This is a genomic window from Flavobacterium sp. AC274, assembly GCF_979258275.1.
Genome location: NZ_OZ409852.1, coordinates 1,557,129 through 1,614,799, shown reverse-complemented (window position 1 = coordinate 1,614,799; position 57,671 = coordinate 1,557,129). Strand labels below are relative to the sequence as shown.

52 protein-coding genes, 1 tRNA gene and 8 pseudogenes (2 of these 61 cut by a window edge) are annotated in these 57,671 nt (G+C 32.4%); 36 read left to right on the top strand and 25 right to left on the bottom strand.

The window, feature by feature from the left end; genetic code table 11:
* The 3 genes from ACZZZT_RS07480 to ACZZZT_RS07470 form a co-directional block, all read left to right on the top strand.
* Positions 1 to 871, top strand: partial view of a multicopper oxidase domain-containing protein gene (locus ACZZZT_RS07480; RefSeq protein ID WP_463459932.1) — the 3' end only. The gene continues 1,367 nt to the left of window position 1, outside the view; the window shows 871 of its 2,238 coding nt (coding positions 1,368-2,238); the start codon falls outside the window, past its left edge; its stop codon occupies positions 869 to 871.
* An 89-nt stretch (positions 872 to 960) separates the two neighbouring features.
* Positions 961 to 1,518 (top strand): hypothetical protein, encoded by a 558-nt coding sequence (locus ACZZZT_RS07475; protein WP_463459931.1) that lies wholly within the window; start codon positions 961 to 963, stop codon positions 1,516 to 1,518.
* Positions 1,519 to 1,557: 39 nt separating this feature from the next.
* A complete protein-coding gene (locus ACZZZT_RS07470) occupies positions 1,558 to 1,713 on the top strand; it encodes a hypothetical protein (RefSeq protein ID WP_463459930.1) in 156 nt (51 codons plus the stop codon).
* A gap of 143 nt (positions 1,714 to 1,856) precedes the next feature.
* On the opposite strand, the pseudogene ACZZZT_RS07465 reads toward ACZZZT_RS07470, so the two are convergent.
* Positions 1,857 to 2,308 (bottom strand): annotated as a pseudogene (locus ACZZZT_RS07465) (DUF4442 domain-containing protein).
* Positions 2,309 to 2,539: 231 nt separating this feature from the next.
* Here ACZZZT_RS07465 and ACZZZT_RS07460 point away from each other — a divergent pair.
* The 5 genes from ACZZZT_RS07460 to ACZZZT_RS07440 all read left to right on the top strand — a co-directional run bounded on the left by ACZZZT_RS07460 (position 2,540) and on the right by ACZZZT_RS07440 (position 6,884).
* A complete protein-coding gene (locus ACZZZT_RS07460) occupies positions 2,540 to 3,019 on the top strand; it encodes a DUF4870 domain-containing protein (protein ID WP_242607249.1) in 480 nt (159 codons plus the stop codon).
* Positions 3,020 to 3,170: 151 nt separating this feature from the next.
* Positions 3,171 to 3,503, top strand: a complete 333-nt coding sequence (locus ACZZZT_RS07455; protein ID WP_007804050.1) for a PadR family transcriptional regulator — start codon at positions 3,171 to 3,173, stop codon at positions 3,501 to 3,503.
* Between the two features lie 3 nt (positions 3,504 to 3,506).
* Entirely contained in the window at positions 3,507 to 5,192 is a 1,686-nt protein-coding gene (locus ACZZZT_RS07450; protein WP_463459929.1) for a PspC domain-containing protein, read from the top strand.
* Positions 5,193 to 5,233: 41 nt separating this feature from the next.
* The gene (locus ACZZZT_RS07445) at positions 5,234 to 5,968 is read left to right on the top strand and encodes a head GIN domain-containing protein (protein WP_463459928.1); all 735 of its coding nucleotides are present in this window, start codon (positions 5,234 to 5,236) and stop codon (positions 5,966 to 5,968) included.
* 40 nt (positions 5,969 to 6,008) lie between these two features.
* Complete coding sequence (locus tag ACZZZT_RS07440) at positions 6,009 to 6,884, top strand: GIN domain-containing protein (protein WP_463459927.1); 876 nt, start codon at positions 6,009 to 6,011, stop codon at positions 6,882 to 6,884.
* A gap of 160 nt (positions 6,885 to 7,044) precedes the next feature.
* Here ACZZZT_RS07440 and trxB read toward each other — a convergent pair whose 3' ends face one another.
* Entirely contained in the window at positions 7,045 to 7,992 is a 948-nt protein-coding gene (trxB, locus tag ACZZZT_RS07435; RefSeq protein ID WP_042567246.1) for a thioredoxin-disulfide reductase, read from the bottom strand.
* 152 nt (positions 7,993 to 8,144) lie between these two features.
* Here trxB and ACZZZT_RS07430 point away from each other — a divergent pair.
* The 8 genes and pseudogenes from ACZZZT_RS07430 (at position 8,145) to ACZZZT_RS07395 (ending at position 14,622) form a co-directional block, all read left to right on the top strand.
* A tRNA-Pro gene (locus tag ACZZZT_RS07430) sits at positions 8,145 to 8,219 on the top strand.
* Positions 8,220 to 8,515: 296 nt separating this feature from the next.
* Positions 8,516 to 8,920 (top strand): septal ring lytic transglycosylase RlpA family protein, encoded by a 405-nt coding sequence (locus tag ACZZZT_RS07425; RefSeq protein ID WP_463459926.1) that lies wholly within the window; start codon positions 8,516 to 8,518, stop codon positions 8,918 to 8,920.
* 380 nt (positions 8,921 to 9,300) lie between these two features.
* Positions 9,301 to 10,069: pseudogene (locus ACZZZT_RS07420) on the top strand (ParA family protein).
* Positions 10,070 to 10,074: 5 nt separating this feature from the next.
* A complete protein-coding gene (locus ACZZZT_RS07415; RefSeq protein ID WP_042566028.1) occupies positions 10,075 to 10,983 on the top strand; it encodes a ParB/RepB/Spo0J family partition protein in 909 nt (302 codons plus the stop codon).
* Positions 10,983 to 11,552, top strand: coding sequence for a DUF5683 domain-containing protein (locus ACZZZT_RS07410; protein ID WP_042566027.1), 570 nt, complete (start codon positions 10,983 to 10,985; stop codon positions 11,550 to 11,552). The genes ACZZZT_RS07415 and ACZZZT_RS07410 overlap by 1 nt, the downstream gene beginning before the upstream one ends.
* 39 nt (positions 11,553 to 11,591) lie before the next feature.
* Positions 11,592 to 12,293, top strand: coding sequence for a 4-hydroxy-tetrahydrodipicolinate reductase (dapB, locus tag ACZZZT_RS07405; RefSeq protein ID WP_073396172.1), 702 nt, complete (start codon positions 11,592 to 11,594; stop codon positions 12,291 to 12,293).
* 64 nt (positions 12,294 to 12,357) lie between these two features.
* Complete coding sequence (gene lepB / locus ACZZZT_RS07400) at positions 12,358 to 13,911, top strand: signal peptidase I (protein WP_463459925.1); 1,554 nt, start codon at positions 12,358 to 12,360, stop codon at positions 13,909 to 13,911.
* Positions 13,912 to 14,001: 90 nt separating this feature from the next.
* The gene (locus ACZZZT_RS07395; protein ID WP_463459924.1) at positions 14,002 to 14,622 is read left to right on the top strand and encodes a WbqC family protein; all 621 of its coding nucleotides are present in this window, start codon (positions 14,002 to 14,004) and stop codon (positions 14,620 to 14,622) included.
* A gap of 53 nt (positions 14,623 to 14,675) precedes the next feature.
* Here the strand turns inward: ACZZZT_RS07395 and ACZZZT_RS07390 are convergent, their stop codons facing one another.
* The 6 genes and pseudogenes from ACZZZT_RS07390 to ACZZZT_RS07365 all read right to left on the bottom strand — a co-directional run bounded on the left by ACZZZT_RS07390 (position 14,676) and on the right by ACZZZT_RS07365 (position 20,980).
* The gene (locus ACZZZT_RS07390) at positions 14,676 to 15,722 is read right to left on the bottom strand and encodes an endonuclease/exonuclease/phosphatase family protein (RefSeq protein WP_042566024.1); all 1,047 of its coding nucleotides are present in this window, start codon (positions 15,720 to 15,722) and stop codon (positions 14,676 to 14,678) included.
* 19 nt (positions 15,723 to 15,741) lie between these two features.
* Positions 15,742 to 16,602 carry a rhomboid family protein gene (locus ACZZZT_RS07385; RefSeq protein WP_042566023.1) on the bottom strand — a complete coding sequence of 287 codons (861 nt, stop codon included), beginning with the start codon at positions 16,600 to 16,602 and terminating at the stop codon, positions 15,742 to 15,744.
* A 55-nt stretch (positions 16,603 to 16,657) separates the two neighbouring features.
* A pseudogene (locus ACZZZT_RS07380) lies at positions 16,658 to 17,405 on the bottom strand (rhomboid family intramembrane serine protease).
* Positions 17,402 to 19,334, bottom strand: a pseudogene (gene mutL, locus ACZZZT_RS07375) (DNA mismatch repair endonuclease MutL). Before mutL ends, ACZZZT_RS07380 begins: the two co-directional pseudogenes overlap by 4 nt.
* A 213-nt stretch (positions 19,335 to 19,547) precedes the next feature.
* Positions 19,548 to 20,120: a 6,7-dimethyl-8-ribityllumazine synthase gene (gene ribH / locus ACZZZT_RS07370; protein ID WP_042566020.1), complete on the bottom strand. Its 573-nt coding sequence runs from the start codon at positions 20,118 to 20,120 to the stop codon at positions 19,548 to 19,550.
* Positions 20,121 to 20,200: 80 nt separating this feature from the next.
* A complete protein-coding gene (locus tag ACZZZT_RS07365; RefSeq protein WP_042566019.1) occupies positions 20,201 to 20,980 on the bottom strand; it encodes a tetratricopeptide repeat protein in 780 nt (259 codons plus the stop codon).
* Between the two features lie 398 nt (positions 20,981 to 21,378).
* On the opposite strand from ACZZZT_RS07365, the gene recF reads away from it, so the two are divergent.
* The 3 genes from recF (at position 21,379) to ACZZZT_RS07350 (ending at position 24,476) form a co-directional block, all read left to right on the top strand.
* Positions 21,379 to 22,458, top strand: coding sequence for a DNA replication/repair protein RecF (recF, locus tag ACZZZT_RS07360; protein ID WP_463459923.1), 1,080 nt, complete (start codon positions 21,379 to 21,381; stop codon positions 22,456 to 22,458).
* Positions 22,459 to 22,644: 186 nt separating this feature from the next.
* Positions 22,645 to 23,322 (top strand): DUF2461 domain-containing protein, encoded by a 678-nt coding sequence (locus tag ACZZZT_RS07355; RefSeq protein ID WP_463459922.1) that lies wholly within the window; start codon positions 22,645 to 22,647, stop codon positions 23,320 to 23,322.
* An 89-nt stretch (positions 23,323 to 23,411) separates the two neighbouring features.
* On the top strand, positions 23,412 to 24,476 hold the full coding sequence (locus tag ACZZZT_RS07350; protein ID WP_463459921.1) for a glycosyltransferase family 4 protein: 1,065 nt from the start codon (positions 23,412 to 23,414) through the stop codon (positions 24,474 to 24,476).
* Between the two features lie 95 nt (positions 24,477 to 24,571).
* Here ACZZZT_RS07350 and ACZZZT_RS07345 read toward each other — a convergent pair whose 3' ends face one another.
* Positions 24,572 to 25,285, bottom strand: coding sequence for a hypothetical protein (locus tag ACZZZT_RS07345; RefSeq protein WP_463459920.1), 714 nt, complete (start codon positions 25,283 to 25,285; stop codon positions 24,572 to 24,574).
* Between the two features lie 165 nt (positions 25,286 to 25,450).
* On the opposite strand from ACZZZT_RS07345, the gene murB reads away from it, so the two are divergent.
* The 8 genes and pseudogenes from murB (at position 25,451) to ACZZZT_RS07305 (ending at position 31,528) form a co-directional block, all read left to right on the top strand.
* Positions 25,451 to 26,464, top strand: a complete 1,014-nt coding sequence (murB, locus tag ACZZZT_RS07340; protein ID WP_463459919.1) for a UDP-N-acetylmuramate dehydrogenase — start codon at positions 25,451 to 25,453, stop codon at positions 26,462 to 26,464.
* Between the two features lie 27 nt (positions 26,465 to 26,491).
* Positions 26,492 to 26,995 carry a hypothetical protein gene (locus ACZZZT_RS07335; RefSeq protein WP_463459918.1) on the top strand — a complete coding sequence of 168 codons (504 nt, stop codon included), beginning with the start codon at positions 26,492 to 26,494 and terminating at the stop codon, positions 26,993 to 26,995.
* Positions 26,996 to 26,999: 4 nt separating this feature from the next.
* Complete coding sequence (locus ACZZZT_RS07330; protein WP_463459917.1) at positions 27,000 to 27,455, top strand: GNAT family N-acetyltransferase; 456 nt, start codon at positions 27,000 to 27,002, stop codon at positions 27,453 to 27,455.
* Between the two features lie 12 nt (positions 27,456 to 27,467).
* Complete coding sequence (locus ACZZZT_RS07325) at positions 27,468 to 28,082, top strand: FMN-binding negative transcriptional regulator (RefSeq protein WP_463459916.1); 615 nt, start codon at positions 27,468 to 27,470, stop codon at positions 28,080 to 28,082.
* A gap of 83 nt (positions 28,083 to 28,165) precedes the next feature.
* Positions 28,166 to 29,268: pseudogene (locus ACZZZT_RS07320) on the top strand (glycosyltransferase).
* Positions 29,259 to 29,810: an RNA polymerase sigma factor gene (locus tag ACZZZT_RS07315; RefSeq protein WP_042566009.1), complete on the top strand. Its 552-nt coding sequence runs from the start codon at positions 29,259 to 29,261 to the stop codon at positions 29,808 to 29,810. The pseudogene ACZZZT_RS07320 and the gene ACZZZT_RS07315 overlap by 10 nt, the downstream one beginning before the upstream one ends.
* A gap of 157 nt (positions 29,811 to 29,967) precedes the next feature.
* Entirely contained in the window at positions 29,968 to 30,792 is an 825-nt protein-coding gene (locus ACZZZT_RS07310) for an energy transducer TonB (RefSeq protein WP_463459915.1), read from the top strand.
* Positions 30,793 to 31,147: 355 nt separating this feature from the next.
* Complete coding sequence (locus tag ACZZZT_RS07305; protein WP_042566006.1) at positions 31,148 to 31,528, top strand: PH domain-containing protein; 381 nt, start codon at positions 31,148 to 31,150, stop codon at positions 31,526 to 31,528.
* 69 nt (positions 31,529 to 31,597) lie between these two features.
* On the opposite strand, the gene ACZZZT_RS07300 is transcribed toward ACZZZT_RS07305, so the two are convergent.
* Positions 31,598 to 32,467 (bottom strand): M48 family metalloprotease, encoded by an 870-nt coding sequence (locus ACZZZT_RS07300; RefSeq protein WP_042566005.1) that lies wholly within the window; start codon positions 32,465 to 32,467, stop codon positions 31,598 to 31,600.
* 332 nt (positions 32,468 to 32,799) lie between these two features.
* Here ACZZZT_RS07300 and lipA point away from each other — a divergent pair, with 332 nt between their 5' ends.
* The 3 genes from lipA to ACZZZT_RS07285 all read left to right on the top strand — a co-directional run bounded on the left by lipA (position 32,800) and on the right by ACZZZT_RS07285 (position 36,953).
* Positions 32,800 to 33,666 (top strand): lipoyl synthase, encoded by an 867-nt coding sequence (gene lipA, locus ACZZZT_RS07295; RefSeq protein ID WP_042566004.1) that lies wholly within the window; start codon positions 32,800 to 32,802, stop codon positions 33,664 to 33,666.
* A 91-nt stretch (positions 33,667 to 33,757) separates the two neighbouring features.
* Positions 33,758 to 34,756, top strand: a complete 999-nt coding sequence (gap, locus tag ACZZZT_RS07290) for a type I glyceraldehyde-3-phosphate dehydrogenase (protein WP_463459914.1) — start codon at positions 33,758 to 33,760, stop codon at positions 34,754 to 34,756.
* A 25-nt stretch (positions 34,757 to 34,781) separates the two neighbouring features.
* A complete protein-coding gene (locus tag ACZZZT_RS07285; protein ID WP_463459913.1) occupies positions 34,782 to 36,953 on the top strand; it encodes a tetratricopeptide repeat-containing hybrid sensor histidine kinase/response regulator in 2,172 nt (723 codons plus the stop codon).
* Positions 36,954 to 36,977: 24 nt separating this feature from the next.
* Here the strand turns inward: ACZZZT_RS07285 and lpxK are convergent, their stop codons facing one another.
* Entirely contained in the window at positions 36,978 to 38,009 is a 1,032-nt protein-coding gene (gene lpxK / locus ACZZZT_RS07280; RefSeq protein WP_463459912.1) for a tetraacyldisaccharide 4'-kinase, read from the bottom strand.
* A 13-nt stretch (positions 38,010 to 38,022) separates the two neighbouring features.
* Positions 38,023 to 38,274 carry a DUF2683 family protein gene (locus tag ACZZZT_RS07275; protein WP_463459911.1) on the bottom strand — a complete coding sequence of 84 codons (252 nt, stop codon included), beginning with the start codon at positions 38,272 to 38,274 and terminating at the stop codon, positions 38,023 to 38,025.
* Between the two features lie 257 nt (positions 38,275 to 38,531).
* On the opposite strand from ACZZZT_RS07275, the pseudogene ACZZZT_RS07270 reads away from it, so the two are divergent.
* From ACZZZT_RS07270 to ACZZZT_RS07260, 3 genes and pseudogenes are all read left to right on the top strand, one after another.
* Positions 38,532 to 39,625 (top strand): annotated as a pseudogene (locus ACZZZT_RS07270) (Nif3-like dinuclear metal center hexameric protein).
* A gap of 3 nt (positions 39,626 to 39,628) precedes the next feature.
* Entirely contained in the window at positions 39,629 to 40,408 is a 780-nt protein-coding gene (locus tag ACZZZT_RS07265; protein WP_026982834.1) for a zinc ribbon domain-containing protein, read from the top strand.
* Between the two features lie 163 nt (positions 40,409 to 40,571).
* The gene (locus tag ACZZZT_RS07260) at positions 40,572 to 41,423 is read left to right on the top strand and encodes an alpha/beta fold hydrolase (protein WP_463459910.1); all 852 of its coding nucleotides are present in this window, start codon (positions 40,572 to 40,574) and stop codon (positions 41,421 to 41,423) included.
* A gap of 285 nt (positions 41,424 to 41,708) precedes the next feature.
* On the opposite strand, the gene ACZZZT_RS07255 is transcribed toward ACZZZT_RS07260, so the two are convergent.
* A complete protein-coding gene (locus ACZZZT_RS07255; RefSeq protein WP_463459909.1) occupies positions 41,709 to 42,212 on the bottom strand; it encodes an ArsR/SmtB family transcription factor in 504 nt (167 codons plus the stop codon).
* Positions 42,213 to 42,287: 75 nt separating this feature from the next.
* Here ACZZZT_RS07255 and ACZZZT_RS07250 point away from each other — a divergent pair, with 75 nt between their 5' ends.
* The 3 genes from ACZZZT_RS07250 (at position 42,288) to rluF (ending at position 44,805) form a co-directional block, all read left to right on the top strand.
* On the top strand, positions 42,288 to 43,442 hold the full coding sequence (locus tag ACZZZT_RS07250) for a cytochrome P450 (RefSeq protein ID WP_463459908.1): 1,155 nt from the start codon (positions 42,288 to 42,290) through the stop codon (positions 43,440 to 43,442).
* A 10-nt stretch (positions 43,443 to 43,452) separates the two neighbouring features.
* The gene (locus ACZZZT_RS07245; RefSeq protein ID WP_463459907.1) at positions 43,453 to 43,797 is read left to right on the top strand and encodes an antibiotic biosynthesis monooxygenase family protein; all 345 of its coding nucleotides are present in this window, start codon (positions 43,453 to 43,455) and stop codon (positions 43,795 to 43,797) included.
* A 195-nt stretch (positions 43,798 to 43,992) separates the two neighbouring features.
* Complete coding sequence (gene rluF, locus ACZZZT_RS07240; RefSeq protein ID WP_073396112.1) at positions 43,993 to 44,805, top strand: 23S rRNA pseudouridine(2604) synthase RluF; 813 nt, start codon at positions 43,993 to 43,995, stop codon at positions 44,803 to 44,805.
* Between the two features lie 64 nt (positions 44,806 to 44,869).
* On the opposite strand, the gene ACZZZT_RS07235 is transcribed toward rluF, so the two are convergent.
* The 12 genes and pseudogenes from ACZZZT_RS07235 to ACZZZT_RS07180 all read right to left on the bottom strand — a co-directional run.
* Positions 44,870 to 45,970 (bottom strand): glycosyl hydrolase family 18 protein, encoded by a 1,101-nt coding sequence (locus tag ACZZZT_RS07235; protein ID WP_463459906.1) that lies wholly within the window; start codon positions 45,968 to 45,970, stop codon positions 44,870 to 44,872.
* A 98-nt stretch (positions 45,971 to 46,068) separates the two neighbouring features.
* Positions 46,069 to 46,413: a mannan-binding lectin gene (locus ACZZZT_RS07230; protein WP_042565995.1), complete on the bottom strand. Its 345-nt coding sequence runs from the start codon at positions 46,411 to 46,413 to the stop codon at positions 46,069 to 46,071.
* Between the two features lie 321 nt (positions 46,414 to 46,734).
* Positions 46,735 to 47,481: a LytR/AlgR family response regulator transcription factor gene (locus tag ACZZZT_RS07225; protein WP_302093449.1), complete on the bottom strand. Its 747-nt coding sequence runs from the start codon at positions 47,479 to 47,481 to the stop codon at positions 46,735 to 46,737.
* Complete coding sequence (locus ACZZZT_RS07220; protein ID WP_463459905.1) at positions 47,474 to 48,838, bottom strand: ATP-binding protein; 1,365 nt, start codon at positions 48,836 to 48,838, stop codon at positions 47,474 to 47,476. Before ACZZZT_RS07220 ends, ACZZZT_RS07225 begins: the two co-directional genes overlap by 8 nt.
* Before the next feature lie 401 nt (positions 48,839 to 49,239).
* Positions 49,240 to 49,746: a hypothetical protein gene (locus ACZZZT_RS07215; RefSeq protein WP_463459904.1), complete on the bottom strand. Its 507-nt coding sequence runs from the start codon at positions 49,744 to 49,746 to the stop codon at positions 49,240 to 49,242.
* 258 nt (positions 49,747 to 50,004) lie between these two features.
* On the bottom strand, positions 50,005 to 51,393 hold the full coding sequence (locus ACZZZT_RS07210; protein WP_463459903.1) for a DUF4153 domain-containing protein: 1,389 nt from the start codon (positions 51,391 to 51,393) through the stop codon (positions 50,005 to 50,007).
* A 52-nt stretch (positions 51,394 to 51,445) separates the two neighbouring features.
* Complete coding sequence (locus tag ACZZZT_RS07205; protein WP_042565991.1) at positions 51,446 to 51,742, bottom strand: winged helix-turn-helix domain-containing protein; 297 nt, start codon at positions 51,740 to 51,742, stop codon at positions 51,446 to 51,448.
* A 4-nt stretch (positions 51,743 to 51,746) separates the two neighbouring features.
* Positions 51,747 to 52,360 (bottom strand): annotated as a pseudogene (locus ACZZZT_RS07200) (hypothetical protein).
* Positions 52,361 to 52,901: 541 nt separating this feature from the next.
* Positions 52,902 to 53,828 (bottom strand): magnesium transporter CorA family protein, encoded by a 927-nt coding sequence (locus ACZZZT_RS07195; protein WP_042565989.1) that lies wholly within the window; start codon positions 53,826 to 53,828, stop codon positions 52,902 to 52,904.
* Positions 53,829 to 54,224: 396 nt separating this feature from the next.
* Positions 54,225 to 55,109, bottom strand: coding sequence for a bifunctional 5,10-methylenetetrahydrofolate dehydrogenase/5,10-methenyltetrahydrofolate cyclohydrolase (locus tag ACZZZT_RS07190; RefSeq protein WP_463459902.1), 885 nt, complete (start codon positions 55,107 to 55,109; stop codon positions 54,225 to 54,227).
* A gap of 131 nt (positions 55,110 to 55,240) precedes the next feature.
* Positions 55,241 to 56,593: a signal recognition particle protein gene (gene ffh, locus ACZZZT_RS07185; RefSeq protein ID WP_042565987.1), complete on the bottom strand. Its 1,353-nt coding sequence runs from the start codon at positions 56,591 to 56,593 to the stop codon at positions 55,241 to 55,243.
* A gap of 252 nt (positions 56,594 to 56,845) precedes the next feature.
* Positions 56,846 to 57,671, bottom strand: a pseudogene (locus ACZZZT_RS07180) (MBOAT family O-acyltransferase) (it continues 853 nt past the right edge of the window).

Sequence of the window (57,671 nt, the reverse complement as noted above, 5' to 3'; positions counted from 1 at the left end):
AACGGATAAAATATTAATTAAAAAAGGTGAAAATGTTCGGATTGTACTGTACAACGGATCGATGATGCGTCACCCAATGCATTTACACGGTCATGATTTTAGAATTCTGAACGAACATGGCGAATATTCTCCGCTAAAAAATGTGATTGATATTATGCCGATGGAAACGGACACGATAGAATTTCAGGCAAATGCCGATGGCGACTGGTTTTTTCACTGTCATATTTTATATCACATGATGGCTGGAATGGGACGCATTTTTAGTTATGAAAATTCAGCGCCAAATCCGTTGATTCATCATCCTGAAATGGCGTACAAAATGTTAAAAATGGACGATAGAATGTTTCATTTTATGGCAGAAAATGATTTTGCTTCAAACGGAAACGACGGTGAAGCCATGTACAGCAACACCCGCTGGAGCATTGGAACAGAATGGCGATTGGGTTACAGCGACAAACACGGTTACGAAACCGAAACCCATATTGGTCGTTATATAGGTAAAATGCAATGGTTTATGCCTTTTATAGGTTTTGACTGGCGCTATCGAAAAATGGGAATGGACGAACAGGAACAAAATCTTTTCGGACAAAGTAATACAAAAGACAATCGCTCTGTTTTTAGTGCCGGTATGGAATATACTTTACCAATGCTTGTAAAAGCGCAAATAGAGGTTTATACCGATGGGAATGTGAGACTACAATTTGAAAGAAAAGACATTCCGCTTTCCAGACGTTTGAGAATGAACTTAATGTGGAATACAGATAAAGAATATATGGCAGGTTTGAAATATATCGTCGCCAGAAATTTTGGAATTACGACACATTATGATAGTGATATGGGAATTGGTTTTGGAGTTAATTTGAATTATTAATTTTTTATATTAGCCAAAGATTAAAAGACTAACTCAGATTTTCTTAATCTTTTAAATTCTTTAATCTGTGGCTAAAAAAACTAACAACTATGACATTAGAAGACTTCAAAAAGAATTTCAACAATCAAATTACTGACGAATTAACTTTATTCTTTGAAATAAACGATGAACTCGGATTCGAAAATTACTCCCAGGGTTTTGGATTATATGAAGATGATAAATCCGGAATTTCGACCTGGTCTGAAGATCCTGTTTTTTTAGATAAACTAATGCCTTTTGCACAGGCAAACGGATCTGGCTCGATGTATGTTTTATGGAATAACGACTCAAGTAAATCTTTAAACGAATTGCCAATAGTTGTTTTTGGGGATGAAGGCGGTTATCATATCGTAGCAAAAAACATCTTCGAATTTATGCAATTGCTAACTTTTGATAATGAGATTTCTGTAGATCACGAAGAAGCTTATTTTTATAAAGATGAAGACGATTATGAAGAAAGTGAAAATTTGCCTGAATATAGAGTATGGCTCAAAGAAAATTTTAAGCTAGATCCGATTGAAGAAACAGAAGCAATTTTGGCAGAAGCACAAAAAACATATAAAGCTGAATTTGACCAATGGGTTTCTCAATTCTACTCAGAAAATTAAATTATAATACATCATACAAACATTTAAAAAAGAATAAAAATGAAAAAAGTATTTACCCTTTTAGCAATAGCTTTATTTACAATTAGCACGCAGGCACAAGAAACAAAACCGGCTCCTAAAAAAGAAACAGCAAAAAAAGAATCATGTTGCAAAAAATCGACAAAAGATAAAAAAGCGTGTTGTGCAAAAAAATAATCGAAATTCTATTTCAACAAAAAAGACCTCAAATTGAGGTCTTTTTTTATGGTTCCTTTTGCCACAGATTAAAGGATTAAAAAGATTTCTATTTTGAAATCAATAAAAAAATCATTTCAATCTGTGAAATCTGTGGCAAAAGACTATTTTACTCTAATACTCCATTCAAAATCCATTTCAGAAACCTGAACTCCTTTTTCATCAGTTCCTATAGATTTCATCCAGAAAGTTTGCCCCTCACCTGTTTCAATAGTTTTTTTAATGGCATCGGCAATTAAATGTCCGTCGTTACAAACAAAAGTGATTCTTCCAGTTGCTTTTTTAGTAAAGTTACCTTTATTATTAGCGACTAACATTGAGATTTTTTTCCGCTTTGCTGAATTTGTGAAATCACCAGAGCTCCGGTCGTTAACTCTGCCGCCATTGCCTGCACGGCAAAATACATTGAATTAAAAGGATTTTGATTTATCCAACGGTGTTTTACGCTTACTATACAAGTTTTATCATCGATAGCTTTAACACGTACACCGCAAATATACGCGGACGGTAATTTGAAGAATACAAATTTGTTGAGTTTAGAAACTGAAATTGCCATGTGATTTATTTTTTTATGTAAAAATACAAAAAAACTATGCACGCACAATAAATGGTTAAAACTTTCCAAAAACCTCCGTAAAATCAGGTATTAACACTGATTTTCAGTACCTTTTTGTGTTAAATAAAATATCATATTTGTTAATATTTTGTTAATATTTGGTACTATGCAAAACAAGATACTGTCTTTTAGCCATATATTTGTATAAGAAATTACTATATGCTTTTAATCATGGAAACAACAACACCACTCATCATGGAAACAACATCAGAAAAGAACACTGCAACGTTCACACATTTAAGTACATTAAGTCAGTATATCATTCCTTTTGGAAATTATATTTTTCCAATACTAATCTGGACGAGTTACAAAGACAAATCAGAATTTGTAAATCACCACGGAAAACAGGCTTTAAATTTTCAGTTAAGTTTATTGCTTTACACTTTGATCTTAGCCTTAATTGCTATTCCGATTTTCATCATTGTATTTCTTCAAAACCTTCCTATGGAAGCTGTTTTTAACGATGAAGATTTTGTTATTAGAAATTTCAATTTTCAGGGTAATATCGGCTTACTAACAATTGGTGCAACAGCTGTAGTACTTTTTGGATTACTAAAAGTTGTGGAATTCTTTTTAGTGATTTATGCTTCAATAAAAACTTCAAACGGAGAATATTACAAGTATCCGTTAACGATTCCTTTTATAAAATAGGCTTCGACTCCGCTCAGCCTGACAAAAAAAATTAAAAGTTATAGTCGAAACCATACAGACAATCAATCAGAAATAGTTTCGAAATCAATCATCAATCAAAATCATCAATCAAAAAACGAATTGTTCAATCTAAAAAAAACAAAATGAAATTATGAACATTGAAAACACAAAAGCACAGATGCGCAAAGGTGTTCTTGAATTTTGCATCTTATCTGTTTTAAAAGAAAAAGACGCATACACATCAGAAATATTAGACACTTTAAAAAACGCAAAATTATTAGTGGTTGAAGGAACAGTTTATCCTCTTTTAACCAGACTCAAAAACGACGGTTTACTGAATTATCGCTGGGAAGAATCGACTTCCGGACCACCACGAAAATATTATGGATTAACCGAAATAGGACAAACTTTTTTAAACGAACTTAACGGTACCTGGACAGAATTGTCTGACGCCGTAAAACTAATCACCAATCAAAATCAATAAGTCATGAACAAAACAGTAAATATTAACTTAGGAGGTATGTTTTTTCACATCGATGAAGATGCATACTTAAAATTAACGCGCTATTTTGACGCCATAAAACGATCATTAAACAACTCATCTGGTCAGGATGAAATTATTAAAGATATCGAAATGCGTGTTTCTGAACTATTAACAGAAAAACAAAAAAGCGACAAACATGTTGTGGGATTGAAAGATGTTGAGGAAGTGATTGTAGTAATGGGACAACCTGAAGATTACATCATTGAAGATGACGAAAAACCAAATCAGTCTTTTAATGACTATGCAAACAGAAAAACCAAAAAATTATATCGTGATAAAGAAAAAGGTATGATTGGTGGTGTTGCAACAGGTTTAGGACATTATTTTGGAATTGATGCCGTTTGGATCAAAATCATATTCTTAATATTTGTTTTTGCAGGTTTCGGAACTGGGATCTTAGCTTATTTTGTTCTTTGGATCGTAACGCCGGAAGCAGTTACCACTTCTGAAAAATTAGAAATGACTGGCGAACCGGTAACCATTTCAAACATTGAGAAAAAAGTTCGTGAAGAAATTGAATCGTTATCTGATAAATTTAAAAGTGCAGATTATGATAAAATGGGAAACCAGGTAAAGTCGGGAGCTGAGAGAATAAGTAGTTCATTTGGAGACTTTATCATGACAATTTTTAAAATTTTCGCTAAATTTTTAGGAGTAGTTTTAATCATGTCAGGAATTAGCGTTTTAATCATGTTACTGATTGGGGTTTTTACTTTAGGAACAAATGTTTTTGTTGATTTCCCATGGCAAAACTTTGTTGATGCAGGAAACTTTACAGATTACCCTATCTGGTCATTTGGTTTATTGATGTTCTTTGCAGTTGGAATTCCGTTTTTCTTCCTTACGCTATTAGGTTTCAAATTGTTATCTCCAGATTTAAAATCAATTGGAAACATCACAAAATATACCTTGTTAGCAATCTGGATTATCGCAGTAGCAATTGCAATAAGCATTGGAATTAAACAAGCCACTGAAATTTCTTATGATAATAAAACTATTGAGAAAAAAGAGATCGGTATTAGTCCAAACGATACACTTTATGTAAAGTTTAGATATAATGATTACTATGCTAAAGACTTAGATCACCACAGAGATTTTCAATTTGTACAGGATTCTGCCAACAATCAATTGATTTATTCTACAGATGTTCGTTTGCATGTTTTACGTACTGATGAATCTAATGCATACCTGCAAATAGAAAAAAGTGCAAGAGGAAATTCATTTACAAATGCTAAAAAAAGAGCAGAAAAAATAAATTATAAGATTGAAATTAACGGAAATCATTTAATTTTGGATAATTATTTTCTTACGGATGTAAAAAACAAATTCAGAGGACAAGAAGTTGACATTTATCTATACTTGCCAGAAGGACAGTTATTTAAACCAGATTCTTCTGTACAAGATTACGACGATTCTGAAGATGATTTTTTCAACTTACACTTTAGTGGAAATTACAACTACAAGGTAGAAGGTTCGAAAATTAAATGTTTTGATTGCCCGCCAAATGAAGAAGATTATGACGATGTTAGCATTGAAGAGAATCAAAACGACAATGATACAATAAATGAAGTTTCGGTTAAAATTAACGGTAAAGAAGTTTTAAACGGAAAAAAACTAAAGGAAAACTAACCACTGATAAAAACGGAGTAATAATCAAAATTAACTAAGCCATGATCAAAATAATCATTCATATTACGAAATTCATTATTGCCACAATTACCGCATTGTTATTTGCCTCTTGTAATTTTAACATGAATACTGTTGAAGGCAGCGGAAATGTGACTACTGAAAAAAGAATTGTTGAGGGAGATTTTAAAAACATATCTGTAAGCAATGCCATTGATGTTGTAATCGAACAATCTGACGCAACCGAAATTACGGTTGAAGCTGATGATAATTTGCAGAAAGAAATTATAACTAAAGTAGAAAACGGAACTTTAATAATTAAATGCAAATTCAGTTCTTTCCGCAACATAACAATGAAAAAAGTTACTGTAAAAGTACCTTCTCTTGAAAAAATTGAAGCTTCGAGTGCTTCAACTGTACAAAGCAAAAATGTTTTTCAGGGAGAAAATATAGATCTTGAATCATCTAGTGCAGCAACTATGGATCTTAACATTGAATCTGATAATATTTCGGCTACATCAAGCAGCGGAAGTTCTATTAACGTTCAGGGAAAAGCTTTAAAAGTTCAAACAAGAGCTTCGAGCGGTGCAAGTGTTGATGCCGGAAAATTATTGGCAAACGAAGTAAACGCAGATGTTTCAAGCGGAGGAACTATAAATGTGCATCCAATTGTAACACTTAAAGCAGAAGCAAGCAGCGGAGGCCATATTAATTATGACATAGCTCCTAAAACAATCGAGAAAAAATCAAGTTCAGGAGGAAGCATCAGTCAGGGATAAATATTTATCTGTTAAATATAAAAGAAATCATTCATCAAAAGTGGATGATTTTTTTATATTTGTCCAAATCAAATCTAGAATTAATGAAAAAAAGTACAGCCTTACTCCTATTATTATTAGTTACGACATTAACTTTTGCACAAAAAGAGAGAAACTAAAAGGATCTAAAATCGTAACCACTTCTATTAAAGAAGTAGGAGAATTTGATGGAATCGAAGCCGATGACAATCTGGAAGTTTATCTGGAACGTGGAGAGAAAAACGAAATCAAAATCGAAGCCGATGACAATTTACACGAAATCATCGGAATGGATTTAAGAGATAAAATGCTTCGTTTATACACAACAAAAGAAAGCACCATTTTTAAGAAATTAATTGTTCGCGTTACGTACACAAAATCTCTTAATAAAGTAATTGCAAAAAATGAATCAGTCATTTATGCCATACAAGAACTTCAATTAGATGATATTACATTTAACAGTTATGATTATTCTAAATTATTTCTGAATGCAAATTCTAAAAAATTTACCTTAATTGCTGATGATAAATCAAAAACAGAATTAAATTTAAAATCAGATGATGGTACGTTACAATTAAGTAAAAATGCTTCAATTAAAGCATTGGTAGCTGCAATAAAATTTAAATGTGATTTGTATCAAAAAGCAAATGCTGCAATTGAAGGAATTACCGAAAAAGGAACTATTCGTTTAGACAACAATTCTACTTTTACAGGAACTAAATTCACCTTAAAAGAAGCAAATGTTACTACAGAAGGATATTCAACAGGAACTATTCTTGCAGAAACCACTATTTCGATAGCTGCAGGAGACAAATCAGAACTTACATTATTTGGAAATCCAAAAATTGAACTTACCCGTTTTTCTGAAGAAGCAAAATTGATTAAAAAACTTAAATAGTTTCAAGTTTCAGGTTCTCTTTGTTCAAGTTGTTGGAACGTTATAAAATAAAAGTCCCATTCGCCGCGGCGAATGGGACTTTTATTATTTTATTGGCTTGCTAATTAACGGTTCCAAGAACTTGAAACCTGAAACAAAGAAAACCTGAAACAATTTTCACTTATTCCTTAGACGCTAAATATCTTTCAGCATCAAGTGCAGCCATACAACCAGTACCTGCAGCTGTAATTGCCTGACGATATACATGATCTGCAGCATCACCGGCTACAAAAACACCATCAACATTTGTTTTAGATGTTCCTGGTACATTTATAATATAACCTGTTTCATCAAGAGTAATATAATCTTTAAAAATATCTGTATTTGGTTTATGACCAATTGCAACGAAAAATCCTGTTGCAGGAATTTCAATTACGTCCCCTGTCGTTTTGTTTAATGCTTTAATGGCATGAACAACGTTGTTGTCACCTAAAACTTCTACAGTATCGTGATTCATTAAAATCTCGATATTTTCAGTTTTGCGAACACGTTCTTCCATAATTTTCGAAGCTCTGAATTTTTCGCTTCTTACCAACATGGTTACTTTTTTACAAAGTTTAGATAAGTAATGTGCTTCTTCACAAGCAGAATCTCCTGCTCCAACAATAACAACTTCCTGATTACGGTAGAAAAATCCGTCGCAAACAGCGCAGGCAGAAACTCCTCCACCCATGTTTAGGTAATGTTGTTCTGAAGGCAACCCTAAATATTTAGCCGAAGCTCCTGTAGAAATAATAACGGTTTCACAGTGCAATTCGATTGCATCGTTAATCCAAACTTTATGAATATCTCCTGAAAAATCAACTTTTGTAGCCCAGCCATCACGAATATCAGCACCAAAACGTTTTGCTTGTTCTTGTAACTGAACCATCATTTCAGGACCTGTAACACCATCAACATAACCCGGAAAATTCTCTACCTCATTTGTCGTAGTCAATTGACCACCAGGCTGCATTCCTTGATATAATATTGGATTCATATTTGCTCTGGCAGCATAAATTGCAGCAGTATAACCCGCCGGACCAGAACCAATAATTAGGCATTTAATTTTTTCGATTGTATCTGACATAATATGTATAGTTTTTAGTGATGCAAAGGTAAACTTTATTATAAAAAATTCCCCTCAAAATAAATCCTAAATAACTATCTTAAAATAAGTTTTATTTATTTTGAAATTTTTCTTTTGTAAACAGAATTTATTACTATATTTGCATCCGCTTACGGGGTGTAGCGTAGCCCGGTTATCGCGCCTGCTTTGGGAGCAGGAGGCCGCAGGTTCGAATCCTGCCACCCCGACAAAAGTCTTTTCATATTAATTGGAAAGACTTTTTTTTTGCACTAAAATTAAAATTAAAATCACAGATAGAACAGTTTATCGTGTCCCGATTAAAAATTGGGAAGACCACAGGTTCGAATCCTGCCACCCAACAAAAGTCTTTTCATACTTCCTATACTTTTTTCGTGACTTCTGTTTTCTGTCTTTTAAACATTCTATTAAATAATAATCAATTATGTCTTTTTATACAATTAATAGAACTTCTTAAATACATCAGATTTTCACCAATTTATTCTCTTTGTGCAAAATTTTAAAAATGAAAAAAATATTCCTATATATTGTTTTCCTTTTTTCTCTCAGCATTTCGGCACAAGAATGTAGGGATTCGATAGAAGAAAAGACAGAAATTAAAAATCTTAAATTGTTCAAAGAAAATGCTCACGCCTCTTATTATCATGATAAATTTGATGGAAGAAAAACAGCAAGCGGCGTAAGATTTGACAATAGTAAATTGACTGCAGCTCATAAAAAACTTCCATTTGGTACAAAACTAAAAATTACAAACGAAAAAAATAACAAATCAGTTATTGTGGTAGTTACAGATAGAGGTCCATTTATAAACGGAAGAGAAATTGACCTGAGTAAGAAAGCTTTTATGGATATTACCTCAAACAAAAAAGGTGGGGTCGTTTTCGTAAAAATTGAGATTATAGAAAATTAAATTAATAGTCTTTTCAATTTTCTAAGAAACTGTTTTCCTCTTTAATAATTCTTTTAACAAAAAAAATGAATCCATTAAAATGTTATTAATTATCAAATAATAACATTTTATGTACAGCCAGTTTAGCAAAAGCTATAAAGAGAAAAATTAAACAGCCTAAAAAATATTATTTTTGCTTCAAAATCAAAAACTGGAGTTTTATTCCATTTTAAAGACAAAACAGAAAGAATTTTCGGAGCCATTTTTTCTTTATTTTAAGAATTAAAATCCCCGAAACACGCACGAAACAACGGTAAATTAAAGTTTATCGAATGTTAACAAAATAGATTTTCAAAAACCATAAATAATTGTATTTTTACGGTTCAAAATTCAGAAAATAAATGGGCAAAATCATTGCGATTGCTAATCAAAAAGGAGGCGTTGGAAAGACTACTACATCTGTAAATCTTGCAGCCTCATTAGGTGTTTTAGAAAAGAAAGTATTATTGATCGATGCTGATCCTCAAGCGAATGCTACGTCTGGCCTAGGGATTGACGTAGAATCTGTTGAAATCGGTACGTATCAAATACTTGAACATAGCCACACCCCAAAAGAAACTGTTGTTAAATGTTCAGCTCCGAATGTTGATGTAATTCCAGCTCACATTGACCTTGTTGCCATCGAAATCGAATTGGTTGATAAAGAAAACAGAGAGTACATGCTTAAAAAAGCACTAGAAAGTGTAAAAGACGAGTATGATTATATCATTATCGACTGTGCACCTTCGTTAGGTTTATTAACACTAAACGCTTTAACAGCTGCTGATTCTGTAGTTATTCCTATTCAGTGTGAATATTTTGCACTTGAAGGATTAGGAAAAATTATTGAACACCATAAAAAGTATTCAAAAAATACACAACCCGGATCTTGATATCGAAGGATTACTACTAACCATGTATGATTCAAGATTACGTTTATCAAATCAGGTTGTGGAAGAGGTTCAAAAACACTTTAATGATATGGTTTTTGATACCGTTATTCAGCGAAATGTGAAATTAAGTGAAGCACCTAGTTTTGGTGAAAGCATCATTAATTATGACGCAACCAGCAAAGGAGCAGTTAATTACATTAATTTAGCTCAGGAAATTATAAAGAAAAACAGTAAATAGTTTTTATGACAAAAGCAATTAAAAAACAAGCCTTAGGAAGAGGATTATCAGCATTATTAAAAGATCCGGAAAACGACATTACATCAGTAGAAGACAAAAATGCTGATAAGGTTGTTGGAAATATCATAGAGCTTGAAATAAGTGCTATCGAAATAAATCCGTTTCAGCCTAGAAGCAATTTTAATGAAGAATCATTACGAGAGTTAGCTACTTCTATTAAAGAACTTGGCGTAATTCAACCTATTACTGTTCGAAAATTAGACTTCAACAAATACCAGTTAATTTCTGGAGAGCGCCGTTTGCGTGCTTCGACATTAGTTGGTTTAACTACAGTTCCGGCTTACATTCGTATTGCGAATGACAATGAATCTTTGGTTATGGCTTTGGTTGAAAATATTCAGCGTCATGACTTAGATCCAATCGAGATTGCACTTTCATATCAGCGTTTAATTGACGAAATTCAATTAACACAAGAACAAATGAGCGAGAGAGTTGGTAAAAAACGTTCTACAATTGCCAATTATTTACGTCTTTTAAAACTAGATCCGATTATTCAAACGGGTATTCGTGATGGTTTTATTAGTATGGGTCACGGTAGAGCAATTATCAATATCGAAGATCTTGACATTCAAACTGATATTTATCAAAAAATCGTAAGTCAAAATTTATCTGTTCGTGAAACAGAAACTTTGGTAAAAAATTATCACGAAAGTTTAAAACCAAAACCTGAAGGTGAAGAAAAACCAAAATCAGCTTCTTCATTTGTAGTTAAAGAAACGCAAAAAAATACTTTCAACGATTATTTTGGCGCAAAAGTTGATGTAAAAGTTGCCGGAAACGGAAAAGGAAAAATTACAATTCCTTTTAATTCTGAAGCCGACTTTAATCGAATAATAAAATTAATAAACGGATAGTGAATAAAATTGTCCCCATAAGTCTATTGTTCTTTCTCTTAGGAACCGTCTCTCTTTTTGCTCAGGCAAAAGAAGAAACGGTTTTAGTCGCTAAAGACACTACTAAGATGCAGGAAATAGACCCGCTAACACCAGCAAAAGCTGCCTTTTATTCGGCAATTTTACCTGGTTTAGGTCAGGCATACAACAAAAAATACTGGAAAATTCCGTTAGTATACGGAGCAATTGGAACCAGTATGTATTTTTATATAGACAACAACAGAAAATATAAAGATTATCGAGACGAATACAAACGAAGACTCGAAGGTTACGGCCCTGGAACTGGCGGGAAGTACGATTTCCTAGACGACAGCAGACTTATTGCCGGTCAAAAATTCTATCAAAGAAATCGAGATTTATCTCTACTCTTTGTTGTTGGATTTTATGCCTTAAATATTATCGATGCCAATGTTGATGCAGCGTTAATTCAATTTAACGTAAACGAAAGATTATCGATGAAACCTGAAATCTATCCCAACGATGTAACATTTAAACCAAATGTTGGACTAACTTTTAATTACCGCTTTTAAATAGAACTCATTTCTATTTAATTCAAAAAAATATACATAATGAAAATTGCACTTTTAGGATACGGAAAAATGGGTAAAGTAATCGAAAGAATTGCTTTAGAAAGAGGTCATGAAATTGTTTTAAAGAAAGATGAATCTAATACCTACGACGGACTTTCAACTGCAGATGTCGCCATCGATTTTAGTGTTCCTACCGCTGCTGTAGCTAATATTTCGAGTGCTTTTCACGCAAATGTCCCTGTAGTATCCGGCACAACCGGATGGCTGGAACATTTTGACGAGATGGTTGCACTTTGTAATGAAAAGCAAGGTGGTTTTATTTCTAGTTCTAATTTTAGCCTTGGTGTAAATATTTTCTTTGAACTCAATGAATATTTAGCCAAAATAATGTCTCAGTTCGATTCGTATAAAGTTACGATGGAAGAAATTCATCACACACAAAAACTAGATGCTCCAAGCGGAACAGCTATTTCTTTGGCAAAAGGCGTTATTGAAAATAGCAACTACGCAAATTGGACCATGGATGAAGCAAAAAATAATGAAATCCATATTGAAGCAAAAAGAATTGGTGACGTTCCGGGAACTCACACGGTCACTTATGAATCAATTGTAGATAGCATCGAATTAAAACATACTGCCCATAACCGTGAAGGTTTTGCACTTGGAGCCGTAATTGCTGCCGAATGGTTAGCCGGTAAAAAGGGAATTTATAGTATGAAAGATGTTTTAAACCTAAAATAAACTAATCTAAAGCGTAAGGTTTTCAACAAAAAACCTGAAAACTTGAAACATAAAACATAAAATTATGACTCTATATCTTTGGTTCGTATTTTTCTTAGCTGTACAAATTATCCACTTTATTGGAACATGGAAATTGTATCAGACTGCCGGCAGAAAAAGTTGGGAAGCAGCAATTCCTGTTTACAACTCAATAGTTTTAATGAAAATTATTGGCCGACCTACATGGTGGACAATATTACTTTTCATCCCGATTATTAACTTAATTATGTTTCCGGTTGTTTGGGTTGAAACTTTAAGAACATTTGGCAAAAAATCGACTTTAGATACCATTTTAGGAATTGTAACATTTGGATTTTACATCTATTATGTAAATTATACTCAGAAATTAGAATATAATTCAAATCGTAAATTAACTCCCGAAAATAAAGCTGCCGATACCGTAAGCTCGTTACTTTTTGCAATTATTGTTGCAACATTAGTACATACTTATCTGGTTCAGCCTTATACAATACCTACTTCTTCATTAGAAAAATCATTATTAATTGGAGACTTTTTATTTGTTAGTAAAGTAAATTACGGTCCAAGAGTTCCCATGACAACGGTAGCATTGCCAATGGTCCATGATACAATACCATTCATTAAAAGAAAATCATATTTAAGCTGGCCACAATTACCTTATTTCAGATTGCCTGCTTTTGAAAAAATAAAAAGAACAGATATTGTAGTTTTTAACTGGCCGGTCGACACTGTTCATTATTTTTATGAGCCAAAAGGAAGACCCGGAGTTATTAAACCAATCGATAAAAAATCGAATTACGTAAAAAGATGCGTTGGTATTCCTGGTGATAGTTTATCTATTAAAGATGGATTTGTTTTCATCAACGGAAAAAAATTAGTTTTACCAGAAAGAGCAAAACCACAATACTCATATTCTGTAGCTTTAGATGGAAAAACGCCTATCGATTTCGAAACTTTAATGAGAGAAATGGATATTACGGATGGTGCTGGTTTCAAAAGCGAAAAAAGAGACACTTTATATTTTAGTGCTTTAACAGAAGCTAGCGCTGAACGCTTGAAAAACACTCCTGGAATCACTGCAGTGACAAGGGTAATAAAAAGAGATAGCGATGATAGAGTGTTCCCACATATTAATAAATGGAACGAAGATAACTACGGTCCGATTTATATTCCGGAAGCTGGAAAAACAGTAGCGCTAACTAACGAAACATTGCCATTTTACAAAGAAATTATAACAAAATACGAAGGAAACACTCTTGAATTAGATGGTTCTCATTTTATAATTAATGGAAAACAAACCAATAGTTATACCTTCAAACAAAACTATTATTGGATGATGGGAGACAACCGTCACAACTCTGAAGATAGTCGTTATTGGGGTTACGTTCCTGAAGATCACATTGTAGGAAAACCAGTTTTTATCTGGCTAAGCTGGGACACTAATGGTAAGGGAATCAATAAAATTCGTTGGAGCAGAGTTTTTACGACTGTTGACGGTGAAGGACAACCACAATCTTATTTCAAATATTTTCTTATTCTTCTTGCAGTATATTTTATTGGAGAATATTTCTGGAGAAAAAGAAGAGAAAACAAAGCATAAATAAAAATAGTTATTTTTTGTTTCAGGTTCCAAGTTTCAAGTTTTATACGAACCTGAAACTTGGAACCTGAAACTTTTAAACAAAAAACAATGAATTCTTTATTACTTCCTACCTATTTTCCATCAATTAGCCATTTTGCAGTTATGGCTCAATCTGAAAATATTACTTTTGAGATGGAAGATAATTTTCAAAAACAAACGAACAGAAACCGTACTTACATCTATAGTCCGAACGGAATTCAATTATTAAACATTCCTGTTAAGCATTCTAAAGAAGCACATCAAAAAACAAGAGATGTTTTGATCGAGAATGAATTCGACTGGCAAAAACAGCACTTTAAATCTTTGGAAGCTGCCTATAGAAGTTCCCCTTTTTTCGAATTTTTTGAAGATGATATTCGTCCAATATTCGAGAAAAAACATACTCTTTTAATAGATTTAAATATGGAAGTTTTAGATATTGTGACGAAGTGTTTGAGAATGAAACTGGAATTTGGCAAAACAACTGAATATTTTATCAAAGCTGAAAATATTTCCGATTTCAGATATTTGGCAAACGGAAAAAAGGACAGCAATTTATTCGAAAAATATCCTCAGGTATTTGATGACAAACACGGCTTTATAAACAATCTAAGCGTATTGGATTTGCTTTTTAACGAAGGTAAATTTGCAATGGATTATCTAAAAAATCAAAAGTTAGAAGTAAAATAAAGATTCTCAGTTTTTAGATATTGGATTTTAAAAATTGAGAATTATTTTCTACGTTATTCCATCGAAAGTCTTGTCATAATTGGATAATGATCTGAATTTTCAAAATCAGAAAAACTTTCAAATTGCTTTACTTTCATTTTACTATCTGAGAAAATATAATCTATTCTGGCAGGATAATAACGGAATTTATAAGTGGCTCCAAAACCCTCACCGGCTTCTTCAAAAGTATCTTTCAATTTTCCTTTTATGCTTCGGTAAACGTATGAAAATGGGCTATTATTCATGTCTCCACAAATAATGATAGGATTTTTACATTGCTTGATATTTTCTTTAAAAATCTCAGCCTGTTCTTGTTGTTGCCTAAATCCTTTGCTAATTCTGGTGTAAATTTGTTGCGATTTTTGCTGATTTACATTATCAATATCATCTGAAATTTTATCAACATCAGGCGAAATCTTAATTGACTGTAAGTGCATGTTATAAACACGAATAACGTCTTTACCGCGTTTTATATCAGCATAAATAACATTGTTATCTGATTTAGGAAAAATAATATTTCCTTCATTTATAATAGGAAACTTTGAGAAAATCGCCTGTCCTGTTTTTATTTGATTTCCATCAATAAAAATATAACGGTGCGGATACACTTTTAAATCTAAATGCGCTGAGTTTGAATATTCCTGAATACATAAAATATCAGGGTCCTTTTCATCAATAAAAGCTTTTATATTAGACGGAATATCATCACGATCCAACCATTTAAACACATTAAAAAGGCGAACATTATAACTCATTACTGAGAAATCTTTTTCATCTTCAATATATTCTTTAGGAGAGAATTTATAAAATTTACTAATAAACGTGATTCCGGTCAACAAAACCAAACCAGATAAAATAAGACGTTTCTTGAACTGAATTGCCCAATAAACGAAGAACAATCCATTTAAAACAAAAAAGGCCGGCATAAAGAGCGTTAGCACCGATAAAAGCGGAAAACTTTTTGGTGCCAGAAATGGCAGAATGTAGATACTAAATGTTATTACAGTTAGCACTATATTCAAAAAGAACATTATTTTATTAAACCACGACAGGTTTTTCATTTTTTCTTTGTTACACGGATTATTTTCCTGCTTTAAACAAAAATTCTTTCTCTTCTTTTGTCAAACAATCATAGCCAGACTGGCTAATTTTATCCAATATTTCATCAATTTGTTGTTGCGTTTTATCTTTCGTAACAATTTTTGATATTGGCTTCTGTGTAGGTTTATTGTAATTTTTATGAACTTTTTTGAAGGGGGTTGATGGCGATTTTCTGAACAGATTTGTAAAAAAATCTAATATTCTGGAAATCACAATACTCAAATCAGTTCCATTTTGAAGCAATTTAATGAAAATAAATCCAAAAACAGCACCAGCTAAATGCGAAATATGTCCGCCCATATTACCAAGGCGAAATTGCATTAAATCTAAAATTAAAATTACAGCCGTAATATGCCATAATTTTACATTTCCAATTAATAGCAAACGAATATTCATTAAAGGCTGATAAGTTGTTGTCGCTACCAAAATTGCCATTATTGCAGCTGAAGCTCCAACTATTGACGCTGAATAGTTTAAAAAATAATAACTCAATGCAAATATTACTCCGGCAAAAACAGCACTTAAAATGTATAAGCCTAAATATTGTTTTTGAGTAAAATACGTTAGAAATAAAGTACTGGAAAAATTTAGCACCATCATATTAAACAACAAATGCCAAAATCCGTCATGAAAAAAAGCATAGGTTAAAAATGTCCAGGGCTTAAACATAAAAACCTGAGGATCTGACGACAATGCAAGCCAATTTGGAAATTCGAACTGACCAATTGAAAAATTATAAAAAACCAGAGAAATAAGGAAACAAGCAACGTTCCAGTATATAACGCGCATCGCAATTCCACCCAACTTATATTGTAATTTTAAATCATCAAGAATATTCATAAAAGCTTCTTTTGGTCCCGAAACCTCGGGATAATTGATTATCTAAAGTTAAAAATTAATTCCAACGATTTTTATTAAACTGATTTTTTTCCAGTACCACATAATCATAAATCCAAAAAAAGCTCCGCCAATATGCGCATAATGAGCTATACCAGATTCTATTCCCATAAATGAACTGCCAAAAATTCCGAAAAAGCCATCAAATAAAAGCATGTAAATTGGAACAAAATATTTTGCCTTTATTGGAATTGGAATAAACATAATTCCCAATTCTGCATTAGGAAACATAAAGGTAAAGGCAACTAAAAGACCATAAATTGCTCCCGAAGCACCAACTACTGTTCCTAAATAAGCTTCAGTGAAATGTTTAAATTCAGAAACTGTCAATATTTGTTGCCATCTTGTATCTATTTTACCATCGTTTAATAAGCTCAGAATATCAGCTTTATGAAAACCATTGGCAATTAAGATATTTAAGCTGTCCTGATAAAAATAATAATTAACAGCAAAATTTATCAAAGCAGCACCTAACCCGCATGAAATGTAGAAAAACAAAAATTTCTTTCCACCCCAAAAATGCTCCAGCGTAGAACCAAATGAATATAAGGCAAACATATTGAATGCAATATGAGCAAATCCGCCATGCATAAACATATGAGTAATTGGTTGCCAAACTTTGAAACCAGGATTTTCAGGAAAAAAAGTGCTAAATATTCATAAGAAACCGGCACCAATTGAGCACCAATAAAAAATATGATATTAATAATCAATAATTGTTTTACTACGGGAGTTATGTTCATCATAAGGCAAACTTTTTATCTATATCTTCCACACGCATTGTGATGAAAGTTGGTTTTTGAAAAGGTGAAATATTTGGATCTTTACAGGCAAACAATCCGTTTACTAAATTATCCTGCTCTTTTTCAGTCAAATAAGATCCGGTTTTAACTGCTAAACTTTTCGCCATCGACTTGGCAATTGTATCATTTTGGCTGTAACTGCTTGCCGGGATTCCGTCTTGCAAATCACTTAATAATTGTTCGATTACCATCGAAACTTCACTTTCTGTAATATTAACCGGAATTCCGGAAATCACGATATGGTCTGTTTGTGCTTGTTCAAAAACAAAACCTGTTGTTTCAAGAGAAGGTTTCAATTCTTCGATTAATGTCATTTCATCTGAAGAATAAAATAAATCTAAAGGAAATAACAATTGCTGGCTTGAAGCCTGATTTACGGTCATGTTCAACAAGAATTGTTCGTACAAAATACGTTGATGTGCTCGTTGCTGATCAACGATTACCATTCCTGATTTTATTGGCGAAACAATATATTTTTTATGAATTTGATAGGTTTTCTGAGTCGCTTGTTCTACTTCATCGTCATTAAATAAAGAAGATGTTACTTCTTCATTTTCAAAATTAAAAGGCGAACTTTCTATGCTTTCTACACTTTCTGTATCTAGACCAACATATAAACTTTCCCAACTTGCCGTTGGTTCTACTCTTTTGAATATCCCGAATAAGAATTGGAACCTGAACCTGAACTATAGCTTGATCCTGAACTATAACTTCCTGATCCCGAGCCAGAACTTGCTTTAGAATAATGCTGATTTGTTTTATCATCTGTAAATGGATTAAAAGTTCCATCAACCTGAATAGTAGGAGTTTCGGCCTCTAAATCTTTATAGTGATATGGTGTATCTAAATTCGAATCACGATCAAAATCTAAAACAGGTGCCACATTAAACTGACCTAAACTATGTTTAATAGACGCTCTTAAAATGGCATATAAGGCTTGTTCATCATCAAACTTGATTTCAGTTTTTGTTGGATGAATGTTGATATCAATTGTGTTTGGCGGAACTTGTAAATACAAGAAATAACTTGGCTGCGAACCATCTTTCAAAAGTCCGTCGTAAGCTGCCATGACCGCGTGATGCAAATAACCGCTTTTGATAAAACGATCGTTTACAAAAAAGAATTGTTCTCCCCTGTTTTTCTTGGCGAATTCAGGTTTGCAAACAAATCCCTGAACGTTTATAATTTCAGTATCTTCATTTACAGGAACCAATTTTTCATTGGTTTTACCAGACATTATCCCAACAATTCGCTGGCGATAACCTGCAGCAGGCAAATTATACATTTCGCTGCCGTTATGATAAAAAGTAAAATGAATATTTGGATGCGCTAATGCTACACGCTGAAATTCATCCATAACATGACGAAATTCAACTGTATCTGACTTTAAGAAATTACGGCGGGCAGGAATATTAAAAAAAGATTTTTTACTGCAAATGAAGTTCCTTTTGGTAAAACTGCCACTTCCTGAGACACAAATTTACTTCCTTCGATAATGATATGCGTACCAAGTTCATCCTGATCTTGCTTGGTTTTCATTTCCATATGGGCAATTGCCGCAATAGATGCCAGAGCTTCTCCGCGAAAACCTTTTGTACATAAGGAGAATAAATCTTCGGCCTGACGAATTTTTGAGGTTGCATGGCGTTCAAAACACAAACGCGCATCGGTCACACTCATACCTTTACCATTATCGATAACCTGAACCAAAGATTTACCAGCATCTTTAATAATTAACTTAATGTCGGTTGCATTGGCATCAACAGCATTTTCGAGCAATTCTTTGACTACCGAAGCGGGTCTTTGAACCACCTCTCCAGCGGCAATTTGATTAGCAACGTGATCAGGAAGTAATTGGATAATACTCGACATTAAAAAATTTGGGTTTAAGGTTTATGCTTTGATTTTATTATATTGTAAAAATCTCAGATTGATACTATTAATTTATTTCTGGTTTTAAAATCCAAGGTCTACAAATTTAATGAATTTCTATTGGGTTTTAAAGATCCATCAGTCATAAAAAAAACAAAAACCTATACTATTTTTACACAGTATAGGTTTTAATCTTTTTAAAACGATTGTGTTTTATTCTTTATCTATTTTTCTAGGAGTTTCCTCTATTTGAATCGCGCCAGAAGTTAGCAATGGCTGATTAAATGGATGCGACATAGAAGCTTGTTGACGGATATACGCCATTTTTATCGCTGCAATTGCAGCCTCAGTCCCTTTGTTTCCGTGAATCCCTCCACTTCTGTCAATAGATTGTTGGATATTATTATCTGTTAATACACAAAAAATAACGGGAATATCTGTTTGAACATTCAAGTCTTTAATTCCTTGAGTAACACCTTCGCAAACAAAATCAAAATGTTTGGTTTGTCCCTGAATTACGCATCCAATTACAATTACGGCATCAACATTTTGTGTTTGCAACATTTTTTTTGCGCCGTAAATCAGTTCAAAACTTCCCGGAACATTCCAACGAATGATTTGTGTTGCGGGAACTTCGCAGTCAATTAACGCATCAAAAGCGCCATTGTAAAGTCCTTCAGTTATGTTTTCATTCCACTCAGAAACAACAATCCCAAATCGAAAGTCTTTCGCATTTGGGATTGTGTTTTTATCGTATTCTGATAAATTTTTATTTTCAGTAGCCATCTGTAATATTTTAGATTTTTGATTTTAGAATTTAGATTCTTAATACAAATCTACAATCTTAAATCTAAAGTCTAAAATTTTTATTGCGCTAATCCAATCAATGCATCAACAGAAGCAGCTTCCGGAGTTGTATCGTAGTTTTCTTTAATATCTGTTAAATATTTTAAAGCGTCTTCTTTTTGACCTAAAGCAATAGCTGTTTTACCGGCTTTTAATAAGAAACGAGGTGTTGTAAAATCGTTTTTATTAGACTCAGCAGCTTTTACATAATAGTCAAGAGCTTCTTTTTGTTGATTTTTTTGAGAGTAAGCATCTCCAATTGCACCTTTTGCCAAAGCACTTAAAATCAAATCTTCAGATTTAAAATCACCTAAATATTTAATTGCCTCGTCAAATTTACCAGTATTTAAATAAGCCATACCAGCATAATAGTTCGCTAAGTTACCAGCATCTGTTCCAGAATATTCTTCAGCGATTTTAATGAATCCGAATTTACCTTCAGAACCATTCAAAGCCAATTTATATAATGAATCGCTTGCCACACCGTCAGTCGCTTTTTGGAAATTTTGTTGAGCAACAAACATTTCGTTTGCAGCTTCATCTTGCTTAGGAGCTTCGATGAATTTTTGGTAAGCCAAATATCCAATAGTAGCAACTGCAATACCAGCAACTAAACCAATAATAATTTTTTGATTTTTAGCAACCCAATCCTCCGTTTTTGAAGCAGTTTCATCTAATTTTGAAAAAACACCAGCTGTTGTGCTGTCTTTTTCGTCAATAATTACCTGTGTTTCTTCATTTACTTCTTTAACTTCCTTTTCTTTTGGTGCTTTATATCCTCTTTTATTGTAAGTAGCCATTTAAAATTAATTTAGTGAACGGCAAAAATAAAATTTTTATTGAAACTGAAGTAAAAAAATCAATTTTATATCTATTTAATATAAAATATTTTAGATAATCTCCGTTTTTTTCTTATCAATCTCGAAATAATAAAAAATAACACATTAAAAATGAATACTATAAACACAATTTTCAACGATTTGAATGATCCTTTTTTCACTTTTCAAAATAGACTTTTTATTACCTCAGAATATTATTTCGCTATAGATTTTTAAGATTATCGCAGATTAAGCGTTTAAAGAATTAAATTTGCCAGACAAATCTTTTTTAATAATTTCATCTGTAGCAGAAAAACTTAATTAAAAAGAGAAATACTCATTATTAAACATCAAATTCTACCATAGAGTTCCTTTAAAAAATGCATTTAAACAAAATTTCTTTATTCAATTATAAAAATTTCTCCGAGGCTAGTTTTGATTTTGACATCAAGATCAACTGTTTTGTTGGAAAAAACGGAATTGGTAAAACTAATGTGCTTGATGCTATTTATCATTTAGCTTACGGAAAAAGCTATTTTAATCCGCTTGCAGTTCAAAACATCAAACATGGTGAAGAGTTTTTTGTAATTGATGCCGAACTGGAAAAAAACGGCAGAACAGAACAAATTGTCTGCAGTTTGAAAAAAGGGCAGAAGAAAATCCTGAAAAGAAATGGGAAGGCTTACGATAAATTTTCTGATCATATTGGGTTTGTTCCACTGGTCATTATTTCTCCGGCAGATCGTGATTTAATTATTGAAGGAAGTGAAACACGCCGTAAATTTATGGACAGCGTGATTTCGCAATTAGATTCGACTTACTTGCATCAGCTTATTCAATATCAAAAAATAATTGCCCAGCGAAATGCTTTATTAAAGTATTTTGCACTAAATCACGTTTTCGATAACGACACCTTATCTATATATAACGAGCAACTTGATGGTTTTGGAAAATCTATTTTTGAAAAGAGAAAAGATTTTCTGGAACAATTTATACCTATATTTAATACACATCATCAGGCAATAACAGGATCTGAAGAAACGGTGCAATTGGTCTATGAAAGTCATTTGTATGAAAAAGACCTGTTGACTATTTTACAGGAAAACATCAATAAGGATCGTGCATTACATTATACAAGTGCAGGAATTCACAAAGATGATTTATCGTTTGAAATTGATTCTCATCCGATAAAAAAATTCGGATCGCAAGGTCAGCAAAAATCGTTTTTAATTGCTTTAAAGCTCGCTCAATTTGAATTCCTGAAAAAACAAAGCGGTGTAAAACCACTATTGCTTTTTGATGATATTTTTGACAAACTTGACGAAACCCGCGTTTCTAAAATTATCGAAATGGTAAACAGCGAAACTTTCGGACAGCTTTTTATTTCTGATACACATCCGGAACGCACCGAAGCTATCGTAAAATCAACACATCAGAGTTATAAAATATTTAATTTGTAATTTTTTTGTTTGCCAAGAATTACAACTAATTTTCACGAATTAAAGCTTTGACAAAGTTTAAAACTTTGTCAAAGCTACAACAATAAGTAATTTGAAAATTAGTGTGAATTCGTGAAATTCGTGGCGAAAAAAATCATTAATTTAGCTCCAAATAAAACTTAAAAACAACTGCAATAAATACCGAATATGCTTACGAAAGAATCATTGCAATTTTTAGACGATTTAAAAAAGAACAACAATAGAGAATGGTTTCAGGATAACAAGAAACGATATGAGGTTTTCAAAAAAGATTATCATCAGTTGGTAAGTGATTTTCTGGATGCGATGAAACCTCTGGATCCTTCGTTAGAATTACTGGAAGTTAAAAATTGTACTTTTAGAATTAACCGTGATATTCGTTTCTCAAAAGATAAATCACCTTATAAAGCCCATTTAGGCGTTTGGATTTCGGGCGGAACAAAAGGTCTTAACCGTGCCGGATATTATGTGCATATTGAAAAAGGTGCGAGTTTTATTGCCGGTGGATTTTATTCTCCAGAATCTGAAGATTTGAAAAAAGTCCGCAAAGAGATTGCTTTTTTTCATGATGATCTTGAAGCTATTCTGGCTGATAAAAACTTCAAAAAAGAATTTGGAAGTTTGGATATAAATGAAAACAATTCTCTTAAAAGTATGCCACGTGGTTACGAAAAAGACCATCCTGCAATTGAGTTTTTAAAATTAAAAAGTTTTACTGCAACTCAAAAATACGACATTAGCGAAGTAACTAAAAAAGATTTCGTTGCCAAAATGAGTCAAAAACTAATTGCTTTAAAACCTTTAAACGAATTCATCAATCGCGCTTTAGACACTGATGAATTTTAGTTTAATTTAAAAAGTTCGCCTCAAATTTCACGAATTTTCATTAATTAATTCGTGTAAATTCGTGAAATTCGCGGCAAAATAACCACCGAATGAAAAAAAGGAAAATACTTTTTCTGGGAGAATCCTATCGTGCCGATGCTATAACCTGGATGAAAGGTTTAAAAGAATTTGGCGATTTTGAAATTATAACCTGGGAACTTCAAACTCCAAACAATTCAAAAATCAACCGATTCAAGCGTATTGCAGAATACTTCTTCTCTCCTATTTCGATTCGGAAAATCATTCGACGAGAAAAACCGGATATGGTAATTGCCGAACGAACTACAAGTTATGGTTTTCTTGCCGCATTATCAGGATCTAAAACTATCGCCATTGCACAACAAGGACGAACTGATTTATGGCCGGAAACCTCTGTTTTGTATCCGTTTAAAAAATTCATTCAGAAATATGCGTTCAAAAAAGCGCATTTAATTCACGCCTGGGGTCCGGTTATGACAATTTCCATGAAAGAAATTGGCGTTGATATGAATAAAGTTTTAGTTATTCCAAAGGGAATTGACTTAACTCTTTTTTCTCCGTCCATAAATAATTCAAATAAAATAGAAGCTATTGTAACGCGTTCGTTGCAACCAGAATATCGTCATGATTCTATTTTGAAAGCTTTCGCGATTTTACACAAAAAGGGAATTGATTTTTCGTTAACGATTGTGGGCGACGGAACTCGTTTACAGTTTTTGAAAGATTTGACCAAAGAATTACAAATTGAAAACAAAGTAATTTTTACAGGAAGAATCCCAAATACCAATCTTCCTAAATTATTACAACAATCAAATATTTACATTAGCATGCCTATTACCGAAGGCGTTTCGGCATCATTGTTTGAAGCAATGGCTTGTAATTGTTATCCTGTAGTCTCTGATATTCCGGGAAATCAAAGCTGGATTAAACATCGTGAAAACGGACAATTAATCGAAATTGATAATATTGAAATGCTTGCAGAAGAATTGATTTGGTCTTTTGAAAATGTTCAATCAAGAAATAATGCGATTTTAGAGAATAGAAAATTTGTGGAAGAGAATGCTAATTATGATATTAATATGAAGGTTATTGCAGATAAATATCATGAGTTACTAGATTCTCGCGTCATTATTTAACCGCAAAGAGCGCTAAGATTTACGCTATGAACGCTAAGCTTTGCGAACTTTGCGTAAATCTTCGCTCTTTGCGGTAAAAACTACATTTTACTCAATCAACGAGGATATGCTAAAGAAACTTTTTGTTTAATACCGTTATAAAGAACATAATGAAAATCCTCATCTTTTCTCACAAGAAACAGTTCTCCGTATCCTTCTTTTTTTGAGTATACAATTTTGTAATCAGACAAACCAATCAACTTGTTGTCCAGATAATCTTTTACACCTTCCTGCGGAATATTTGCTTTTGCATTTACCCATGAATAATTATATGATTTCCAATTTTCATCAAAAGTCTTAAGCATATCAGTATACAGCATTTTATCTTTATCATCTTGTAAATTGCCATTACTTTTAATTAATCGGATTGATTTTGAATCTTGATAGATATAAAAAATTCCTAAATCTACATTCGGTTCTTCTTCTGAATTATCCTCTTTACTATAACTACTATAAGAAATTCTATTTAGCATAAACCGAATATGAGTATCATCAATCAATATAAAACTTCCTGAAATATTCTTAAATATATCATTTCCACATTGAGGTAAATTTCTAATTAAAAAAGTCCCATCATGATTTAAAACAAACATATACCCCCAATGATATTTTCCCATCTTAACAATAGAATATTCTTCAAGGTCACGAACCCCCATTAAATCATTAATTCGCCAAGTATCAAACATATTCATTTGAGCATTCATACCCATTGAAAAAAATAAACTGACTAAAAGAAGTACAACTCTATTTTTAAGAATTGATTTAGACATAATTATACTGTTTTAATTATTTCAAACTTACAAAAAGAAACCATAAAAATTACGAAATTAAGAGCAAGCAAATTCTTTCCATTTTTAATGGGATATTTATTTAAAAACAAACTCAAATAAATTATAATCCTTACTTTTGAGTCAGATTTAAAAGCCCTTTTATTTATGGAAATCCAATCCAATTTTTCTTTAAAAAACTACAATACTTTTGGTATCGAAGCCAAAGCCAGACAATTTGTTGCCGTTCATTCAGTTGATGAATTAAAAACCATTTTAGAAGAAAACAAAAACGAGACAAAGTTTATTCTTGGCGGAGGAAGCAATATGCTTTTAACGAAGGATATTGACGCTTTGGTAATTCACATTGATTTAAAAGGCAAAAAGATCGTTAAAGAAGATGATGATTTTGTTTGGGTCGAAAGTCAGGCCGGCGAAACATGGCACGATTTTGTACTTTATACCATTGAAAATAATTTTGGTGGTTTAGAAAACATGTCATTGATTCCGGGAAATGTCGGCACTACTCCTGTTCAGAATATTGGTGCATACGGAACTGAAATAAAGGACACTTTTGTTTCGTGCGAAGCCATGAATATTGAAACTCAGGAAATGAAAACCTTCACAAACTCCGAATGTAATTTTGGATATAGAGAAAGCATTTTTAAAAATGAAGTCAAAGATCAATATATTATTACATCGGTAATTTATAAACTAACAAAACGCAATCATAAAATCAATATTTCTTACGGAGATATTACAGCTGAATTGGCTAAAAACAATATCACAACTCCAACTTTAAAAGAAGTGAGTAATGCGGTAATTGCCATCAGACAAAGCAAATTACCTGATCCGAAAGAACTCGGAAACAGCGGAAGTTTCTTTAAAAACCCTATTTTACTGAAATCTGATTTTGAAAAAATTCACCAGAAATTTCCAGAAATGAAATATTATGAAGTTTCTGAAACTGAAGTAAAAGTTCCGGCTGGCTGGTTAATTGAGCAAGCTGGTTTTAAAGGAAAACGTTTTGGTGATGCCGGTGTGCACAAAAATCAGGCTTTGGTTTTAGTAAATTATGGAAACGCAACCGGTCAGGAAATTTTAGCCGTTTCAAAAGATGTTCAAAAAACTGTTTTTGAAACATTCGGTATTCATATTGAGGCCGAAGTGAATGTTATCTAAAGCTGGATTTTATCCATTAATTTCTAAATGAAAAAACTTAACTTCAGAGTAATTCTATTTCAAATAATTGGTATAATTTTCCTTATTCATGGCATATTGCAATTAAGATTTTACACCGTAGCTGAAAAGTTTATTTGTGCCACAAATTATTTTCAAAATAAAGAATTAGAATGCTGGAATAGATTATTCCCTAAAAAAGAAGATGTTATTAGTTTTTGGCCGAGTATTTATATCTGGATATTTTTAGGTTTTTTGCTTGGGATTTTTATAGCTTCTTTCCTTAATTGGAGAAACAGATTTTCATCACTAAACACAATTTTAGTCGCAATAGTAATGTATATTATTATGAGATTTAAATTTTTTAGAAAAGGAATATTATCCCGTTTATTTGATTCTTTCATCTCCATATTTTCAGATGATTCTGCCACCCAATTTATCGTTGGAGGAATTATTTTTACTTTAATTGGTGTTACAATTTTATGGTTAAGTGTGAAGCCAAATTTATTTAATTCCGGAAAAGATATAATTTAAATTTATGACAGAAACCATTTCTATAAAAATCACAAATCCAAATGAAAAAGTTGCAGCAATTATAGACGAATTGTCTGCAAATCTTTATCTTCGTTTTGGAAGTGATGGGAAAAATTCTTTCACAGACTGGCAGCAAAATAATTCAAAATATGTTTTTGTTGTAGCTGAAATAAAAAATGAAATTGTGGGTTGCGGAGCGATTAGACCAATTTCTGAAACTGTTGGAGAAGTAAAAAGGATGTATTCTAAATATCCCCGAAAGAAAATTGGTAAAACAATTTTAGCTTTTTTAGAAGATATAGCCTCAAAAAGTGGTTATGAGGAATTAATTTTAGAAACGAGAATAAAAAATACTGAAGCTACACAGTTTTACGAAAAACAAAATTATAAAGTAATTCCAAATTACGGAAAATATAAAGATCGACCAGAAGCTATTTGTTTCAGAAAATCTTTAAAATAAAACTCACTAAAGATGTATACACCAGACTTATACAAAAACGAAGACCCGGAACCAATCAGAACATTTTTGAAAGAAAATAGTTTTGGAATTCTGATCAATCAAACAAACGGAAAATTATGCGCCACACATATTCCGATAGAACTTGAAATTAATGCTGATGGAAAAGAAATTCTGCAAGGACATATTTCTAAACTAAACCCGCAAGCTGAAGGTTTTGCCGAAAATGATCAGGTTTTGGCTGTTTTTTCAGGTCCGCACGGTTATATTTCTTCATCTTGGTACGATCACGAAAATGTACCAACATGGAACTACATAGCCGTACATGTTTACGGGCGAATCAAAATTGTAGATGAAACAGCTACAATAGAACAACTTAAAAAATTAGTTGATAAATATGAGGCGGGTTCTGAAAACCCGGTTCGTGTTGAAGATTTATCAGCAAAAACAATGCGTGAGGCCAGAGGAATCTTTGGTTTTGAGATTGAAATTGATGAAATTCAGGCTACAAAAAAGCTATCACAAAACAGAGATAACCACAATTATAAAAATATAATTTCTGAATTAGAAAAAACCAAAAACCCTCAATCTGTCGCTCTTGCAGCCGAAATGTCAAAATGCCGAAAGTAAATAGCTTTTAATCATTGAAAATTAGGAATTCATAAGTACATTTGCATCGCAGATTCAAAAATTAAAAAGACAATTAAATTCAAATGCTTATATATATATTTTACTTTTTTATTGCTATAGTTATTATACAACTTTTTTATTATTTAGGTATTTTTGGAAAATTCGCTTTTAGCAAACCACAAAATATTAAGCAACAAAACATTCCTGTTTCAGTTATTGTTTGTGCAAAAAACGAAGAGGAGAATGTAAAAAAATACATTCCGTTATTAGCTGAGCAAAATTATCCTGACTTTGAAATTGTTTTAATCGACGATGCTTCAAGCGACGAAACGCTGGAAGTTTTTGAAGAGTTTGAAAAACAATATTCAAACATTCGTTTGGTTAAAGTGCAAAATAATGAAGCCTTTTGGGGCAACAAAAAATATGCTTTGACATTAGGAATCAAAGCTTCTAAAAAAGACTACTTATTATTTACTGACGCTGATTGTTATCCAACTTCAAAAGAATGGATTACAGCAATGACTTCACAATTTACCGAAGAAAAAACTATTATTTTAGGTTATGGAGGTTATGAAAAGGAACGTTCTTTATTGAATAAAATTATTCGATTTGAAACGGTTCTTACGGCAGTACAATATTTTTCATGGGCAAAAGCAGGATTACCATATATGGGAGTTGGCCGAAATTTAGCGTATAAAAAAGAAGAATTTTTTAATGTAAATGGCTTTATCGAACACATTCAGGTTCGTTCTGGCGATGATGATTTATTTGTAAATCAGGCAGCAAACAAAGCAAACACTACAATTGCTTATAATCCTGAAGGTTTTACTTATTCGAGACCTAAACAATCCTATAGCGAGTGGTTTATTCAAAAAGAAGACACGTTACTACGGCAAATCATTACAAGTTTTTTGATAAAATTCAATTGTCATTATTTTACAGTTCACAATTATTTTTCTTCTTATTAGTTATAGTATTATTGTCTTTCCAATTTCAATGGATTGCCGTATTGGCTCTATTGGCAACACGTTATACAATTGCGTGGATCGTAATGGGATTTTCTGCCGGAAAATTAAGAGAAAGAGATCTTAAAATTTGGTTTCCTGTTGTAGAAATGGTGCTTATATTCACACAAATTAATATCTTTATAACTAATATCTTTTCAAAACCTGTACATTGGAAATAAATTCTAAAATAGAAAAAGCAAAAAAAGGCGATCAGATCGCCTTTACTTTTTTATTAGATTTTTATTGGAATGAAGTGTACAGTTTTATGTTAAAACGTACCGAAAACGAAACTACTGCAGAAGATATTACAATCGAAACTTTCTCAAAAGCTTTTGATAAAATTGGATCCTACAATTCTGAATTTCAATTTAATACCTGGTTAATTGCCATCGCAAAAAATGTCTATATTGATTTACTGCGAAAAAAGAAAACGAGTCTTTTTGTTGAAATTACAGATGCTGAAGATCAACAAGCCTACAACATTGCAGACACTACTCCATCTGCAGAAGATGCTCTGATAAAAGAGCAAAATCTATCACGTTTACTACAATGCATTAAAGAACTGAAACCACATTATCAGGAAGTAATTCAATTGCGTTACTTTCAGGAAATGACATATCAGGAAATTGCGCTCAAAATTAATGAGCCTTTAAGCAATGTAAAAGTGAAATTACTTCGAGCTAAAAAATTATTAGCAGAAATCATCGAACGTAATAGATAATTTATTATCTTTAGATAAAGAATAAAAAATCTTCTTATTTATTCTTAAAACATTATCAATTTAACAAACAAGTTCTTTAATTTTCCGTTCTTAGTTACACACTAATTCCATTTGGCTTATGATTTGATGTTTACTTAACCTTAAAATCCAATTAACTATGTCTAAATCCAGTATCTACGAATCCAAGTGGACCAATCTTGTTTTCGAAAACAAAAACAAAGAGTACGGAGCGTATCAATTGCGCCAGGAGAATCCCAAAACAACTATTACAGCACTTTTTATGGCACTGCTATTAATAGCAGGATTAGGAAGCGTATCGATGCTGATTAGTAAATTTAGAACGGCGCCTGTTGCAGGGCCTGAAATTATTTGTTCACTCCCAATAACACCGGTAGATCTTAGTCCGATTGATGTGAAACCAGAGCCTCCTGCTCCAGTTACACCTGTTCAACAAACTGCTGCAGCATCGCCTGATGTACAATTGACTAATCCTGTTGTAGTAGCTACAGCTCAAGCAACACCAGATGTTATTGCACCTAACACACAGAATACTTCTGTAGTAGATAATGCTTCTACAGGAACAGGAACTTCTGCAAATGTGCTGCCATCAAATGGCAATGTTGGCGGAGATGCTGTTGAACCTGCAGATACAGGAAATTCGATTGTAAACACGGCTGTTTTAGACAAAATGCCTGAATTTCCGGGAGGAATGGCTAAGTTCTATACCTATGTGGGAAACAATTTTACAAGACCAGAATTAGATACTGAAAGAACTTTAAAAGTTTATGTTTCTTTTGTAATCGAAAAAGACGGCTCAATAACTGATATCATGGTAAGAAATGACCCTGGTTATGGAGTTGGCAAAGAAGCTATTCGAGTTTTAAAATCATTAAAAACAAAATGGAGTCCAGGAATATTAAACGGTAAAGCGGTCCGAACTGCATATAATCTTCCAATTACAATAAAATCGGAAGTAGAATAAAAAACGAAAAGCAGAATTTAGGTTCTGCTTTTTTTATGGAATTAAATCCCATTCCAAAATAAATCTCTCAATATTTTTAGAACAAATTATTTCACACAGATTTTAAAAAGATTTAAGCAGATATGTGCAGATAAATTTTATAGCTATTTTTAATTTTAAAAAATCTGCTTAAATCTGTATAATCTGCGTGAAACAAAAATTTGCATTTTCGCGGCTTTGCGAGTAATTAAAAACAGCATAAAACTTTCCTTTATTTTTCTTAATCTCTTAATGGTAAAAAAACGACATCTTTTTTTATTTTAATTACTTTTACAGTACAGAACAAATAATTCATTAAAATAAAAAATCAATAAAAATGGGAATATTTTCAGCACTTCTTGGCAACGCAGGCGCAGTTAGTCAGGAAGATTTAATTAAAAAATACGGTCAGCTTTTAACTGATAATGAAGAAGTAGAAATGGGTTTTAAGTTAATCCGCGACACTTTTATCTTTACAAATAAAAGATTAATCTTAGTTGATGTACAAGGAATTACAGGAAGCAAAACAGAATACAAATCAATCGCTTACAAAAGCATTACTCGTTTTAGTATTGAAACAGCAGGAACCTTTGATCTTGATGCTGAATTAAAAATTTGGGTTTCAAGCGAATTACAGCCTAGTATTGTAAAGCAATTTACTAAATCGGTAAATGTGTATGAAGTACAAAAAGTTTTGGCACATCATGTTTTAGGTTAATCCACAAATTAAAAAACCCGACAAATTTTAAAAAACTTGTCGGGTCTATTTTTTATTACTTCAAAACTATTATTTCTTTTTAGTTGTAGCTTTCTTTGTGGTTGTTTTCTTAGTCGTTGTAGCTTTAGCCGGAACTGTATTTACAATTTTTTGCTGTACATACGCTTTATACACACCATCTTTCTCAGCTCTGCTCTTAGCATCATCAGCTCTTTGTTTAGAATCCGGATGCGAACTCATCATTTTATCAATAAACGAAGCTTCTGTTCCTTCACTCATTTTAGCCAGAATTCTAAAAGCAGATTCTTCAGCATTTACATTATAACCATTCTTTTTCAGGAAGTTATACGAGAACAAATCAGCATCTGCTTCTTGCTTACGGCTAAATTTACTATCGATAATTGAGCTTCCTATTTTTCCTAACTGACTATCTGTAACACTTGCAACTGTTGTTGATTGAGAAGCTGCTGCATCCATTAAAGCCTCTTTTTTATAAGCTGCCTTAATTGCATCTCTGGAATCATTATTAGCAACGTGACCAATTTCGTGACCAATAACCGCCAATAATTCGTTGTCATCCATAATATCCATTAATCCAGAATATACACGAACGCTTCCATCTGCAGTAGCAAAAGCATTTACTTCTTTTAATTTATAGACTTTATAGTTTAAAGTATAACCTTCACCAGCTGTATGTTTTCCAAAAACTCTGTTAAGTCTTATAGCGTATCCATCTGTTGCTGGAGCGATTTCATGTTCTGCATCCATTTTATCCACTGCGGCTTTAGATAATGCTGCAGCATCGGCATTACTAAAGGTAAAACCCGTAACACCTTTTTGAACAGCACCTATTGCTTTTTCTCCAAAATTAATCTGCGCATTCATTTTAGTAAATCCGAAAGCAGCAAAAACTCCCATTACAATTAATTTCTTTTTCATGTTTTTTAATTATTACAATTTAACAACAAATGTACTATTAAGAAAATATCATTTTACCCTTTGCAAACATATTTTTTAACAAATAAAGGTATAATTTTTAAATGACTAAAATTCAACCTAATATCATAATTATTCATTTTATAGCCTTAAAAGAATAAAAAAGCACGGCATTAAATCACTTCATCATTTTTTTAACGCAATATTTTAACACATTAGCCAAACAATTAACAAAATGATTTTCTTAAAATCTCTAAAATACAATTTCAAATTAAACTATAAACGAATCTCCAAATAAACTACATTGCTTATCTTTGTCTTTTGAATTTTGATATATGGAAACAGTCATTGAAAATATACCAACCGTAAAACCTAAATGGTTGAAGGTAAAACTTCCAATTGGACAAAAATACACTGAACTACGTGGTTTAGTCGATAAATACAGCTTAAATACTATTTGTACTTCCGGAAGCTGCCCAAATATGGGTGAATGTTGGGGAGAAGGAACAGCAACTTTTATGATTTTAGGTAACGTTTGTACACGTTCATGCGGTTTTTGCGGTGTAAAAACCGGAAGACCCGAAACGGTAGACTGGGACGAACCTGAAAAAGTAGCCCGTTCTATAAAAATCATGAACATTAAACATGCCGTAATTACAAGTGTTGACAGAGATGATTTAAAAGATGGCGGATCTATTATCTGGATTGAAACTGTGAAAGCTATTCGCAGAATGAATCCAAATACTACTCTGGAGACTTTAATTCCGGATTTTCAGGGAATTGAAAGAAACATTGACAGAATTGTAGAAGCGAATCCTGAAGTGGTTTCGCATAATGTGGAAACCGTTCGTCGTTTAACACGCGAAGTACGTATTCAGGCCAAATACGATCGCAGCCTTGAAGTTTTGCGTTACTTAAAAGAAAAAGGAATCAACAGAACTAAATCTGGTATTATGCTTGGTCTTGGAGAAACTGAAGAAGAAGTTTTTCAAACCATGACTGATTTACGCAATGCAAATGTAGATGTTGTTACTATTGGCCAATACCTACAACCAAGTAAAAAACATTTACCTGTAAAAGAATTTATTACCCCGGATCAATTTGCTAAATATGAAAAATTTGGTTTAGAATTAGGTTTCCGTCACGTTGAAAGCGGCCCATTAGTTCGTTCTTCATACAAAGCACAAAAACACATTTTATAAAAAAGGTTATTTGTTTAATTGTTTATTCGTTTAATCGTCAAGATATCTAAACGAATAAACAGTTAAACGATTAAACAAATAAACGTAAATCTTGAAAACTAGAATTGCTATTAACGGTTTTGGAAGAATTGGCAGAAATTTATTTCGTCTTCTTTTAAACCACCCTGAAATTGAAGTTGTTGCGATCAATGACATTGCTGATAATAAAACCATGTCGCATTTAATAAAATACGACAGTATACATGGTGTTTTACCTTTCAAGGTAAGTCACGACGAAGAAAGCATTATTGTTGATGGAAGACATTTTTTATTTTTTCATGAAAAAAGCATTTCAAATTTAGACTGGAAAAGTCATAACATTGATTTCGTAGTAGAAGCAACAGGAAAATATAAAACGCACGAAGAATTAAATACGCATATTATTGCAGGCGCAAAAAGAGTAATTCTTTCGGCTCCATCAGAAGTTGACACTATAAAAACAGTAGTTTTAGGAGTAAATGACCATATTTTAGACGGAAGTGAACTTATAGTTTCGAATGCAAGCTGTACGACAAACAATGCTGCCCCGATGATAAAAATCATCGATGAATTGTGCGGAATCGAGCAAGCATACATAACAACGATACATTCTTACACTACCGACCAAAGTCTTCATGACCAGCCACATAAGGATTTACGCAGGGCCAGAGGTGCAAGTCAGTCAATTGTTCCAACAACTACAGGTGCAGCTAAGGCATTAACAAAAATTTTTCCTAAATTGCATGAGAAAATAGGTGGCTGTGGAATTCGTGTACCGGTTCCGGATGGTTCATTAACCGATATAACATTTAATGTAAAGCGCGCCGTAACTATTGAAGAGATTAACAAAGCATTCGAAAAAGCCTCAAATACAAATTTAAAAGGAATATTAGATTATACAGAAGATCCGATCGTTTCGGTTGATATAATTGGCAATACAAACTCGTGTTTATTCGATGCACAACTTACATCTGTAATTGATAAGATGGTAAAAGTTGTGGGTTGGTACGATAACGAAATTGGCTATTCATCACGATTAATTGATTTGATTTTACTGATGAGAAAAACATAAATTCATTGTAAAAGCATTGCAATACATGAAATACCACCTTTTAATTCTAATTAGTTTTTTTACTTCAATTTTGTATTCTCAAACTAAGCAGAATATAGATAGTATTTCCTATTACAACAAGTTAGCCAATACCAATCTAAAGGCTAAAAAATATGATCAGGCGATTTTCTTCACCAAAAAATCCATAGATTTTTGCGAGACCAATCACAAATCTGAGGGTTTAGCCAACCAGACTTTTAAGCTTGGAAAAATTTACTACAATCAACAAAAATTTGAAGCAGCATTAAAAAACTTTCATAAAAGCGTTTCATTGTTTGATAACTTAAAACCAACTTGCACCGAAGCTTTGGCACTACATTATATTGGAGTAACCAATACTGCAAAAGGCAATCATAAAACGGCTGATATTTATTATAAAAAAGCCCATAAGCTACTTAAAAGATTAAATATTGTTGATAGTGCCGAAATTTTAAACTATCAAAAAGCGATGGCATTTAAAACCAGTAACGATTTAAAAGCCGCAACAAAAACCTTTCAGACAATAATCAAAAAACCTGACAATTCTTCTGTTTTAAAAACCAAAATCGATTCTTATTATCAGCTTGGTTTAATCGAGACCCAACTTAAACAAAACGACTCGGCAATTATTTATTACGACAATGCCCTGGAACTTAACTCAAAAACAACTGATTTGATCCAGAAGTCAAAAATTGTTTTAGCTATAAGTCAGTATTACAAACAAAACCGAAATTTTGATCTCGCCTATTCTTATCTGGACGAACATTATCAAATAGAAAACTATATTTTAAAGTTGAAAAATGCCAAAATTGATTTGAATGAATTCGAAAGATTCAAAAAAAATCAATCTTTAAACAATACTTTACAACGGGAAAGTGAAGAAAAAATTCAGTTAAAAACTTATCGCTATTCCAAGCTTGTCAGCATTTTGGCAATTGCCCTGATTTCTATTTTATCGCTTTTGAGCTTGGCTCTGTATAAAAACAATATTATACGAAATCAGAATAATTTACTTTTAAAAGAAAAAAACAAAGAACTTATTCTGGCCAAAAACAAGGCAGAAAAAGCATCAAAAGCCAGATCTGAATTTTTATCTACCGTAAGTCACGAACTTAGAACGCCACTAAATGCTATAAACGGAATCACACATTTACTTCTTGAAGATCATCCGAAGAAAAAGCAATTAAAATACCTTGAATCATTAAAATTCTCCGGAAATTACCTTACTACTTTTATCAATGAAATTCTGGAAATAAACAAAATAGATTCTACAAAAGTCGAAGTAGAACATATTAGCTTTAATTTAAAAGAATTACTCTTTAATATTCAGGGTTCATTAAAAGAATTGGCAACTGCCAACAAAAATTATTTTAATCTTGAAATAGACAAAGAAATTCCTGATAGCTTAATTGGCGATTCAACAAAAGTTTCTCAAATTATATTAAATTTAATTAATAACGCTTTAAAATTCACACAAAACGGAAACGTAAATGTGATTGCAAAATTATTTGATAAAAGTGAAGAGAATGCAACCATTTACTTTGAAATTGTCGATACCGGAATTGGTATTCCTGAAGATAAACTACAAACTGTTTTTGAAAGCTTCTCACAAGGTTCTGTAGAAGTTAACCGTAAATATGGCGGAACCGGATTGGGACTTACTATTGTAAAAAAACTTATTGAGCTTTTAGGCGGAGAAATCAAATTAAAAAGTGAAGTAGGCAAAGGTTCTACCTTTACTTTTAAACTAGATTTCAGCATTAACAATGAACCAATTGAAAAAGCTGAAGAAGTAAAATCATACAACGATAAACAACTAAAACACAAATCTATTTTATTGATTGAAGACAACAAAATCAATCAGATGATTACTCGAAAAATGCTCGAAAATAAAGCTATTTATTGCGAAATAATCGATAATGGCGAAGATGCCGTAGAGCTTTTAAAAGTAAAACATTTTGATATGATTTTAATGGATGTTCATTTACCCGGAATCAACGGAACAACTGCCACCAAACAAATTCGTGAATACGATAAAACAACTCCAATTATTGCATTAACAGCTATTTCACTTGACGAAAACAAGGACATGCTTTTAGCTTTTGGAATGAACGATGTCATTACAAAACCTTTTGTACCTGATGAATTTTACAGTACAATTGCTAAATTTTTCGATTAGTTTTTTTTAAAAGATTCTGAGAGGCTAAGATTCTAAGGTTTTTAAACACTTGTCTAAGTATTCTAAAATCGTTGCATCAAAATTTTGTTTGTTATTGATGAACGTGCTTTTTATTGGTAAATAATACAACTGCGAAATCAGTTTTGAATCTTTTAAGCGAACATAATCTTTTTCTGTTGTAATGATTTTTTTGTTTTGAGCTTTATTCTGAATCATTTCCAAATCTTTTTCAGAAAAATGATGATGGTCCGGAAAGGTCAGACATTCGTCGTTTTCGTTTTTTAAGTATTCAAAAAATGGGGTTGGTTTTGCAATTCCGGCCAAAAGTAATTTTGACTCATTTCTAATTTCATTTACAGCAATCTTTTCGTCTTTACCATAGATTGCGTCATCATAATCTATAAAAGTAAAATACAATTGCTGGGAACTGCTTAGTTTTAATTTTTTCCAGATTTCACTTTGCTTTTCGTCAGATAATTTTTTCGGGCATTTTGTTACAATGACAATTTTGGCACGACTGGCTCCGCTCCTGCTTTCACGTAAATTTCCCGTTGGCAGCATAAAATCATCCGCGTACAAATCATCATAGGAAGTTAGTAAAATATAAAAACCAGCTTTTACTTTTCGATGTTGATAAGCGTCGTCCAATAAAATTATTTGAGGTTTTATTTTTTGAGAAAGTAATTGTGTAATTCCGTTTGTTCTGTTTGCATCAACCGCAACCTGAACATTTGGAAATTTTTGATAAAACTGAAATGGTTCGTCTCCTAAAATCTCAGCATTTGAAGTAGAATCTGCCAAAACAAAACCTTCAGATTTACGTTTGTAACCACGGCTTAAAGTGGCAATTTTATATTTATCAGATAATAATCGAATTAAATATTCAATTTGAGGTGTTTTCCCTGTTCCGCCAACACTTAAATTCCCAACGGCAATAACCGGAATATCAAATGAAGTTGATTTCAGAATTCCTTTATCAAAAAGAAAATTCCTAATGGAAGTAATGAATCCATATAAAACGGCGAAAGGAAAAAGTAATATTCGAAGTAATTTCATAAAGTTATTTTAGTTACTTCAAAACTATACTTCCCCATATATCATTTGGATCTAGTCTTGTAGTTTCGCCATTCTTAATATTTTCTTCTGCTTTTCTAACTTTCTCAATAAATTCAAGACTATATATACTATCTTCTTTTTTAATTAATTTTGAATCTGTCTCAATAATTTCAATCTCGTCAAAACTTTTAAAACTATCAACCATAGCGATAAAGGCTTTCCCTATCTTAGTTCGTTCGTTTATTTTTATGGTTAACGTTTTCATAGTTTTTTATTTAAACACAAAGATATAAAATTCGTGCTATTAGTAATATAATATATTACCCAGTATAACTATTACCTAGCACAATATCACTGAAATTGCCTCTATATAGTAATATAATATATTACCAAACAATAACTATTACATATCACAATATCACTGAAATATTTTAAGGTTAATACGTTTATTCGTTAATTTGTTTAAAAATTCAAGTTACTGGAACAACCTGAAACTTTGAAACCTGAAACAAAACTTTAAAAATGAAAATCAAAAATATAATAGAAGTTATCGAAGAAATGGCTCCTTTGGCTTACGCCGAAGATTTTGACAATGTTGGACTTTTAGTTGGGAATTCAGAAACCGAAAGTACCGGAGTTTTAGTTTGTCATGATGCTTTGGAAAATGTAATTGAAGAAGCAATTTCTAAAAACTGCAATTTGGTTGTTTGCTTTCACCCAATTTTATTCTCTGGAATTAAAAAAATTACAGGTAAAAATTATGTGGAGCGCGCCATTTTAAAAGCCATCAAAAATGATATTGCAATTTATGCTGTTCACACCGCTCTTGATAATCATTCACAAGGCGTTAATAAAATTTTCTGTGATGCCTTGGGATTGATAAATACAAAGGTTTTGATTCCGAAACAAAATTTCATTCAAAAATTAGTTACTTACACAACTCCTGAAAACTCAGATAAAGTTCGAAATGCGATGTTTGAAGCCGGTGCAGGAACTATTGGTAATTATGATAACTGCAGTTTTAATACCGAAGGTTTTTTTACTTTTCAAGGAAATGAAGACAGTAATCCGGTTATTGGAGAAAGAGGAAAATTACATACCGGAACAGAAATAAAAATCGAAGTTATTTTTGAAAAACACTTGCAATCCAAAATTTTAAAAGCATTATTTGCCAATCATATTTACGAAGAAGTTGCTTATGAAGTTTACGATCTTCAAAATTCGCATCAAAATATTGGTCTGGGAATGATTGGTGAATTTGAAACTGAAATGGATGAAAAAGAGTTTTTAAAATTCGTAAAAGATAAAATGATTGCTGACGGAATTCGCCATTCAGCATTTTTAGGAAAAAAATCAGGAAAGTTGCCGTTTTGGGTGGTTCTGGAAGTTTTGCCATAAAAAATGCAATTATGGCCGGAGCCGATGCTTTTTTAACCGCCGATTTAAAATACCATCAGTTTTATGAAGCCGAAAACAAGTTACTTTTAGCCGATATTGGTCATTTTGAGAGCGAACGCTATACAAAAAACTATATTGTTGATTATCTTCGAAAAAAAATCCTTAATTTTGCAATCATTTTATCAGAAGAAAATACAAATCCAGTTAAGTACTTATAGAATATGGCGAATACGAAAGAATTAAGTGTTGAGGACAAGTTAAGAGCAATATACGATTTACAGCTTATTGACTCTAGAATTGACGAAATCAGAAACGTAAGAGGGGAACTTCCTTTAGAAGTGGAAGATTTAGAAGATGAAGTTGCAGGTTTGAGCACTCGTTCAGAGAAACTGAAAAGTGAACTTGAGGTTATTGAAGATCTTATCAAAGCAAAGAAAAATGCTATTGATGAGCATAAAGAGGTTATCAAAAAATACACAAAACAACAAGAATCAGTTCGTAATAACAGAGAATTTAATTCTTTGACAAAAGAGGTTGAATTTCAGGAATTAGAAATTCAATTGGCTGAAAAGCAAATCAAAGAAATGAAAGCTTCTATCGAACATAAAAAAGAAGTTATTTCTAATTTAAAAGAAAAACTTGACGCTAAAAGTTCGCACTTAAAACATAAAAAATCTGAATTAGATGCAATTATGTCTGAAACTCAAAAAGAAGAAATCTTCTTATCTGAGAAATCTGCAGAATTTTCAGGTCAAATTGAAGAAAGATTATTAGCAGCTTACAACAGAATCAGAAGCAGTGTTCGTAATGGTTTAGCGGTTGTTTCTATCGAAAGAGGAGCTTCTGCAGGATCATTCTTTACGATTCCGCCTCAAACTCAGGTAGAAATTGCTTCAAGAAAGAAAATCATCACTGATGAGCACTCTGGAAGAATTTTGGTTGACAGCGCATTAGCTGAAGAAGAAAAGGAAAAAATGGAACAATTGTTCTCTAAATTCTAAATAATAAGATCCCGATTTAATCGGGATTTTTTTTGTCCATTATTTTTTGCCACAGATTAAAAGATTAGCACAGATTGAAAATTCTTGTAAATCTTTTAATCTGTGGCAAAATATTTTTCCCCGCTTAAAATCTTATTTTTTACCTTTATAAAAAAATTAAGTTTTGGGAATTAAAAAAGGAATTCGTTTCATTACATTGAAATCAGTTGGGCAATATATTAACTTCTTGAGTTATGTACGCCCGCAAAAAGCTGTAGAACTTTCATACGCACTATTTAGCCAGCCAAGAATAGGCAGATTACAAAAAGATACTTTACCCAAAGTTTTAAAAAATACAGAAACAGAAACGTTTCACCATAACGAACATCACTTTCAAACTTATATCTGGAAAGGAAATGAAACCAAAATCCTTTTGGTTCACGGATGGGAAAGCAATGCTTCGCGTTGGAAAAAAACGTTACCTCATCTTCAAAAATCAGGAAGTACTATTATCGCCATAGACGCTCCGGCACACGGACAAAGCAGCGGAAAGGAATTTAATGTTCCGCTTTATGCCGAATTTATCAACAAAGCTGTCGAAAAATACCAACCCGAAATTATTATTGGTCACTCTATTGGCGGTGCAGCTTGTGTTTACCATCAATATTTGTTTCCGAATACCAGCATTAACAAAATGGTGATTTTAGGAGCGCCATCAGATTTAAAAACTTTGATTGATAATTATGTTTCGATGTTAAGTCTGAATACTAAAATGTTTTCACTTTTAGAAAGCAAATTCATGAATCGCTTCAACTTTAAACTCGAAGATTTCTCCGGACAAAGATTCGCTTCAGAATTTAATGTTTCCGGGTTAATTGCGCACGATACATCAGATAAAATTGTTGCTTTTGAAGAAGGTAAAAAAATAGCCAGTAACTGGAAAAACAGTCAATTTATAGAAACCAAAGGCTTAGGTCACGGAATGCATGATGATGAATTGTATGAGAAAGTTATTGCATTTTTGTTTTCTTCTTAAGGTTCAAAGGTGCAGAGCTTCAAAGGGACAAAGGTTTTTAATTAAGTTTTCAGGTAAATGACAAACTTTATTATAAATATAAGTCTAAAAATCTAACAATCTAAAAAGTCTAAACAACAATCTTAAAATACTTTAACAACTCCTTCTCTCCTTTTCCGGTAATAATTATGGCTCTTGAATTTTTAGTTTTTCTGAGCCAGTCTTCGGTTATCATTTTGTTTAAAAGCAATGCACCAATTGAACCTGCCAAATGATTTCGCCTTTCGCTCCAGTCCAGGCACGGTTTTAAAAAATTCTTTTTTGTTTTTGGGCTTCTTCGACATTAATTCCAAAATCAGAAAACCATTTTTCGCCTTCAGGACTAATTTGAAAAGTGTCGTTCTTGTTCAGAATTATTTTTTGTTCTAATAAACTATCGGTCAAAGCAACACCGATTTTCCCCGCCAAATGATCGTAACAGGTTCTGCAATATTTTATGGGAGGATAAGTTTCTTTTTCTTTCTTTAATCGAATTTCTGGTTTAGGAATAAGATTTGCCATTGCTTCTATAGCGTAAGCTACTTCTTTGTTTGAAAATCTGTAATATTTATGACGACCTTGCTTTTCTACAGAAAGCAAATCTCCTTCTAAAAGTTTGGTCAAATGCATACTTATATTTTGTGGAGAAGTATTGGCCACTATAGCGAGTTCGGTTGCTGTAAAAGCTCTTCCGTCGAGCAATGTCCACATGATTACCGCACGCGTTGGATCGCCAATTAAAGTCGCTGTTTTTACAAATTGATCTTCCATATAGATTTCATAGTTAAATACAAACTGAAGTATTCGCTTGTAAAGTTAAATAACTTTGCTAAAAACAAATCAAATATGTCATCCAGTTTATTCTTTCAGTCAGAGGTTAAAGATCCTTATTCTATTTATAAATTAATGTTGGATAAAAATCCGGTTTATTGGGATGAAACCAATCAAATCTGGGCAATTTACTCTTACGAATATTGTGTTGAGATTTTAAAGAATTCTCAAGTTGAAATTCCGATTGTAAATCCGAATAATGAACAAAACCTAAATGAGTCTGCTTTAGATATCCTGAACAATCTAACTCGTTTATCAAACGGTATTCAACATGAAATTACCCGTGAAATTGCTATGCTGGTATTTTCAAACCTGAAATCTATTGCGATTGATCAAATTATTTCTCAATTAATTCAAAAGGATTTAATCAATAACAAAATCGATTGGGTAAATTCTATTTGCAAAAAATTGCCCATTCTTAGTGTTTTAAAAAGTTTTGATTTTGGAGAAAAAGATTGTGATTTTATTTCTGAAAAAATAGATTCGTTCAGCAAAATAATGCTCCCAAAAAAGACAGATGAACAAGTAAAATTAATTAATGAAAATGCGGGAAAATTATACTCAATTATAGAAAAGCATCTTTCTTTATTGCCATTTTACAAGTCTTTGTTAATTAAAATTTCAGAGAAATATAGTGTTTCTAATGCAGAAAGTGTTCCAATTGTGATTAGTAATTTCATTGGTTTATGCATTCAAAGTTATGAGGCAGGACGTGGAATCCTGAGTAATTCTTTATTGCAAATTATTAACAACAAATACTCTTTAAATAAAACAGAAATAGAAAAAGCTGTTATCGAAACTTTGCGATTTGACCCGCCAATTCATAATACAAGAAGAATTTCGATTGGAGATTTTTATATCGGCGAAAGCCAAATTAAAAAAAATGACCCGCTATTGATTGTTCTGGCTTCGGCAAATCGTGATTCTCAGAAATTTGAAAATGCAATGGATTTTAATATTGAAAGAACTAATAATCATGAAAACCTGACTTTTGGAATTGGCGGACATATGTGCCTGGCTAAATATTTTTCTATCAATTTGGCTACAGAAGCTTTATCTTATTTAGTAAATGAGTACAAAACGATTGCAGTATTAGAAAATAAGATTGAATATGAACCTTTAATCAATGCCCGATTGCCAAAAAATATCTGGATTACAATAAATAACTAAAAAACAAAATATGATAGCTGTAATTTTTGAAGTAGTTCCCAATGAAGGAAAAAAAGAGGAATATCTTGACATCGCTGCCAATTTAAAACCTGAATTAAGTCATATTGATGGATTTATTTCGATCGAGCGTTTTCAAAGTTTTACCGATCCCGAAAAAGTTTTGTCTTTATCATTTTGGAGAGATGAAGAGAGTATTCAACAATGGAGAAATCTTGAAATGCATCGTTATGCCCAAGCAAAAGGAAGAAATGAAATTTTTAAAGATTACCATTTGAGAATCGCACATGTTGTTCGTGATTACGGAATGTTTGACAGAAAAGAAACACCTCAGGATAGCTCTGAGTTTCATTCTTGAGAAAGGTTCAAAGCTGCAGAGGCTCAAAGGGGGCAAAGGTTTTTTTAAGGTTCTGAGATACTAAGGTGCTAAGGTTTATTCTCTTTGATTAAAAAACTAATCTTAATTCTGAGAAATGTGTAAATTCTAAGAAGTCCAACAATCTAAAATCTAAATTCTAAAGTCTAAAATTGAATTTTTCCTTACTTTTGCAAGATGGAAGAGAATTTAAAACGTCTTAATAAATTTATTGGTGAAACAGGTTATTGTTCCCGTCGTGAAGCCGATAAATTAATTGAAGAAGGACGTGTAACAATAAATGGCGTTGTGCCGGAAATGGGAACCAAAGTTTCGCCAGATGATGAAGTACGTATTGATGGAAAGTTGATTGTCGAGAAACATGAAAAAATGGTTTATCTGGCATTTAACAAACCCACCGGAATTGAATGCACGACCAATTTAGAAGTTCGAAATAATATTGTGGACTATATTAATTATCCTAAACGTATTTTTCCGATTGGAAGATTGGATAAAGCCAGTGAAGGATTAATTTTTATGACGAATGATGGTGATATTGTAAACAAGATTTTGCGCGCCAGAAATAATCACGAAAAAGAATATACGGTTACGGTAAACAAACCTATTACTGATCGTTTTATTGAGCGAATGGGAAATGGTGTTCCGATTCTGGATACTGTTACACGAAAATGTAAGGTAGAGCAGATTAGTAAATACACCTTTAAAATTATCCTGACGCAGGGATTAAACCGTCAGATTCGTAGAATGTGTGAATATTTGGGTTATGATGTAACGGCTTTAAAACGTATCAGAATTATTAATATTTCATTAGATATTCCGGTTGGCCGCTATCGCGATTTAACCGATGCAGAAATTAAAGAATTAAATCGTTTAATTGAACCTTCGAGCAAAACTGAGGAAGCGAGTTTACCAAAAGAAGAAGCCCCAAGACGAAGAACAGAATTTATTTCAAAACACGATCCCCGATTTAAGAAAAAAGGAGATTATTAGTTTTAGAATTTCATATAAAACCCCGAATAATTCGGGGTTTTGTTTTTGATTACCGGCAAGTAAATTACGGGCAATTTGGTGTTTTGTTCCAGTTTCCTGCTCCGTTCCAGTCATTTACAAGATCTCCTAATAAATCGATATTAGACTGCTGCTGAAAGGCATACACCATAACACCTTCATAGCCATTTTCTTTTAACCAGAAAACATCTTGTGATGGAGATGATGTGTGTGAAGGCTGTCCTGACCAAAATCCGCAAACAAGCGTATTTTTTGCCATGCCAAAAGTGGTATAAACAGGAAGACGATCTTTTGGTTTTCCACCATAACCCATTTCCCAGCCATAAGTCAGGTTATCTGCCAGTGTTCTGTTTTGATATTTTGGCGTAAAATAGGCTAAATCATCCCATAAAGCTTTTGAAATAATTTTATCGGGCATAATTTCCTGCATTTTTGTAGTAACCGTCACTAACGAAGACGGATTTGGTTCCGGATTATCGCTATACTCATCATCAATATCTATTCCGTCTAAACCTATTCTGTCTACCACTTCTTTTAATTGCTGGGCAAAATTGATTGCTGTTGCTTCATCTGGAAACTCAGACCAACCTGTTCCATCATGATTATTTAATACAGAAAGTAATACTGTAATTCCTTTATTTTGCAATTTTTGAATATCTGCAGCTGTAAGTGCCGCATAATCTGAAGTTCCTACTATATATGGATATCCGGCAGGAACTTGTGTTTTTGGAGCCAATTCTACCTGTCCTTGCGGAAAAGGTTTTTTATTAATATTTGCCGAAAAAAGACAAACAACATCAACTGCTGCACTACCATCTGCCATAGTGTAGCAACCCGGTGTTTGCAATTTATCTATACTTACATATGCAACAGACATTCCTGTTTTTTCGTATGAATCACATTGAGGTGCGCTACCGTACCAAGGTTCACCACTAAAGAATACGGCATCTCCGGGGTTGAAAATCCCCTTATCTCCTAAAGTTTCAAGAACCATATATTCTCTACAAAAGAAAAAGAAGCTAATATCAGGATTTTTCAAAGCGATACGTTTGGCTTGTTCAGGCGAGCAATTTGGAACTCTTTTGATTAAAGTATTCCAATTGGCACCTTTAAACATTGCCACATTTGGTTTTTTTATCCAGGCCATTTTTATAAATTTTTAAATTATTTTTGGTTAAACAAAAAAACTAGAAATACAATAGGAGCATTTCTAGTTTTATTTACTCAAAATGAGTGTAATTGAGATTAGAATGTATATTTAATCTCAATTACACTCATTTGCCCTTCTACAATTGTAGACCATTGTCCTGTAAATTCAGCACCATATGATGCGGCAATTACAGATCCTACTTTTTGAGCTTCATCATTACTCCATAACGGACCAGCCAAAACGTTGGTTTTGTATTCGTTTTTACCTCCGTTTTTAACGTTTAGTTCTAATTCAACTACACTCATTTGACTGTCTACAACAGTATTCCATTGTCCTGTCCATTTTCCTTGGTGTGCAGCTGCTACTAAAGGAGCTTTTTCGTTTGCGTCTTGTTGGCTCCAAATTGGGCCTGCCGGGATATTCACTTTAAATGTTGCCATGATATTAAATTTTAATTTATTGATTTGTTTGTTCCTACTCTTTTGGCTTTTCAGATACTCCTCGTTTTTTAGGTGGTTACAGAACTCCACTTTTACAAATGATTAATTTGTAATTAATTGATTACTAGTAATAAAAATCAAATACGCTAGCTTTATTTAATTTCTGTAGTAAAAGTATTGCAGAACTTTATCTGACATCGAAAATATGTTACAAGATTGATAATCAATGTCATAAAAAACAAAAACCGAGGTATGGGAGCAAAAAAAACCTTCGCATCTGCGAAGGTTTTTTCATTGTAAATCAGCAATTTAAACATTATATTACTTTAAGATTCTGAAGTTTTTCACGAAATCTTTGTATTTATCACTTAGGGTAACTTTGTGATTTCCTTTTAAGATAACCAAATTATCATTCACTATTATTTCTTCTATTTTACTTATGTTCACGATATAATTACGATGTGTTTGGCAAAATTTAGCCGGATCTAAAAGATGGATGATTTTAGTCAATGAAATTAGAATTACAAATTTTTCAACATCAGTAATAATGTTACAATAGCGATCTTCGACCTCGATGTAAACAATATCTTCGATTTTGACTTTCTTTAAAGATTTATTCTTTTTGATAAAAAGTGTATCATTACTTATTACGGTATTCTGATCTTCACTGTGAAAAACATTGGTTTGCTCGTAAAATTTTTCGACAGCCATTTCCAATGCATACAAAATCTCAAGTTCATTAAACGGTTTCATTAAAAAACTGAAAGGTCTTGTCAATTTTGCTCTTTCAAAAATTTGACGGTCTTTTGAACTCGTTAAAAAAACAAAAGGCTTTACACCGTTTGGAACAATATTTATAGTTTCTGCAAAAGTAATTCCGTCTGGTTTTCCATCCAGAAAAACATCAATAACAACGATGTCTATTGTGTTTTGGTAAAACATGGTGAGCGCATCCTGATAAGTCCGTGCAATTCCCACAATGTTATAATTATTTTCGGTAAGTACTTTTACAAGCGCATCACTTTCTGCAACAGTATCTTCGATGATAAGGACATTAATATTATCCATGATTTTTAAACTTAGGCAATATTATAATCATTTTAGTTCCAACATTTTCTTCACTTTCTATTTCGAGTTTTCCTCCATTTTTACGAATCAGGCTTTTACATAACTGCATTCCTAATCCCGTACCTATTATGTCGTCATTTTTCTTTTTCGAAAGCAAAACTGTTTCTTTTAATAATTCTTGTCGCGTTGTTTCATTCATTCCCAATCCGGTATCTTCGATCACTAAATAACAAAATTCTTCAGAAGAAGCTCTTGTGTAAATTGAAATTGTACCGTTTTCTTTTGAGAATTTAATGGCATTGTCTAACATGTTTCGAATAATTATTTTAAGCGAATCCATATCTGCAAAAACATAATCTGACTTAGAAACATCGCTTTTAAAATTGATGTTTGCGTTTAACATCAATGGTTTATAATTGTATTCTACATGCTGTACAATTGTAGACAAATGCAATGATTCCTGATAAAAATAGGCCTGTTGGGTTTGCAATAAAGCCCAATTAAGCAAGTTATCCAGCAAATTATAAGCTCCATTTGCAATTGTACTATTATTATGCAGCAAAACATCGAGTTCCGTAAAATTTTTATTTTCCAGATTCTCCATCAATTTGCCGTTACTTGTTTTAAGCGCATTTACTGATGAGCGCAAATCGTGGCTTACAATAGAAAATAGTTTATCTTTTGTTGCATTCAATTCATCTAACTCATTTTTCTGAGCCAGAATGATTCTATTGTTTCTAATTTTTTGTCTGTAAAAATAAACTCCGGTTCCAAACAAAATTAAAAGCAAAACCGAAGAAATGAGAAACCCATTTCTTTCGGCTACTTTTACTTTATTTTCGGCCGCAAGAACGTCTACCTCTTTTTGTTTTTCTTTTACGGCAAATTTCTTTTCTAAATCTGCAATTGCCCAAACTTTATTTTGATCGTTTAGGGAATCTTTCCATGTTTCGTATTCTTTTCTATAAATTAAAGCAGCAGCGAAGTTTTTTCTGTTTTCTTCAACTGCTGCCATATTTTTAGCTGCTGCTCTTTTTAAATCGAATGATTTTACTTTTTTAGACAAATGATATGCTTTTTCAAAATATGGAATTGCCTGATCATCTTTAAATTGGGTATAATATAAATTTGCGATGTCTATATAGGAACCAACAAGCATTATACTATCTTTTTCTGCTTCTTGCAATTTAACACCTTTAAACAAATATTTCTCTGCATTATCAAATTTCTGAAGATGCAGGTAACATAAACCTATATTGTGTAAAACTCCGCTTTTTCTAAAGTCATACAAATCTTCATTAAGTTTTTCAATAGCACTGAAATGTGATAACGCTATTTCAAATTCATTTTGTTCCAATGCAATTTCGCCCAGTGAAAAATTAACTTTATAATGAAATATGAAATTAGAAGAAATTAAATTAAATTCTTTTTTTGCTTCATTAAAAATTTTTTCTCCCTAAAGCTTATTGCTCTAAAGTAATGACAATAATTTCTTAATTCGGCAGCACTTTTACTGCTAAGCTGCTTCATCGAGTAAACTAATGTTGAATCCCAATTTTTTTCAAAAAAGAAATATTGAGCTTTATCAAAATTAATTTGTTCATTATATTTTAAAACTGTCTTTTTAATTTCAGATTGAAACAAATTGCCTTCAAGCTTTTCCTGTGAAAAAATAAACCAAGGATTGATTATAAAAAACAAAGCAATAAAAAAAACACCTTTAATCATTGTTTCTTTTTTATTTTTTTTATAATCCCTTTAAGTTCGTTGCACTATGGTTTCTGTTCCTCTCGAAGTTTCAGGATCTATATCCCACAGAAAAGTTTGAATTGTTTCTATTTCTGCAAATGTATCTTTTCCATAAGGGTATGGTTCAGCTTTAAAACTTGCTTCATAAACATCAAACTCTTTTTCTGGGTCATCCAGTATATCATAAGCTATAAAAAACTGCAGTTGGCGCTTTCCATGTAGATCTACATACCAATTTTGATAAATATCAAAATCTAATTCGCCTTCTTTATCGTCCTCAACTTCTTTTTGTCCTTTTGGTTTACGAGCAACCAAAAAAACTGCCCTAACCTGAAACGTTCCATCCTCCTTTAATGTAGCCTGAACAATTGGAGCAAAAGGAATAGGTGATTTATTCTCTGGAAAACTTATAGGTGTTTTTTTTGTTATTCTACTTTGGCTTTCAGGTTTCATGCATTTACCTGGTGGATAAATTTTGCCTTCTGGTCCTGGTCCTGTAAGAGTAGTTTTTGTCATGGGTTTTGTTTTTAGGGTTAGATTTATTTATTGATTAATTATATTTTTAAGAAACATCTCACTTTATTCAATTAAAAACATATAAAAATTTAAAGTTTTTGGAAACCAAATATAGTAAACATTTTCTTAATAAGTTTTAAGCCTTTGTAATAACTGTATTAATTAACAATTATTAACCGCAAACCTTTATAAAACTTGACTTACAATTATAACTATCAAAAAAAATCCCATTCAAAATTTGAATGGGATTTGGTAAACTTATTTTTTCTCGTTTAAAAATTCGTAATACAATATCTTCGATAAAACTTTTTCATTTTGATATCTCTTAATTTTATTTTCTCTTTCATTTTCATTGTATTGTTCTTTCACATTATGAAGTAAGAAATATTCTCTACGGGTTTCGTCATTAAAATTTAATTCGCTTAAAAATTTTGGTTCGACTCCCTTGTTTACAGCGATGTTATAATTTGTAATCAGACCTCCCCAATTAAAAAAGCTGCACAAAAGTACCGTTCCATAAAAATACCAAACCATTTGATTGAAAAGATAGGCGTTTGTTTTTTGTTTGGTAATTTTTAAAAAGGCGTAAACTAAACCAATAATAGCCAGTATTAAAAATGCATAAACGCCCAATCGTTTATAAGTCAATCCGAAGAATGAAACGTATTCTGAGTTTTTTACGGCTGTACTCAAAATCAAAGCTCCGTTTAATACAATCCAGATTTTAGACAGGCGTTTTAGATTTGTTGCTTTTTCATCAAAATTGAATCCGCCCTTAAAATAAAACAGAATTACTCCAACAGCCATAATGATAGAAAAAATGATTGCATTTACTCTTTCATGTGTATCTGCGCTTAATTTTGAGGTTTCGATTACTTCAAAAAATTGTTCGTAATTATACGTTACGATAAAAATTAAAAGCATTACGTTTAAAAGTAATAAAGTGATTTCGCCGCTTTTTCTCTCGAAATTTAAATCCAGAAATGAGAATGTGTTTTCGTTTACTGCTTTCTCATCGTTAGAAAACTCATTGTTTAATTTTGGATTGAGATCGTAACAAACTTCCGGAATCCAGTAATTCCAAAAAGTAAACGAAATATAAAATCCTAAAACAGTAATCACGAGCAACTGCCAAATATCAAGATCTAATTGATAATCTGTAAACAGAGAAGAAAAATGATCGCTTCCAAAAGAATAGACCGTAAAAAATAGCGCTACAAAAACAACCGGAATGATAAAATAGGCTATTAGTTTTTTGGCAAAATTATTATGTATTTTCTTTTCCGGAAGCCATTGGCTAAACATAAAAACACGCCCTAACGAAGTAACTCCGTTTACAAATACAAGCGGAAATACCTGCATTATTTTAAGCTGTACGTCATGCGTTTTAAACTGTAAAAAAACAATTGACATGAACATAGCAAGGAATGACACAAAATCGCCGTACCAGGCAAAAGCAAAACACGATAGAACAGATGTAAGCACTAAAACTAAGTGTGAGCGGTCTGTGAATCGATCCTGAAAGAAATAACAAATCAAGCCTGTTAAAACCAGTCCAAAAATAGCGAGGTTTACTCCTATTGACTCTTTGTAAAAAAGCAGTGTAAAAATAATACTGCATGCTAAAATAAAATGATGTTTTTTCATAATTTAAATTTTAAAAGTACTTTGTATTTCAAAGCGTTTAGATAAAAAAATTTTACTTGTTAGATTTCATTAATTTTTCAAGACTCGACAAGTGTTCATTAAAGGCCGCGCGCCCTCTATTGGTCACTCTATATGATGTTTTAGGCTTTTTGCCTACGAATTCTTTCTTTACTTCAATATATTCTGATTTTTCTAATGCCGAAGAATGACTTGCCAAATTACCATCTGTTATATCCAAAAGGGTTTTCATTTCGGTAAAATCAATCCAATCATTGACCATCAGAATGGACATAATTCCCAATCTGACGCGGCTTTCAAAATCTTTATTTAGTTTATCAATGATTCCCATTGGATTATTTGTATTTTTTGAACATGATTAGTCCGTACAAGATATGCAAAATTCCAAAACCTATGATCCAAAAAATTAAACCATATCCAATGAAAAACAAAGAAATGCATCCTAAAATAAGCTGGCTAAAGCCTAAATATTTAACATCTGAAAATGTATATTTTTCGGCATTTATCAAGGCTAATCCGTAAAAAATTAAAGTTGTTGGCGCTACCAGAATAAAAATTTTATGATAGATCAGTGCTAGGCAAAAAATACCGCCAACCGCTAAAGGAATCGCCAAATTGAAAAGCATCTTTTTTGTTGCGGTTGTCCAGATTGGTAAATTGTACTTTTTACTTTTTCTGATGGTAAAAAGATTCCGAAAATAAAAGCAAATATCAAAATGATTAATCCGCTTGAAATTAATTCAGAAACTAAGTTGCCGTCCAATAAAATATGTTCTCCATCAAGATAATTTATCCCGTTTATTTTAAACAGTTGATAAACATATAATCCGCCAATTAAAGCAGAAAGCCCGGCAAAAACACCTGAGAGTCCGCTTAATGATATAAATCTGGAAGAACGCTCCATCATGGAACGAATATGTGATAAATCTTCTTGATGCTTCTGATTCATGATTAAAGTACTTTGAGTTACAAAGTTATTATTTATTTTGGATTGACAAATAAAAAAAGTGATTTTTTAAAGATGTATTTAGTTTTTAATTCAAATATTATAAATAATAAGCTCCAAAGGAGCGTAATATTTATAGTAAATATGTTCGCCAGACAAGAGAGTTCCGTCGTAACGATATATTATTCACCGCATTTAACTTAAAGATGTCACCCCGCTGGGGTTTGTTATTCTTTACACTGAAAAATTCTATAAATATTGCATCCCTCTGGGATTTGAGATTATAAATAATTTGAGAATGATATTATGAATAAAAGGTTTTGAAAACTATACAGGAACGAGATTTGTTATTACCGGAGAGCCGCGTGAGGGATAGGAGCTGGCTACCGAAGTAGCGCGGATAGCCCGACCGTATTTGCAAAAGGCGCACATATGCGGCAAGATTGGAGCGCCTTTTGCAAATACGGTCACGCCCAATGCATAAAAACGAAAAAACCTACTCGATTGAATAGGCTTTTGTATATGAATTAGAAATTTTAATTTATCAGAACCATCTTCTGCGTTTGAATAAAAACACACCGAAAGAAGACAGAATAACTGAAACAAAAAGAAGAATCCAAATACCGTATTTGCTTTCTTCTAAACCGTTTGGCACGTTCATTCCGTACAAACTTGCGATTAGGGTAGGAATCATTAAAATGATCGAAATGGATGTCATTTGTTTCATGATATTATTCATATTATTTGAAATTACCGAAGCATACGCATCCATCATTCCGGTTAAGATATTGCTGTAAATATTGGCCGTGTCCTGCGCCTGGCTTAATTCGATTTCGACATCTTCGAGCAAATCTAAATCGTAGTTTGCTTTATATGCTTTTAAGTTTTTTATACGATGAAACAAAACATCATTGGCTTTTAATGAGGTAATAAAGAAAACCAAACATTTTTCGATTTGAAGCAATGCTTGTAATTCTTCATTTTTGATTGACTTTTCTAAATTGTCTTCGGCCAATTTTATCTTTTGATTAATTTGCTTTAGGTATTTTAAATACCAAACACTTGAAGAGAGAAGCAATCTCAAAACCCAGTCGGAATTATCCTTAACCTGAATGTTTTTTCGTCGTGAATACAACATAAAATCATGTATGATTTCTGTTTTGTAAAATGTAATGGTTACGCAGATATCATCTTTAAAAATGACACCAAGCGGAATAGTTTGAAAAGGTAGTTTTACATCGTCACTTTTTATAGGAACGCGCATGATGATAAGCGTCCAGCCATCTTCGATTTCGATACGGGGTCTTTCGTCGATATCTTCAATATCGTTGTAAAATGCTTCGGGAATTTGAAGTTCTTCGAGTAAATATTTTTTTTCTGTATCTGATGGAGATTCGATGTTTATCCAGCAGTTTGGAGTCCATTTTGAGATTTCGATTAATCCGTTGTTGTTTGTGTAAAAGGCTTTCATTTCAAAATACAGGGTTTTATCGCAGCATTTTGAAATTTTCAAAAAGCTGTTTTTAATTTAATACTAACGAATAATAATCGTCCATTTGGAGAAGTGTTTTTTAAGTGTGGCAAAAGTATCCTTTATTTTTAAGAACCAAAACTTTAAAGTATTAATTAAATATTAAAAGGATACTTAAATTCCAAATTTAAAAATTCCAAATTCCAACTTTTCAACCGAAAAAGAACATAAGTCCTTTGTTTTTAATTCCTTGCACGTTTTAAGTTCGCAAAGCTTTGAGGCTTAAAATTGTTTTAGAACTTAGATTTTATGTATCTATGTTTTGGAAAATTTTTAGTTGTGTAATACAAAAAAGCCTGTTCAATAGAACAGGCTTTGTATATATTAGAAAGAGAATTATTTTCTTGCGCTTCTCATTTTTCTTGCTAAAAGTGTGTTTTGAAGCAACATAGCAATTGTCATTGGTCCTACTCCGCCTGGAACTGGTGTAATGAATGACGCTTTTTTGCTAACTTCGTCAAAATCAACGTCGCCTTTTATTACATAACCTTTTGCGTTTGAAGTATCTTCAACACGGGTAATTCCAACATCTACAATTACAACTCCGTCTTTTACCATATCGCCTTTTAAAAATTCAGGAACTCCCAAAGCTGTAATAATGATATCTGCATTTTTAGTGAATTCTGCTAAGTTTTTAGTACGGCTGTGTGTTAGTGTAACGGTTGAATCTCCAGGATTTCCTTTGCGGCTCATTAAGATACTCATTGGTCGGCCTACGATGTGACTTCTTCCAATCACTACGGTATGTTTTCCGGCTGTTTCTACTTTGTAGCGCTCTAATAATTGCATGATTCCGAATGGAGTTGCCGGAATGAAACTTTCCATTTCCAAAGCCATTCTTCCAAAATTTGTTGGATGAAAACCATCTACATCTTTATCCGGATCGATTGCCAGTAAAATCTTTTGTTCGTCGATATGTTTTGGCAATGGTAACTGAACGATATATCCGTCCAGATTATCATCTTCGTTTAGTGCTGCAATTTTAGCTAATAAATCTGCTTCGGTAATATCTTCTGGTAAAGCGACTAAAGTTGAATCGAAGCCAATTTGCTGGCAAGATTTTACTTTACTTCCTACGTAAGTTAAACTTGCTCCATTTGTACCAACTATAACGGCTGCTAAATGAGGTACTTTTCCTCCGGCTGCTTTTATTAATTGAACTTCGGCTGCAATTTCGTTTTTAATGTCTTCAGATGTTTTTTTACCGTCTAGTAGTTGCATTGTGTTTTGTTTCAGGTTTAATTTTTGTTTCAAGTTTCAGGTTTCAAGTTGGGGCGAAACTATTTTATCGAAAAAAGTTTCAAATTTCTGTCTCATAAACTGAAACCTGAAACTTGAAACTTTTAATTTTATTATCTCGGCATTCCGCCTGGCATTCCTTTCATGCCTCCCATCATTTTCATCAGGTTTTTTCCGCCCGGACCTTGCATCATCTTCATCATCTTGCTCATTTGGTCAAACTGCTTCATTAACTGATTTACTTGCTCGACTTTGGTTCCGGAACCTTTTGCGATTCTGGCTTTTCTTTTTACGTCGATTATGGCAGGTTTACTCCTTTCGATTGGCGTCATCGAGTGAATGATAGCTTCAATATGTTTAAATGCGTCATCTTCTATTTCTACATCTTTCATGGCTTTTGAAGCTCCAGGTATCATTCCTACCAGGTCTTTCATATTACCCATTTTCTTTACTTGCTGAATCTGTGTTAAGAAGTCATCAAAACCGAATTCGTTTTTAGCGATTTTCTTTTGAAGTTTTCTCGCTTCTTCTTCGTCAAATTGTTCCTGCGCTCTTTCTACAAGAGACACAACGTCTCCCATACCTAAGATACGCTCGGCCATACGATCTGGATAGAAAACATCAATTGCTTCCATCTTCTCGCCTGTACCTACAAATTTGATTGGTTTGTTTACAACAGATTTAATCGAAATTGCTGCTCCACCACGAGTATCACCATCTAATTTGGTTAAGATAACTCCATCAAAATTCAGGATATCGTTGAAGGCTTTTGCTGTATTTACAGCATCTTGTCCTGTCATTGCATCAACAACAAACAATGTTTCCTGTGGCTGAATTGCTTTGTGAACACGTGCAATTTCATCCATCATTTCCTGATCTACTGCCAAACGACCGGCTGTATCGACAATAACAACGTTAAAACCGTTTGCTTTGGCATGTTTAATTGCGTTTTGAGCAATTTCAACAGGATTTTTATTTTCCGGTTCTGAGTAAACCTCAACACCTATTTGGTCTCCCACAACATGCAACTGGTTGATCGCCGCAGGACGGTAGATATCACATGCTACAAGAAGTGGTTTTTTATTTTTCTTTGTTTTTAGAAAATTAGCTAATTTTCCTGAGAAAGTTGTTTTACCAGAACCTTGCAATCCTGACATTAAAATAACTGAAGGAGTTCCAGAAAGATTAATTCCTGCAACATCACCACCCATTAATTCGGTCAACTCATCTTTTACCAGCTTCACCAATAATTGTCCTGGCTGAAGTGTTGTTAATACGTCCTGACCAATTGCTTTTTCTTTTACTTTGGTTGTAAAATCTTTGGCAATTTTAAAGTTAACATCGGCGTCTAATAAGGCACGACGAACTTCTTTTAAGGTATCGGCAACGTTTACTTCTGTAATTTTACCGTGTCCTTTTAATATATGGAAGGCTTTATCTAACTTATCACTTAAATTATCAAACATACTATTTTCTTTATTTGAAGTGCAAAGATAATCTAATTAGATATTTTAGGCAATTTTTATTTAAGGGCATTTTTGCCACTAAGACACTAAGGCGCGAAGTTTTTTTGCTCGTAAAGTTCATTGGTTTCACGCAGATTTAGCAGATTAGGCAGATTATTTTTTAGATGAAGTATGAAAAAATCTGCGAAATCTGCGTGCAAAAAAGCGCAAAGAAATAAATCCTTGCGCCTTTGTGCCTTCGTGGCAATATCATTAGAATTGGAAATAAATAAATGGCTGTGAGCCTGCAACGGCTGTCGCATAAACTATCCAATAAACGAATCCCAGAATTATTGCTTTTGCTACTAATGGTGTATTGTCGAAAGCCCATTTCATTTTGTCGGTAATAATTTCCGGTAAAAAATGCCAAACGTAACCAAACAGCATTAATAAAAATACATTTTTGTATCCTAAAGCTATCACTTTCCATTGTTCTGGTTCGAATGTTAACTGACCAATATTATTGATTACCTGCAAAGCTGTTTCAAAATCTCTGGCACGGAAAAAGATCCAACAGAAAACTACAAAATGAAATGTTATTACGATTGAAAAGAATTTCCATAAGAAATTAGAACCTTCTTTTTTGGAAGGGAATAGTTCCATAAATATTTTATGAACTGCTAATGCTAATCCGTGTAATGCTCCCCAGATAATAAATTGTGCTCCGGCTCCGTGCCACAACCCGCCTAGAAGCATTGTGGTGAATAAATTGAAATTGGTTACAAGCGTTTGATTTTTTTCTTCGAAAGTAAAAATGTCAGACAAAAAGCTCCAATTGATCCAATTGCTATTGCTAACGGAATAAAGCTTTCGTTTACATTTGAAATTCCCCAAAGCAATAATCCAAAGAAAAATAAACTCGGGAATAAATATCCTGCAAATGTGCCTTCTCTGTTTCCTCCAATAGAAATATACAAGAAATCCTTAAGCCAGGTTGATAATGAAATGTGCCATCTTCTCCAGAAATCTGTAATCGATACTGATTTATAAGGCGTTCTAAAGTTGGCTGGTAATTTAAATCCTAATAACAAAGCAATTC

Bases quoted from the DNA above. Each gene is read 5' to 3' on its own strand.
- ACZZZT_RS07475 (WP_463459931.1), top strand. From the start codon at position 961: ATGACATTAGAAGACTTCAAAAAGAATTTCAACAATCAAATTACTGAC.
- ACZZZT_RS07470 (WP_463459930.1), top strand. From the start codon at position 1,558: ATGAAAAAAGTATTTACCCTTTTAGCAATAGCTTTATTTACAATTAGC.
- ACZZZT_RS07460 (WP_242607249.1), top strand. From the start codon at position 2,540: ATGGAAACAACAACACCACTCATCATGGAAACAACATCAGAAAAGAAC.
- ACZZZT_RS07455 (WP_007804050.1), top strand. From the start codon at position 3,171: ATGAACATTGAAAACACAAAAGCACAGATGCGCAAAGGTGTTCTTGAA.
- ACZZZT_RS07450 (WP_463459929.1), top strand. From the start codon at position 3,507: ATGAACAAAACAGTAAATATTAACTTAGGAGGTATGTTTTTTCACATC.
- ACZZZT_RS07445 (WP_463459928.1), top strand. From the start codon at position 5,234: ATGATCAAAATAATCATTCATATTACGAAATTCATTATTGCCACAATT.
- trxB (WP_042567246.1), bottom strand. From the start codon at position 7,992: ATGTCAGATACAATCGAAAAAATTAAATGCCTAATTATTGGTTCTGGT.
- ACZZZT_RS07425 (WP_463459926.1), top strand. From the start codon at position 8,516: ATGAAAAAAATATTCCTATATATTGTTTTCCTTTTTTCTCTCAGCATT.
- ACZZZT_RS07415 (WP_042566028.1), top strand. From the start codon at position 10,075: ATGACAAAAGCAATTAAAAAACAAGCCTTAGGAAGAGGATTATCAGCA.
- dapB (WP_073396172.1), top strand. From the start codon at position 11,592: ATGAAAATTGCACTTTTAGGATACGGAAAAATGGGTAAAGTAATCGAA.
- lepB (WP_463459925.1), top strand. From the start codon at position 12,358: ATGACTCTATATCTTTGGTTCGTATTTTTCTTAGCTGTACAAATTATC.
- ACZZZT_RS07395 (WP_463459924.1), top strand. From the start codon at position 14,002: ATGAATTCTTTATTACTTCCTACCTATTTTCCATCAATTAGCCATTTT.
- ACZZZT_RS07390 (WP_042566024.1), bottom strand. From the start codon at position 15,722: ATGAAAAACCTGTCGTGGTTTAATAAAATAATGTTCTTTTTGAATATA.
- ACZZZT_RS07385 (WP_042566023.1), bottom strand. From the start codon at position 16,602: ATGAATATTCTTGATGATTTAAAATTACAATATAAGTTGGGTGGAATT.
- ribH (WP_042566020.1), bottom strand. From the start codon at position 20,120: ATGGCTACTGAAAATAAAAATTTATCAGAATACGATAAAAACACAATC.
- ACZZZT_RS07365 (WP_042566019.1), bottom strand. From the start codon at position 20,980: ATGGCTACTTACAATAAAAGAGGATATAAAGCACCAAAAGAAAAGGAA.
- recF (WP_463459923.1), top strand. From the start codon at position 21,379: ATGCATTTAAACAAAATTTCTTTATTCAATTATAAAAATTTCTCCGAG.
- ACZZZT_RS07355 (WP_463459922.1), top strand. From the start codon at position 22,645: ATGCTTACGAAAGAATCATTGCAATTTTTAGACGATTTAAAAAAGAAC.
- ACZZZT_RS07350 (WP_463459921.1), top strand. From the start codon at position 23,412: ATGAAAAAAAGGAAAATACTTTTTCTGGGAGAATCCTATCGTGCCGAT.
- ACZZZT_RS07345 (WP_463459920.1), bottom strand. From the start codon at position 25,285: ATGTCTAAATCAATTCTTAAAAATAGAGTTGTACTTCTTTTAGTCAGT.
- murB (WP_463459919.1), top strand. From the start codon at position 25,451: ATGGAAATCCAATCCAATTTTTCTTTAAAAAACTACAATACTTTTGGT.
- ACZZZT_RS07335 (WP_463459918.1), top strand. From the start codon at position 26,492: ATGAAAAAACTTAACTTCAGAGTAATTCTATTTCAAATAATTGGTATA.
- ACZZZT_RS07330 (WP_463459917.1), top strand. From the start codon at position 27,000: ATGACAGAAACCATTTCTATAAAAATCACAAATCCAAATGAAAAAGTT.
- ACZZZT_RS07325 (WP_463459916.1), top strand. From the start codon at position 27,468: ATGTATACACCAGACTTATACAAAAACGAAGACCCGGAACCAATCAGA.
- ACZZZT_RS07310 (WP_463459915.1), top strand. From the start codon at position 29,968: ATGTCTAAATCCAGTATCTACGAATCCAAGTGGACCAATCTTGTTTTC.
- ACZZZT_RS07305 (WP_042566006.1), top strand. From the start codon at position 31,148: ATGGGAATATTTTCAGCACTTCTTGGCAACGCAGGCGCAGTTAGTCAG.
- ACZZZT_RS07300 (WP_042566005.1), bottom strand. From the start codon at position 32,467: ATGAAAAAGAAATTAATTGTAATGGGAGTTTTTGCTGCTTTCGGATTT.
- lipA (WP_042566004.1), top strand. From the start codon at position 32,800: ATGGAAACAGTCATTGAAAATATACCAACCGTAAAACCTAAATGGTTG.
- ACZZZT_RS07285 (WP_463459913.1), top strand. From the start codon at position 34,782: ATGAAATACCACCTTTTAATTCTAATTAGTTTTTTTACTTCAATTTTG.
- lpxK (WP_463459912.1), bottom strand. From the start codon at position 38,009: ATGAAATTACTTCGAATATTACTTTTTCCTTTCGCCGTTTTATATGGA.
- ACZZZT_RS07275 (WP_463459911.1), bottom strand. From the start codon at position 38,274: ATGAAAACGTTAACCATAAAAATAAACGAACGAACTAAGATAGGGAAA.
- ACZZZT_RS07265 (WP_026982834.1), top strand. From the start codon at position 39,629: ATGGCGAATACGAAAGAATTAAGTGTTGAGGACAAGTTAAGAGCAATA.
- ACZZZT_RS07255 (WP_463459909.1), bottom strand. From the start codon at position 42,212: ATGGAAGATCAATTTGTAAAAACAGCGACTTTAATTGGCGATCCAACG.
- ACZZZT_RS07250 (WP_463459908.1), top strand. From the start codon at position 42,288: ATGTCATCCAGTTTATTCTTTCAGTCAGAGGTTAAAGATCCTTATTCT.
- ACZZZT_RS07245 (WP_463459907.1), top strand. From the start codon at position 43,453: ATGATAGCTGTAATTTTTGAAGTAGTTCCCAATGAAGGAAAAAAAGAG.
- rluF (WP_073396112.1), top strand. From the start codon at position 43,993: ATGGAAGAGAATTTAAAACGTCTTAATAAATTTATTGGTGAAACAGGT.
- ACZZZT_RS07235 (WP_463459906.1), bottom strand. From the start codon at position 45,970: ATGGCCTGGATAAAAAAACCAAATGTGGCAATGTTTAAAGGTGCCAAT.
- ACZZZT_RS07230 (WP_042565995.1), bottom strand. From the start codon at position 46,413: ATGGCAACATTTAAAGTGAATATCCCGGCAGGCCCAATTTGGAGCCAA.
- ACZZZT_RS07225 (WP_302093449.1), bottom strand. From the start codon at position 47,481: ATGGATAATATTAATGTCCTTATCATCGAAGATACTGTTGCAGAAAGT.
- ACZZZT_RS07215 (WP_463459904.1), bottom strand. From the start codon at position 49,746: ATGACAAAAACTACTCTTACAGGACCAGGACCAGAAGGCAAAATTTAT.
- ACZZZT_RS07210 (WP_463459903.1), bottom strand. From the start codon at position 51,393: ATGAAAAAACATCATTTTATTTTAGCATGCAGTATTATTTTTACACTG.
- ACZZZT_RS07205 (WP_042565991.1), bottom strand. From the start codon at position 51,742: ATGGGAATCATTGATAAACTAAATAAAGATTTTGAAAGCCGCGTCAGA.
- ACZZZT_RS07195 (WP_042565989.1), bottom strand. From the start codon at position 53,828: ATGAAAGCCTTTTACACAAACAACAACGGATTAATCGAAATCTCAAAA.
- ACZZZT_RS07190 (WP_463459902.1), bottom strand. From the start codon at position 55,109: ATGCAACTACTAGACGGTAAAAAAACATCTGAAGACATTAAAAACGAA.
- ffh (WP_042565987.1), bottom strand. From the start codon at position 56,593: ATGTTTGATAATTTAAGTGATAAGTTAGATAAAGCCTTCCATATATTA.